The sequence below is a fragment of the Acidovorax sp. BL-A-41-H1 genome (genome assembly GCF_051942715.1).
This window is the reverse complement of sequence record NZ_JBPVJQ010000006.1, coordinates 228,515-285,541: the sequence shown is the minus strand read 5'-3', so window position 1 is coordinate 285,541 and position 57,027 is coordinate 228,515. Positions and strand designations below refer to the sequence as shown.

Annotated in this window: 46 protein-coding genes and 1 tRNA gene (2 of these 47 only partly in view); 22 read left to right on the top strand and 25 right to left on the bottom strand. The window is 66.0% G+C overall.

Annotated features, from left to right (window positions below; all coding sequences use genetic code 11):
• Window positions 1-1,282 carry the 5' portion of an ABC transporter permease gene (locus ACTPOI_RS14445; protein WP_440109957.1) on the bottom strand. The gene continues 341 nt to the left of window position 1, outside the view, so only the first 1,282 of its 1,623 coding nucleotides appear in the window; the start codon lies at window positions 1,280-1,282; the stop codon falls past the left edge of the window.
• A gap of 115 nt (window positions 1,283-1,397) precedes the next feature.
• Between ACTPOI_RS14445 and ACTPOI_RS14440 the strand changes: the two genes are divergently transcribed.
• Entirely contained in the window at window positions 1,398-2,477 is a 1,080-nt protein-coding gene (locus ACTPOI_RS14440) for an ABC transporter ATP-binding protein (protein WP_440109955.1), read from the top strand.
• Between the two features lie 31 nt (window positions 2,478-2,508).
• Here ACTPOI_RS14440 and ACTPOI_RS14435 read toward each other — a convergent pair whose 3' ends face one another.
• From ACTPOI_RS14435 to ACTPOI_RS14405, 7 genes are all read right to left on the bottom strand, one after another.
• Complete coding sequence (locus tag ACTPOI_RS14435; protein WP_440112628.1) at window positions 2,509-4,662, bottom strand: TonB-dependent receptor family protein; 2,154 nt, start codon at window positions 4,660-4,662, stop codon at window positions 2,509-2,511.
• A 271-nt stretch (window positions 4,663-4,933) separates the two neighbouring features.
• Entirely contained in the window at window positions 4,934-5,671 is a 738-nt protein-coding gene (locus tag ACTPOI_RS14430; RefSeq protein WP_440109953.1) for a lysophospholipid acyltransferase family protein, read from the bottom strand.
• Window positions 5,672-5,725: 54 nt separating this feature from the next.
• The gene (locus tag ACTPOI_RS14425) at window positions 5,726-7,018 is read right to left on the bottom strand and encodes a dihydroorotase (RefSeq protein WP_440109951.1); all 1,293 of its coding nucleotides are present in this window, start codon (window positions 7,016-7,018) and stop codon (window positions 5,726-5,728) included.
• A 199-nt stretch (window positions 7,019-7,217) separates the two neighbouring features.
• Window positions 7,218-8,180 (bottom strand): aspartate carbamoyltransferase catalytic subunit, encoded by a 963-nt coding sequence (locus ACTPOI_RS14420; protein ID WP_440109949.1) that lies wholly within the window; start codon window positions 8,178-8,180, stop codon window positions 7,218-7,220.
• Window positions 8,181-8,192: 12 nt separating this feature from the next.
• Window positions 8,193-8,726, bottom strand: coding sequence for a bifunctional pyr operon transcriptional regulator/uracil phosphoribosyltransferase PyrR (gene pyrR / locus ACTPOI_RS14415; protein ID WP_440109947.1), 534 nt, complete (start codon window positions 8,724-8,726; stop codon window positions 8,193-8,195).
• Entirely contained in the window at window positions 8,723-9,142 is a 420-nt protein-coding gene (gene ruvX, locus ACTPOI_RS14410; protein WP_291516203.1) for a Holliday junction resolvase RuvX, read from the bottom strand. Before ruvX ends, pyrR begins: the two co-directional genes overlap by 4 nt.
• Complete coding sequence (locus tag ACTPOI_RS14405; RefSeq protein ID WP_440109944.1) at window positions 9,139-9,738, bottom strand: YqgE/AlgH family protein; 600 nt, start codon at window positions 9,736-9,738, stop codon at window positions 9,139-9,141. Before ACTPOI_RS14405 ends, ruvX begins: the two co-directional genes overlap by 4 nt.
• Window positions 9,739-9,759: 21 nt before the next feature.
• Between ACTPOI_RS14405 and ACTPOI_RS14400 the strand changes: the two genes are divergently transcribed.
• Complete coding sequence (locus ACTPOI_RS14400) at window positions 9,760-11,247, top strand: cryptochrome/photolyase family protein (RefSeq protein WP_440109942.1); 1,488 nt, start codon at window positions 9,760-9,762, stop codon at window positions 11,245-11,247.
• A gap of 53 nt (window positions 11,248-11,300) precedes the next feature.
• Here ACTPOI_RS14400 and ACTPOI_RS14395 read toward each other — a convergent pair whose 3' ends face one another.
• The 7 genes from ACTPOI_RS14395 to ACTPOI_RS14365 form a co-directional block, all read right to left on the bottom strand.
• Window positions 11,301-12,467, bottom strand: coding sequence for a PilT/PilU family type 4a pilus ATPase (locus tag ACTPOI_RS14395; protein ID WP_440109940.1), 1,167 nt, complete (start codon window positions 12,465-12,467; stop codon window positions 11,301-11,303).
• A 150-nt stretch (window positions 12,468-12,617) separates the two neighbouring features.
• The gene (locus ACTPOI_RS14390) at window positions 12,618-18,788 is read right to left on the bottom strand and encodes an Hpt domain-containing protein (RefSeq protein ID WP_440109938.1); all 6,171 of its coding nucleotides are present in this window, start codon (window positions 18,786-18,788) and stop codon (window positions 12,618-12,620) included.
• A 53-nt stretch (window positions 18,789-18,841) separates the two neighbouring features.
• Window positions 18,842-21,121 carry a methyl-accepting chemotaxis protein gene (locus tag ACTPOI_RS14385; protein ID WP_440109936.1) on the bottom strand — a complete coding sequence of 760 codons (2,280 nt, stop codon included), beginning with the start codon at window positions 21,119-21,121 and terminating at the stop codon, window positions 18,842-18,844.
• A 21-nt stretch (window positions 21,122-21,142) separates the two neighbouring features.
• Window positions 21,143-21,670 (bottom strand): chemotaxis protein CheW, encoded by a 528-nt coding sequence (locus ACTPOI_RS14380; protein WP_440109933.1) that lies wholly within the window; start codon window positions 21,668-21,670, stop codon window positions 21,143-21,145.
• Window positions 21,671-21,685: 15 nt separating this feature from the next.
• Window positions 21,686-22,051 (bottom strand): response regulator, encoded by a 366-nt coding sequence (locus tag ACTPOI_RS14375; RefSeq protein WP_010459520.1) that lies wholly within the window; start codon window positions 22,049-22,051, stop codon window positions 21,686-21,688.
• Window positions 22,051-22,449, bottom strand: a complete 399-nt coding sequence (locus ACTPOI_RS14370; protein WP_440109930.1) for a response regulator — start codon at window positions 22,447-22,449, stop codon at window positions 22,051-22,053. Before ACTPOI_RS14370 ends, ACTPOI_RS14375 begins: the two co-directional genes overlap by 1 nt.
• Window positions 22,450-22,498: 49 nt before the next feature.
• The gene (locus ACTPOI_RS14365) at window positions 22,499-22,672 is read right to left on the bottom strand and encodes a rubredoxin (RefSeq protein ID WP_083235394.1); all 174 of its coding nucleotides are present in this window, start codon (window positions 22,670-22,672) and stop codon (window positions 22,499-22,501) included.
• A gap of 93 nt (window positions 22,673-22,765) precedes the next feature.
• Between ACTPOI_RS14365 and thiD the strand changes: the two genes are divergently transcribed.
• Together thiD and hemL are read left to right on the top strand one after the other, a co-directional pair.
• The gene (thiD, locus tag ACTPOI_RS14360; RefSeq protein ID WP_440109928.1) at window positions 22,766-23,749 is read left to right on the top strand and encodes a bifunctional hydroxymethylpyrimidine kinase/phosphomethylpyrimidine kinase; all 984 of its coding nucleotides are present in this window, start codon (window positions 22,766-22,768) and stop codon (window positions 23,747-23,749) included.
• Entirely contained in the window at window positions 23,733-25,043 is a 1,311-nt protein-coding gene (gene hemL, locus ACTPOI_RS14355) for a glutamate-1-semialdehyde 2,1-aminomutase (protein ID WP_440109925.1), read from the top strand. Before thiD ends, hemL begins: the two co-directional genes overlap by 17 nt.
• 67 nt (window positions 25,044-25,110) lie before the next feature.
• Here hemL and ACTPOI_RS14350 read toward each other — a convergent pair whose 3' ends face one another.
• Entirely contained in the window at window positions 25,111-25,890 is a 780-nt protein-coding gene (locus ACTPOI_RS14350; RefSeq protein ID WP_440109923.1) for an IclR family transcriptional regulator domain-containing protein, read from the bottom strand.
• A 268-nt stretch (window positions 25,891-26,158) separates the two neighbouring features.
• On the opposite strand from ACTPOI_RS14350, the gene pobA reads away from it, so the two are divergent.
• The gene (gene pobA, locus ACTPOI_RS14345) at window positions 26,159-27,343 is read left to right on the top strand and encodes a 4-hydroxybenzoate 3-monooxygenase (RefSeq protein ID WP_440109921.1); all 1,185 of its coding nucleotides are present in this window, start codon (window positions 26,159-26,161) and stop codon (window positions 27,341-27,343) included.
• A gap of 379 nt (window positions 27,344-27,722) precedes the next feature.
• Here pobA and ACTPOI_RS14340 read toward each other — a convergent pair whose 3' ends face one another.
• The 5 genes from ACTPOI_RS14340 to ACTPOI_RS14320 form a co-directional block, all read right to left on the bottom strand.
• Window positions 27,723-28,205 (bottom strand): c-type cytochrome, encoded by a 483-nt coding sequence (locus tag ACTPOI_RS14340; protein ID WP_440109918.1) that lies wholly within the window; start codon window positions 28,203-28,205, stop codon window positions 27,723-27,725.
• A 55-nt stretch (window positions 28,206-28,260) separates the two neighbouring features.
• On the bottom strand, window positions 28,261-29,877 hold the full coding sequence (purH, locus tag ACTPOI_RS14335) for a bifunctional phosphoribosylaminoimidazolecarboxamide formyltransferase/IMP cyclohydrolase (RefSeq protein WP_440109915.1): 1,617 nt from the start codon (window positions 29,875-29,877) through the stop codon (window positions 28,261-28,263).
• Window positions 29,878-29,973: 96 nt separating this feature from the next.
• Window positions 29,974-30,207, bottom strand: a complete 234-nt coding sequence (locus ACTPOI_RS14330; RefSeq protein ID WP_440109912.1) for a Fis family transcriptional regulator — start codon at window positions 30,205-30,207, stop codon at window positions 29,974-29,976.
• Window positions 30,204-31,250, bottom strand: coding sequence for a tRNA dihydrouridine synthase DusB (gene dusB, locus ACTPOI_RS14325; RefSeq protein ID WP_440109910.1), 1,047 nt, complete (start codon window positions 31,248-31,250; stop codon window positions 30,204-30,206). Before dusB ends, ACTPOI_RS14330 begins: the two co-directional genes overlap by 4 nt.
• 188 nt (window positions 31,251-31,438) lie before the next feature.
• The gene (locus ACTPOI_RS14320) at window positions 31,439-31,990 is read right to left on the bottom strand and encodes a D-Ala-D-Ala dipeptidase (RefSeq protein ID WP_440109908.1); all 552 of its coding nucleotides are present in this window, start codon (window positions 31,988-31,990) and stop codon (window positions 31,439-31,441) included.
• Window positions 31,991-32,154: 164 nt separating this feature from the next.
• On the opposite strand from ACTPOI_RS14320, the gene ACTPOI_RS14315 reads away from it, so the two are divergent.
• On the top strand, window positions 32,155-32,637 hold the full coding sequence (locus tag ACTPOI_RS14315; protein WP_440109905.1) for a YqaA family protein: 483 nt from the start codon (window positions 32,155-32,157) through the stop codon (window positions 32,635-32,637).
• A 45-nt stretch (window positions 32,638-32,682) separates the two neighbouring features.
• Here ACTPOI_RS14315 and ACTPOI_RS14310 read toward each other — a convergent pair whose 3' ends face one another.
• The 3 genes from ACTPOI_RS14310 to ACTPOI_RS14300 all read right to left on the bottom strand — a co-directional run bounded on the left by ACTPOI_RS14310 (window position 32,683) and on the right by ACTPOI_RS14300 (window position 36,667).
• On the bottom strand, window positions 32,683-33,912 hold the full coding sequence (locus ACTPOI_RS14310) for a diguanylate cyclase (protein WP_440109903.1): 1,230 nt from the start codon (window positions 33,910-33,912) through the stop codon (window positions 32,683-32,685).
• Between the two features lie 434 nt (window positions 33,913-34,346).
• Window positions 34,347-35,441, bottom strand: coding sequence for a redox-regulated ATPase YchF (ychF, locus tag ACTPOI_RS14305; RefSeq protein ID WP_440109901.1), 1,095 nt, complete (start codon window positions 35,439-35,441; stop codon window positions 34,347-34,349).
• 353 nt (window positions 35,442-35,794) lie between these two features.
• Window positions 35,795-36,667: an MOSC domain-containing protein gene (locus ACTPOI_RS14300; protein ID WP_440109899.1), complete on the bottom strand. Its 873-nt coding sequence runs from the start codon at window positions 36,665-36,667 to the stop codon at window positions 35,795-35,797.
• Window positions 36,668-36,775: 108 nt separating this feature from the next.
• Between ACTPOI_RS14300 and ACTPOI_RS14295 the strand changes: the two genes are divergently transcribed.
• The 12 genes from ACTPOI_RS14295 (at window position 36,776) to mdoH (ending at window position 51,097) form a co-directional block, all read left to right on the top strand.
• On the top strand, window positions 36,776-37,921 hold the full coding sequence (locus ACTPOI_RS14295; protein WP_440109897.1) for an FAD-dependent monooxygenase: 1,146 nt from the start codon (window positions 36,776-36,778) through the stop codon (window positions 37,919-37,921).
• A gap of 51 nt (window positions 37,922-37,972) precedes the next feature.
• Window positions 37,973-38,704: a DsbC family protein gene (locus ACTPOI_RS14290; protein WP_440109895.1), complete on the top strand. Its 732-nt coding sequence runs from the start codon at window positions 37,973-37,975 to the stop codon at window positions 38,702-38,704.
• A 93-nt stretch (window positions 38,705-38,797) separates the two neighbouring features.
• A complete protein-coding gene (locus ACTPOI_RS14285) occupies window positions 38,798-40,618 on the top strand; it encodes a M61 family metallopeptidase (RefSeq protein ID WP_440109893.1) in 1,821 nt (606 codons plus the stop codon).
• 73 nt (window positions 40,619-40,691) lie between these two features.
• Window positions 40,692-41,471: an enoyl-CoA hydratase gene (locus tag ACTPOI_RS14280; protein ID WP_440109891.1), complete on the top strand. Its 780-nt coding sequence runs from the start codon at window positions 40,692-40,694 to the stop codon at window positions 41,469-41,471.
• A gap of 25 nt (window positions 41,472-41,496) precedes the next feature.
• Window positions 41,497-41,573 (top strand) — tRNA-Met (locus ACTPOI_RS14275).
• Window positions 41,574-41,808: 235 nt separating this feature from the next.
• On the top strand, window positions 41,809-42,201 hold the full coding sequence (locus tag ACTPOI_RS14270) for a hypothetical protein (protein WP_440109889.1): 393 nt from the start codon (window positions 41,809-41,811) through the stop codon (window positions 42,199-42,201).
• A gap of 95 nt (window positions 42,202-42,296) precedes the next feature.
• Window positions 42,297-43,646, top strand: coding sequence for a tRNA (N6-isopentenyl adenosine(37)-C2)-methylthiotransferase MiaB (gene miaB / locus ACTPOI_RS14265; RefSeq protein ID WP_440109887.1), 1,350 nt, complete (start codon window positions 42,297-42,299; stop codon window positions 43,644-43,646).
• 23 nt (window positions 43,647-43,669) lie between these two features.
• Window positions 43,670-45,136, top strand: a complete 1,467-nt coding sequence (locus tag ACTPOI_RS14260) for a sensor histidine kinase (protein WP_440109885.1) — start codon at window positions 43,670-43,672, stop codon at window positions 45,134-45,136.
• A gap of 196 nt (window positions 45,137-45,332) precedes the next feature.
• Entirely contained in the window at window positions 45,333-45,836 is a 504-nt protein-coding gene (locus tag ACTPOI_RS14255) for a hypothetical protein (RefSeq protein WP_440109883.1), read from the top strand.
• 29 nt (window positions 45,837-45,865) lie between these two features.
• On the top strand, window positions 45,866-47,281 hold the full coding sequence (locus ACTPOI_RS14250) for a sigma 54-interacting transcriptional regulator (protein WP_440109881.1): 1,416 nt from the start codon (window positions 45,866-45,868) through the stop codon (window positions 47,279-47,281).
• Window positions 47,282-47,462: 181 nt separating this feature from the next.
• Window positions 47,463-49,049 (top strand): glucan biosynthesis protein G, encoded by a 1,587-nt coding sequence (locus ACTPOI_RS14245; protein WP_440109879.1) that lies wholly within the window; start codon window positions 47,463-47,465, stop codon window positions 49,047-49,049.
• Window positions 49,022-51,097, top strand: coding sequence for a glucans biosynthesis glucosyltransferase MdoH (mdoH, locus tag ACTPOI_RS14240; protein ID WP_440109877.1), 2,076 nt, complete (start codon window positions 49,022-49,024; stop codon window positions 51,095-51,097). The genes ACTPOI_RS14245 and mdoH overlap by 28 nt, the downstream gene beginning before the upstream one ends.
• Before the next feature lie 129 nt (window positions 51,098-51,226).
• Here the strand turns inward: mdoH and ffh are convergent, their stop codons facing one another.
• Window positions 51,227-52,606, bottom strand: coding sequence for a signal recognition particle protein (gene ffh / locus ACTPOI_RS14235; RefSeq protein WP_440109875.1), 1,380 nt, complete (start codon window positions 52,604-52,606; stop codon window positions 51,227-51,229).
• Window positions 52,607-52,824: 218 nt separating this feature from the next.
• Here ffh and ACTPOI_RS14230 point away from each other — a divergent pair, with 218 nt between their 5' ends.
• The 4 genes in view from ACTPOI_RS14230 to ACTPOI_RS14215 are tightly spaced (at most 11 nt apart) and all read left to right on the top strand, a layout consistent with a single transcriptional unit that may run on beyond the window.
• Window positions 52,825-53,622 (top strand): cytochrome C assembly family protein, encoded by a 798-nt coding sequence (locus ACTPOI_RS14230; protein ID WP_440109873.1) that lies wholly within the window; start codon window positions 52,825-52,827, stop codon window positions 53,620-53,622.
• Window positions 53,619-53,846 (top strand): PP0621 family protein, encoded by a 228-nt coding sequence (locus ACTPOI_RS14225; RefSeq protein WP_440109871.1) that lies wholly within the window; start codon window positions 53,619-53,621, stop codon window positions 53,844-53,846. Before ACTPOI_RS14230 ends, ACTPOI_RS14225 begins: the two co-directional genes overlap by 4 nt.
• Window positions 53,847-53,849: 3 nt before the next feature.
• A complete protein-coding gene (locus ACTPOI_RS14220) occupies window positions 53,850-55,559 on the top strand; it encodes a two-component system sensor histidine kinase NtrB (RefSeq protein WP_440109869.1) in 1,710 nt (569 codons plus the stop codon).
• Window positions 55,560-55,570: 11 nt separating this feature from the next.
• Window positions 55,571-57,027, top strand: partial view of a sigma-54-dependent transcriptional regulator gene (locus ACTPOI_RS14215; protein WP_440109867.1) — the 5' portion only. 100 nt of this gene lie beyond the right edge of the window; the window shows 1,457 of its 1,557 coding nt (coding positions 1-1,457); its start codon is at window positions 55,571-55,573; its stop codon lies off the right edge, out of view.

The following is a 57,027-nucleotide window of genomic DNA, read 5'->3' as shown; positions in this document are numbered from 1 at the left end:
CCACGGCGCAAAAGCGCACCAGGTAGGCCCACACGATGCCAAAGCTGGTGGCGGTGACCAGGGCGCCCACACCCCAGTGCGGCACCATGGTCTGCAGCCAGCCCACCGGGAGCAGCAGCCCCACCACGATTACCGCGCCCGGTACCGCGTAGCCCAGGCTGGCCAGCCGCACCACGCCGCGGGTGACCGGGTCAGGGCGGCGGCGCAAGGCAAAGGCCAGCATCAGCGCCGCCAGCACCGCCAGCGCGGCGGTGATGCCGCCCAGGCGCACGCTGTGCCACGCCCATTCCATGAAGCGCTCCCACGGCAGGGCGGACCAGTCGGCCGCCAGCGGCCGCAGCATGAAGGCCACGGGGGCCACAAAGCCCATCAGCACCGGCAGCGCGCAAATGGCCCAGGCCAGCCAGCGGCGCAGACCCCGCAGCGCCAGCGGCTGCGCCTCGGCCGAGCCCGCGCGCCCGCCACCCGTGGCAAAGCGCATGCGCTGCTGGGCGCGCTGCTCCAGGTGCAGCAGCAGCATCACCACCACCAGCAGCATGGTGGCCAGCTGTGCGGCGGCCAGGCGGTTGTCCATCGACAGCCAGGCCTTGTAGATGCCGGTGGTGAAGGTCTGGATGCCGAAGTAGCTGGAGACACCAAAGTCGGCCAGGGTTTCCATCAACACCAGCGCAACACCCGCCGCCACCGCAGGGCGCGCCAGTGGCAACGCCACGGCGCGGATGCGGCGCGGCAGCGGCGCACCCAGCAGGCGCGCGGCTTCCATCAGGTGCGCGGCGCGCTCGCCCAGCGCGGTGCGCGCCAGCAGGTATACATACGGGTACAGGCTGAAGATGAACACCCAGACCGCGCCGCCGAGGCTGCGGATCTCGGGCAGCAGGCGCCCTTCCAGCCCGAAGGTGTTGCGTAAGCTCACCTGCAGCGGCCCGCTGAATTGCAGGAAGTCGGTGTACGCATACGCCGTGACGTAGGCGGGCATGGCCAGCGGCAGCAGCAGCAGCCATTCAAACGTGCGCCGGCCCGGAAAATCAAACAGCGTGACCGCGGCTGCGGTGCAGGTGCCCACGATGGCTGCGCCCATCGCCACCAGCAGCGCCAGCCACAGCGTGGTGCCCGCATACCGGGGCAACACAGTAGCGGCCATCTCGCGCAGGATCTGCCCAGCCTGACCGTCGCCCTGGCCCCACGGCAGCCACGACGCCAGCACGGCCAGCACGGGCAGCGCCAGAAACCCCGCGAACAGGATCAGCAGCACGGTGCGAAAGGCGATGGAGATGGGGCGCAAGAGGGAAGGCTCGGCAGGGAACAGGACGCATGCCGGCCGCCGGCAGGTGCCACGCAGCGCTCAGGAATGCAAATGCGAATTTTAAGCATTCAGAACACCCGCCTAAAATGCAGTGATGTTTCTTGAGGTCTCCCAACTCGAAGTGCGCTACGCGGGCCGCAGCCATGCTGCGGTACAGGGCGTGACGCTGGGCCTGCACGCAGGCGACATCGGCGTGCTTATCGGGCCTTCGGGCTGCGGCAAGACCACGCTGCTGCGCGCCGTGGCCGGGCTGGAGCGCGTGACCGGCGGCGAGATCCGGCTGACCAAGGGCCTGGTCAGCAGTGCCACGCTGAGCGTGCCACCCGAGCAGCGCCGCATCGGCATGGTGTTCCAGGACTACGCGCTGTTCCCGCACCTGAGCGTGGGCCGCAACGTGGCTTTTGGCATCCACCAGCTGCCGCGCGCCGAGCAGGCGGCCCGGGTGCGCGAGGTGCTGCACCTCGTCGGTCTGGAAGGCAGCGAGAACCGTTACCCGCACGAACTCTCGGGCGGCCAGCAGCAGCGCGTAGCTCTGGCACGTGCGCTGGCGCCCCGCCCGCAGCTCATGCTGCTGGATGAACCCTTCTCCAACCTCGACGTGGACTTGCGCGAGCGACTGGCGCACGAGGTGCGCGGCATCCTGAAGGCCGCCGGTGCCACCGCCCTCTTCGTCACGCACGACCAGTTCGAGGCGTTTGCGATTGGCGACGTGATTGGCGTGATGCACGAGGGCCACCTGCACCAGTGGGACGATGCGTACACCCTGTACCACCGCCCTGCCACCCGCTTCGTGGCCGACTTCATCGGCCACGGGGTGTTTGCCCCCGCCACGCTGGTGCAGCGCGGCAACAACGTGGTGGCGCAGACGCCGCTGGGCGAGCTGACCGACCTGCACGAATGCCCCCTGCCCAGCAGCTACCCTGCCGGCGAGTGCGACGTGCTGCTGCGCGCCGACGACCTGGTGCATGACGACGACGCACCCGTGAAGGCGCAGATCGTGCGCAAGTCGTTTCGCGGGTCGGAGTTTCTGTACACCCTGCGGCTGTCCAGCGGCCATGCGGTGCTGGCGCATGTACCCAGCCACCACGACCATGCCGTGGGCGAATGGATCGGCATCCGCGCGCAGGTGGACCATGTGGTGACCTTCCCGCGCCAGGCGCAACCGGCCGCCTGAAGCCACGGCGCTTCTGACTGTTTTAGCGCCGCTACCAGAGCGGCCGCACCAACTCCACCCCCACAAAAGCCGCACGCCTGCCACCGGGCTCGTAGAACCGGCCATTGCCCTCATTGACAATGACCGAGCCCACACCGCGCCGGTCTGTGGCGTTGTCGATGCGCACGAACTCACGCAGGGTCCAGGCCCCCAGCTTTTGCTCCAGTCGCAGCCCCAGGTTGAGCAGCGTGCTGGCGGGCGCGAACTCGGTATTGGCATCGTTGACCGCCATGCGGCCGGTGTGCGTGGCCTCCAGCGTGACCACCGTGCCTGCCCAGCCTGGCTCCCAGGCCAGTTGCAGGTAGGCCTGCTGTCGCGCCAGCCCGGGAAGGCGGTTGCCCGCGGCCACAGGCACCGAGGGGCTGGCGCACGGCGCGGCCGTGCAGGTGCGAAAGCCGTCGCGGTAATGCGCGTCCAGCCAGGTGAAGGCAGGTGTCACCGTCACTGGCCCCCACTGCCACACACCGGCCAGCTCCAGCCCCTGGCGCCGCGTGCGCCCCGCGTTCTGAAAGGTGGAGCGGCCGCCGGTGTTGGACAGCACCACGATCTCGTCGCGCGTGCGGGTTTCAAACAGCGTGGCGCTCCACTGCCCGCCAGCGTGACGGCCTCGCAGTCCCATCTCGGCGCTCAGGCTGCGCGATGCGGCCAGCGCGGCATTCAGCCCGGTCTGGCCTGAGGTGCGGTACGCCACCTCGTTGAGCGTGGGGGTCTCGAACCCGCGCCCCACGCTGGCAAAGGCCTGCAGCCCGGGCGTGATCTCGCGGCGGACACCCAGCATGGGGCTCAGGCCGCTGTAGCGCACTGCGCCGCTGTCGTCGGGGTTGCCGGGCACCACATAGCGGTCGGCCGATGAGAATCGCACAATGGACTGCCGCAGCCCCGCCGTAAGGGTGGTCGCCGCCGTGCGCCACTGCGCCTGCACATACGGGTCGGCGGTGCTGGCGCGGTTGGTCTCGTCGCGCCGCAGGCGGCCCTGCACGCCCAGTGCCGTACCGGCAAAGTTCTCGTAACCGCGGCGGTCCTCGCTCTGCACATCGGCGGCCAGCCCGGCCACCAGGCTGAGGTCGCCCCCCTCCAGACTGCGCTCCAGCCGCCAGCGCGCATTCAGGCCGCCATACTGGCGTGCCAGGTCGATCACGCCGCCAGCGCTGCCCGCCGGCTGCTGCGCGGCCACAGGAATGGCCTGGAACTGGCTCACCTCGCGCTCGCCGCCGTACAGCATCAGCTCCAGCCTGTGGCCCTGGCCCAGGGGCTGTTCCCACGCCAGCCCCAGCTGGCTTTGCCCGACGGTCTTGCGTGTGTCGAAAAGCGTAGCGGCCGGCGTGGTGCCGCCGGGGTCGGCCGACCACTCGGCCCGGGTCAGGCCCAGCGGGTCTTGCGCGCGGCTGGTGTGTTGGTTGTAGACCAGCACGGTGCGGCCACCCTGCTCGTCGGTGCGCGACAGCTTGAGGTTGGCCGTGCCGCGCGATGCCGCCGACTGCGGCCGCTGCCCGTCGGTGGCAAAGCGGCTGGCTTCCAGCGTGTACGACCAGCCGGGCGTGGCGCCGGTGCCCGTCTGCCCGCTGACCTGGGTGGACAGCCGCCACAGGCCGTCGGCGCCCGCCGCCAGGCCGCTGCGCCACTCGCCCGGGCGCTGGCCGTCTTGCGTGTACAGCGCCACCACGCCGCCGGCCGATGCGCCATAGAGCACCGAAAACGGCCCGCGCACGACCTCGACCCTGTCGGCGCTGCCCAGCGGGAAATGCGCCACCTGCCCCTGGCCATCGGGCGTGCTGGCGGAGATGCCGTCCACATACAAGCGCACCCCGCGCACGCCAAACGGCGCCCGCGCGCCAAAGCCGCGCACGGAAATCTGCAGGTCTTGCGCGTAGTTGTTGCGGTTGCGCACCACCAGGCCGGGCACGCGGCCCAGGCCTTCGGAGAGGTTGATCTGGAGTTGCCCGGCGCGCAACTCCTCGCCGTCGAGCACGTCCACCGAGCCGGGCGACAGCCAGCGCTCGCGCCAGCTGCCGGAACCGGTGACGACGACGGGTGCCAGGGCGCCGCCAGCGGGCGCATCGGCCGCTGGTGCGCCATCGGCTGCCAAAGCACCTGCAGGGCGCAGGCTGACCGCCAGCAGCGCTACGGCCGCGCACACCAAACTCAGGCGCACAGGGCGTTGCAGCAGCCCCGGAGGGCGGCCGCTTTGCCGGCGCTCCGGCGCAAGCTGAAAGTGATGGGATGCCATGGGTTGGATCTGGGCGGGAAAAAGTCCACAGGCAGAGAGCAAAGGGCTGTCAGCCGCCTTCTTGGGGAGGCTACTGCGCGCATCGCCACATTCTGTGCCGGATGCAGGACCGGGCCGTCACGAAGGGGATTGCGCTGCGCTGCGCACGCCTGTTGGGGCGACGCTGAATCAGGGCCTGTTTCGCATTGCCTTAGCGCTGGCGCAGTCCGTCCACCACGGTGTGCAGGTGCTGTGCCCAGGCGCGGCGATCGCGTCCCTCGGCGCGCTCGGGCACGCCGTAGCGCACCACCGCCTCGATGGGCGGGGCGCACAGCGTGCGCCAGATCGAGCCCAGCAGCGTTTCATCCCCGATGTAGCTGGGCGCGAAGCTGGTCGCGCCGGTGGCCTTGTCGGCAAAGCGCAGGCCCACAGGCTGCACCGGTGCGCCCGCCAGCACCGGGGCCTGCAGCAGATTGGCGTGGAACGGCAGCATCGCCCGGCCATCGCCCGTGGTGCCTTCGGGGAACACCGCCAGCACTTCGCCGCGCTCCAGGGCCTCTTGCATGGACTGGACCATGCGCAGCGCATCGCGGCGCGAGGCACGCTCGATGTAGAGCGTGCCTGCTGCAGTGGCCAAGGTGCCGATCAGCGGCCAGCCCTGCACGTCCGACTTGGACACAAAGCGGCAATGCCGCGCGGCATGCATGACCGGGATGTCCAGCCACGACAGATGGTTGGCCACCAGCATCACCGGCCCCGTGACCGGCGGCGTGCCCTCGATGCGGAGGCGCACGCCCGCGTGGGCGAGCAACTGAACGGACCAGGCCTGCACATGCGCATGCTGCTGGTCAGGCGGCAGCGCCGGAAAGCGCAGCGCCACAATCCACAGCCCCTTGCCGATGTGCCCCAGCAGGCGCAGCAGCCGCCAGCACGCGCGCAGCTGTCTCATGGCTGTGCCTCACCAAACTGGGTGACGTGCACAAAGGCCATGGTACGCACCACGCTACCGGTCAAACGCCACCTGGCCACCCACCAGCGTCGTGCGGACCCGGCCGGGCACTTCATAGCCGGAAAACGGTGTGTGCTTGCCCTGGCTGCGCAGGGCATCGGCCTGCACCGTCCAGGCGGCGTGCGGGTCAAAAATGCACAGGTCGCCCACGCCGCCTTCCACGATCTGGCCCACGCTGGCCTGCAGCGTGCCCAGGGCGCTGCCCAGCACGCGTGCGGGCTCCGACGTGACGACGGCCATGGCGCGCTGCAGCGGAATGCCGCTGTCCTGCGACCATTTCAACGCCAGGCTGAGCAGCAGCTCCAGGCCGGTGGCGCCGGGTTCGGCCTCGGCAAAGGGCAGCGTCTTGGCGTCTTCGTCCACCGGGTTGTGGTCGGACACCAGCGCATCGATGGTGCCGTCGGCCAGCGCGGCGTTGAGCGCATCGCGGTCGCGCTGCTGGCGCAGCGGCGGCGACAGGCGGGCGCGGCTGTCAAAAAAGCCGATGTCCACATCGGTGAGGTGCAGCGAGTTGATGCTCACATCCGCCGTGACCTTCAGGCCCTCGGCCTTGGCGCGGCGCAGCAGCTCCACACCCGCAGCGCTGCTGATGCGGCACAGGTGCACGCGGGCACCGGTGGTCTTGAGCAGCTCGAAGATGGTGTGCAGCGCAATGGTCTCTGCCGCCACCGGCACGCCCGAGAGGCCCAGCCGCGTCGCCAGCGGGCCGCTGGCCGCCACGCCCTTGCCCAGGTGCATCTCTTGCGGGCGCAACCACACGGTGTAGCCAAAGGTGGCCGCGTACTGCAGCGCGCGCTGCATCACCTGCGTGCTGGCCAGCGGCACCTCGGCCTGGCCGAAGCCCACACAACCGGACTCGGTGAGCTCGGCCATCTCGGTCAGCACCTCGCCGGCCAGGTTGCGCGTGAGCGCGCCCAGCGGGAACAGGCGCGACTGGTGCAGCTTCTCGGCGCGGAACTTGAGCATTTCCACCAGGCCTGGCTCGTCGAGCACGGGATCGGTGTCGGGCGGGCACACCAGGCTGGTCACGCCACCGGCCACGGCGGCTGCCATTTCGGATTCGAGCATGCCCTCGTGCTCATGCCCCGGCTCGCGCAGGCGTGCGGCCAGGTCCACGAGGCCGGGCAGCACGATGCAGCCGCTGGCGTCGATTACCCGCGCCGGTGCAAAGTCGGCTGGCGTGCGGTTCAGGCCCACGATGCGCCCGGCCGCCACGGCGATGTCGCAGGTCTGGTCAAGGCCCGAGGCGGGGTCGATCACACGGCCGTTCTGGATCAATATTTTCATGATTTCAAGCCAAATTGGCTGCTAGCGCTTGATTTATATGCACTAGCAGCTATCAAAAACATAGCGCTCACATCACACGATATTTCCCGAGCCCTTCGCACCACAGCCGACCGAATGCCAGTGCCACCGTGGAACCGGCTTCGCCGGGCCAGGGGTGGCGTCCCCCCTTGGGGAGAAGGCGCGAAGCGACTCAGGGGGGTCACGCTTCGTTCCCGGCCACGATGGACATTACGGCCATGCGCACCGCAATGCCGAACGTCACCTGCGGCAGGATCACGCTCTGCTTGCCATCGACCACGGCGGAGTCGATCTCGACGCCGCGGTTGATGGGGCCCGGGTGCATCACGATGGCGTCGGGCTTGGCCAGCTGCAGCTTTTCAGGCGTGAGGCCAAAGCTCTTGAAGTATTCCTGGCTGGAGGGCAGCAGCGCGCCGCTCATGCGCTCGTTTTGCAGGCGCAGCATGATGACCACGTCGGCATCCTTGATGCCTTCTTCGAGCGTGTGACACACGCGCACCCCCATCTGCGCCATGTCGCTGGGCACCAGGGTGCGCGGGCCCACCACGCGCACTTCGGCGCAACCCAGCGTGGTCAGGCCGTGAATGTCCGAGCGCGCCACGCGCGAATGCAGCACGTCGCCCACGATGGCCACGGTGAGGTTGGCAAAGTCCTTCTTGTAGTGGCGGATGGTGTACATGTCCAGCAGCCCCTGCGTGGGGTGGGCATGGCGGCCATCGCCGGCATTGATCACATGCACATGGGGCGACACGTGCTGTGCGATGAGGTAAGGCGCGCCCGACTCGCTGTGCCGCACCACGAACAGGTCGGCCGCCATCGCGCTCAGGTTGGCGATGGTGTCCAGCAGCGACTCGCCTTTGCTGGCCGAGCTGCGCGCGATATCGAGGTTGAGCACATCGGCCGACAGCCGCTTGGCCGCGATTTCGAACGTGGTGCGCGTGCGCGTGCTGTTCTCGAAGAACAGGTTGAACACGCTCTTGCCGCGCAAGAGCGGCACCTTCTTCACTTCGCGGTCGTTCACGCTCACGAAATTGGCGGCGGTGTCGAGGATGTGCGTGACGATGTCGCGCGGCAGGCCCTCGATGGAGAGCAGGTGGATCAGCTCGCCGTTCTTGTTGAGTTGGGGATTGCGCTTGTGCAGCACGGTCGGGCCTCTTTAGTCTTTGTCCTGGACTTGGAATTGGAATTTGCCGCTGGCCTCATCGCGGGCCAGGGCCAGCGACTGTGCAGCCGGCAGGGCCACGCGGGCCGCGGCAAAGTCGGCCTGTACCGGCAACTCGCGCCCGCCGCGGTCCACCAGCACCGCCAGGCGCACGCTGGCGGGGCGGCCGTAGTCAAACAGTTCGTTCAGCACGGCACGGATGGTGCGGCCGGTGTAGAGCACGTCGTCGAGTACCAGCACATCGGCGCCGTTCACATCAAACGGCAGCAAGGTCTGCGCGCTGGCCGACAGGCCGCGCTGCGCAAAGTCGTCGCGGTGCATCACCGAAGACAACACGCCAGCAGGGCCTTGCAGGCCCAGGTCGTGCTGCAGGCGCTCGGCCAGCCAGGCGCCGCCGGAGGCAATGCCCGCCAGCCGCGTGGTGGGCGTGAGCATGCTGCGCACGCCGCGCAGCAGCTCGCTGTACAGCGCCTCAGCGTCAAGGGCCAAAGCCCCCACGCTGGACGCTGGATGGGAAGGATGGCTCATGGAAGATTCCTCAAAAACTGTTCCAGGATGATGCAGGCCGATGCGGCGTCTGCATCCTTGGCACCGCCCGAGATCGCCTCGGTGGTGCTGTAGCGCTCGTCCACCTCGAACACCTGCAATCCGAAGCGCCCGCGCAGCTGGCGCCCGAACTTGAGCGCACGCTCGGTGTTCTCGTGGCTGGCGCCATCAGGGTGGTAGGGCACGCCGATCACCAGGGCGTCGGGCTGCCATTCCTTGATGCGCTGGGCCACCTGCACAAAGCGGGCGTCGCCCTCGGCCTTGATGGTGGCCTGCGGCGTGGCGCTGCGCAGCATGCGGTTGCCCGAAGCCACACCCGTGCGCTTGAGGCCAAAGTCGAAAGCGAGAAACGTCTGGAAATGCGCAGGAACAGCCGGCTGAACGGGCAAGCCGGTCATGCGTGCCCCGCTTCGGGCGACAGCATCCAGGCCTTGAGCCCCAGCAGCGCCAGGGCCCGGTCGTAACGCTCGGGCACGGGGGTGTCGAAGATCACCGCAAGGTCGGCACCCACGGTAAGCCAGGCGTTTTCGGCCAGCTCGGATTCAAGCTGGCCTTCGCCCCAGGATGAATACCCCAGAGTGATCAGCACCCGTCGCGGCCCGGCGCCGGTGGACAGGGCTTCGAGCACGTCCTTCGAGGTCGTCATCTCCAGCCCGCCGGGGATGACCATGGTCGATGCGTAGGCGGATTCGTCGGTCTCGGCCTTGTTCATCAGCATGGGTTCGTGCAGCACAAACCCCCGCTCGGTTTGCACCGGGCCGCCCTGGAACACGGGTTCACGGCTGAGGTCCTCGCGCCGCAGGGAAAGGTCCACCTTGTCGAACAGGCCCTTGAGGGTGATATCGGTCGGCTTGTTGATGATGAGGCCGAGCGCGCCGCGTTCGCTGTGCTCGCACAGGTAGATGACACTGCGCGCGAAAGACTCATCTTCCAGACCGGGCATCGCAATCAGGAAATGATGCGTGAGGTTCATGGGCGCAGAATCAGAAGACATCCTTCAATTTTAACGGCGAACATGGCGCCCCCCTCTTCCCCTACCCCGTACCTCTGTGGCCTGGTCTGGTTCCGCCGCGACCTGCGTGCCGATGACCAGGCTGCCCTGCACCATGCCCTGAGCCAGTGCCAGGAGGTGCATTGCGTTTTTGTGTTCGACAAGGAGATTCTGGACGACCTGCCACGCCAGGACCGCCGGGTGGAGTTCCTGCGCGAGACGCTGGTGGAACTGGACGCCACGCTGCGCGGCCTGTCGCCACAGGGTGCTGGCGGGCTCATCGTGGAACACGCACTGGCTGCAGAAGCCGTACCGGCCCTGGCAGCGGAGCTGGGCGCGCAGGCAGTGTTTGCCAACCACGACGACGAACCCCAGGCACTGGCCCGCGATGCACTGGTACGCACGCGGCTGGCTGCGGCGGGCCGGGCTTTTCACACCTTCAAGGACCACATGGTGCTCGAGCGCAGCGAAGTGCTTACGCAGTCCGCCTCGCCCTACAGCGTGTTCACGCCGTACAAGAACGCGTGGCTGAAGAAGGCCGACGCGCAGGTGCTGGCCGAGCAGCCCGTGGCCCCCCTGGCCCACCGTCTCGCCCCCTTGCCGCAGGCGCGTCGTCAGCCCGTCCCCACGCTCAGGGAACTCGGGTTTGAACCGGCAGGCCTTTCGGAGCTGAAGCTGCCCACCGGCAGCAGAGGCGGGCAAGCACTGTTCAAGGATTTCCTGGACCGCATCGACCGCTACGTAGACACGCGCAACTTCCCGGCCGTCAAGGGCCCCAGCTATCTGAGCGTGCACCTGCGCTTTGGAACCGTATCGCCACGCCTGCTCGCCCGCGCGGCCCATGCCCGCATGCTTTCTGGCAGTGCCGGTGCCAGCACGTGGCTGAGCGAGCTGATCTGGCGCGACTTTTATTTTCAGATCCTGCACCACCACCCGCATGTCGCAGAGCGCAGTTTCAAGCCCGCTTACGACGCGATCCAGTGGGAAGCCGGGTCACAGGCCGAAGCGCTGTTCACGGCCTGGTGCGAAGGGCGTACGGGGTATCCACTGGTGGATGCGGCCATGGCGCAGATCAACCAGACGGGCTACATGCACAACCGCCTGCGCATGGTGGTGGCCAGCTTTCTGGTCAAGGACCTTGGCATCGACTGGCGCTGGGGCGAACGTTACTTTGCCAGGCAACTCAACGACTTTGACTTGGCCGCCAACAATGGCGGCTGGCAATGGGCCAGCTCCAGCGGCTGCGATGCCCAGCCGTATTTCCGCATCTTCAACCCGGTCAGCCAGAGCCAGAAGTTCGACCCGGAGGGAAAGTTCATCCGGCGCTACCTGCCGCAGCTGGCAGCGCTGCCCACACCGGCGCTGCACGCGCCCTGGGCGGCCAGGCCGCTGGATCTTCAGGCGGCCGGCATCACGCTGGGGCGGGACTACCCGCTGCCTGTGGTCGACCATGACATTGCGCGCCAGAAGACGCTGCAGCGGTATGCGGTGGTCAAGCAGGTGGCAGGTTAACGCCCGTCAGATGACCACGGCCTGGCCCGTCCGAGGCCTGCACTCGCCTCGCATCAATACCGCGTGATCGGCTCCGCCTCGCGCACGGGTTCTGTCATGCGCATGCCGGCAATCTCGAACGTATTGCCAGCAGCCAGGCGCAGGCGAAGGCTGACATCGGTGCGGTTGTCAGCGTGGGCAATGGCCTCTTCAGGCGAGATCGAGCCCGCATCCACCATAGCCAGCAGAGACTGGTCGAAGCTGCACATGCCCTGCTCGCCGCTGCGCACGATGGCGGTCTTGAGCTCGTCGATTTGCCCCTTCTGGATCAGTTCGGACACGAAGGGCGTCAGCAGCATGATTTCGGTGGCGGGCACAAGCTGCCCCGACAGCCCGGGGACGAGGCGCAGCGCGACCACCGCGCTCAGGTTGAGCGAAAGGTCCATCAGCAGTTGGCGTTGCGCAGTTTCCGGGAAGAAGTTGAGGATGCGCTGCACGGCCTGGTTGGCGTTGTTGGCGTGCAGCGTGGATACGCACAGGTGCCCTGATTCCGCATAGTGCAGCGCGTGCTGCATGGTGGCGCGGTCGCGGATCTCGCCGATCATGATCACGTTCGGCGCTTCACGCATGGCACGGCGCAGCGCTTCGTCGTACGAGCGGGTGTCCAGGCCCACCTCACGCTGTGTGATGAGCGACTTCTTGTGCGTATGCAGGTACTCGATCGGGTCTTCTACCGTGAGGATGTGCCCGCCCGTGTTGGCATTGCGGTGGTCCAGTAACGACGCCAGCGTGGTCGTCTTGCCCGAACCTGCAGCGCCCACCGTGAGCACCAGTCCGCGCTTGAGAAATGCCAGCTTCTTGAGCACTGGCGGCAGGCCCAGCTCGTCCAGCCCCGGGATGGAGGACACCACATGGCGAATGACCATGCCCACCTGGCCGCGCTGCATGTGAACGTTCACGCGAAAACGCTCACCGTCGGGCGTGTCGATGGACAGGTCGCACTCCATCGTGGTCTCGAATTCGTGCCGCTGCTCGGGCCGCAGGATCGAATAGGCCAGCTGCCGGACCGCGTCGGGCGTGAGCAGCTGCCTGCCCAGTGGCACGAACAGGCCCTGGCGTTTGATGGTGGGCGTGGCGCCCGCCATCAAAAACAGATCCGATGCCCGCTCGCGCACCACGACGGCAAGACACGCCAGCAGGCGTGGATCAGGTATCACAGGTGCTGCGGGGGTCGATTTCATGCATCTTCCTCAGATCGAATCGGAGCATTGCGCGCACGAAGCCCGACGCACAGTTGAGTGCGTTTTGGCACTCCGCAAACGTCAAGGGCCTGCCCCGCAGGACAGGCCCTCGTGAGTCGCCGAACATGGCGCCGATACGGTATGTGCCGTTCAGGCTTCTACCCCTGCCGCAAGCCGGGCATAGTGCTGGATCAGGCTCAGCAGCTCTTCGTCCGAATAAGGCTTGCCCAGGTAGTGGTTCACGCCCAGCTCCATCGCATGTTCGCGGTGCTTTTCGGCAATGCGCGATGTGATCATGATGATGGGCAGGTCGCGCAACGCACCATCGGCGCGGATGTTGCGGGCCAAGTCGAAGCCGTCCATGCGCGGCATTTCGATGTCGGACAAGACCACGGTCGGGCGCTCTTCCTGCAGCCGCTCCAGCGCCTGGAGACCATCGGCAGCCAGTGCCACCCGGTAACCTTCGCGCTGCAGCAGGCGCTGCGTGACGCGGCGCACGGTGATGGAATCGTCGACCACCAGGACCAGCGGTACATGGCTCGGGCCTGCCAGTGGAGCCACGCCTGCAGGCTTGCCCGTTGCCGTGCTGCCGTCTGCATCCTGGGCAGGCGGCAGACCCACGCTAGCAGCGCGCACCTGGTCGCCATACACGGTCGACAGCGCCACAGGGTTGTAGATCAGCACTACGGCACCTGAAGCCAGCACCGACATGCCGGCCAGGCCAGGCAGACGGGACAGCTGGGGGCCGAGGTTTTTCACCACGACTTCCTGGTTGCCCAGCACTTCATCCACGTGCATCGCGATGCGTTGCGCGGCACTGCGGAAGATGACCACAGGGCGGGTCTTGCCACCGGGCTCATTGCTGCGGGCAGATGCCTGCAACAGCGCGCCCGACCAGAAGAACGGCAGCTTCTCCATGCCGTCGTCGAAGTAGCCTGTGCTGTAAGCCTCTTCCAGGTCGGCTGCAGAGGTGCGACGGACGATTTCCACCACGTTGGCAGGCACGCCAATGGCAAGATCGCCCGCACGCAGCATCACCACCTGCGTCACCGCCGTGGTCAGCGGCAGGACCATGCGGAACGCTGCGCCCTTGCCCGCTTCGGTGGAGGTTTCGATGCGACCGCCCAACGCGTTGATTTCTGCGCGAACCACGTCCATGCCGATACCGCGGCCGGCAAGGCCCGTCACTTCAGTTGCCGTGGAGAAACCGGGCATGAAGATCAGGTTGGCCGCTTCCGCATCGCTCAGCGTCACGTCGGGGCCCACGATGCCCTGTGCAAGCGCCTTTTCGCGAATGCGCGGCAGGTCCAGGCCTGCACCGTCATCGCGGAACTCCACAGAGACGTCGTTGCCTTCCTGGTGAAGTTCAACGGTGATCGTGCCGGTGGCCTGCTTGCCTGCGGCGGTCCGCACCTCGGGGTCTTCGATACCGTGGGCGACGCAGTTGCGCAAAAGGTGTTCGAAGGCCGGGGTCATGCGGTCCAGCACGCCGCGGTCCATCTCGATGGAGCCGCCGGTGATATCGAGCTTGATCTGCTTGCCCGTTTCCTTGGACGCCTGGCGCACCACGGCATACAGGCGCTCGGCAATGCCCTCGAACTCCACCATGCGGGTGCGCAGCAGGTCGCGCTGCAGTTCACGCGCCTGACGGCCCTGGGCGATCAGGTCATCCTCGGCGCCTTCCATGGCACGCTGCAGGTTGCGCTGCACGGTGGCCACGTCGTTGACCGACTCTGCCATCATGCGCGTCAGTTCCTGCACGCGTGTGAATCGGTCGAACTCCAGCGGGTCGAAACCGGCTGCCGAGTCCTTGGACAGAGCCAAGCGCGACTGCATCTGCGATTCAGCCTGAACCTCGATATCGCGCAACTGCTGGCGAAGGCGGTCCAGATTGCCCGAAAGGTCGCTGAGCGAGCTGCGGAACTGCCCCAGCCGTACATCCAGGCGCGAGCGGCTGATCATGACCTCGCCAGCCTGATTGACCAGACGATCCAGCAGCTGCGCCCGCACGCGAACCGACTGGCTCGCCGCAACGCGCAAGGGTGCCAACTGAGAAGGGCCCGGCATACGTGCTGCAACGGGAGCAGGCCCCGTGGCAGCTGCTACCGCATTCGACGCACCTGCCTCCAGTCCAGCCACAGAGGGTACCCGGTCCGCAGCGGGAGCCGTGGGCAGTACCACTACCGTGTCAGCGGACGTCTGGCCAATGGCGCGCAGCGCGTCAAAGTTCGCCTGCAGCCCGTCGAAACCGGCCTGAAGCGGCTCGATCTGCTCGGACGTGACCGTTTCGGCATCCAATGCCTCGATCGCCGATTCCAGGCGGTGTGCCATCTCGCCCAGGCGCATCGCACCTGCAAGGCGCGAACTGCCCTTGAGGGTGTGCAGCGCGCGAAGAACCTCGTTGCGGGCGCCCATGTTGTCGGGCCGCGATGCCCACTGGCGCAGCGCACCGCCCAGCTGCGGAAGCAGCTCCTGGGCTTCTTCCTCGAAGATCGGAAACAGGTCGGGATCGATGACGTCGATCGCATCGATGTCGTCATCCACGTCCGAACCCAAAGCCACTGCGTGTGCAATCGCGTCGTCGATCTGCTGGTCCTGGTCACGCACCACTACAGAGAGAGCGGGAGCCACGTGCCCGTGCGGGACTTCAGGAACAACAGGCGCGGCCTCGGCGGTTTCAGACAGCTGCTGGGCAAGTCGTACGGCATCGTCCGCATCGGCTGCGGCCTGCGCGTCCGCCTCTTCTTGGAGCGCTGCGGCCAACATGGCTTCGGCGTCTTCTTCGGGCGGCGACAGCGTGTTCTCGACTTCGGCCTCCAGAATGCGGCGAAGCTGTTCAAGCACCTCCGCACTTGGCTCCTTGAGGAACCCGGCGGCAAACTGGTGCAACAGACGGCGTACGTCTTCGGCGGCGGCCATGAAGACGGTAGCCTGCTCTTCGGTTCCGCCAGACTGGAGCTGCACATGCTGCAGCGCATGCTCCAGCACACGAGCTAGTTCCGAGAGGGCGGTGAAGCCGACCGTTGCCGAGCTGCCCGCCAGCGAATGCGCCAGCGCAACCGCGGTATCGGGCAGCGGTTCGTGCAGCTCGAGAGACCATTCCTGCAGGCAAGTTACCAGCCGGCGCGACCATTCGTCGGCTTCGTTGAGGTACACGTTGTACAGCGGGATGCCGATGCGCAGCGTGTCGATGACCTTGACTGCGTCGTCATCCGACCCATCGTCGGACGCCATTGCAGCGAGTGGCTCCTCGTCGCTGGCCGATGGCACCGCCAGCGCATCCTCGGGCTGTTCGACCAACTCGGGCAAGGGCAACTCGTCCGGCTCGTGGGCAGCGTCTGCCGACGGCGTGTCGGTGGCTACCATGGCGGGAGCACCCGCGTCCTCCAAAGCCGGGAGGGTCAGCGAGAAGTCTGCCGCCAGCGCATCGACGGCAGCGGGTTCAGCCAGATCCAGCTGGTCGTCTGTTGCCACAAAAGCAAGCTCTTGCGCAGCGGATGCTTCGGGGGCGATGTCGGAGCTGGCGTTTTCCAGCTCGGGCAGTTCCAGATCCAGTTCGAAGTCGACGCCGGCAGGGTCCACCGGCGGGGCTGCGTCACCAGCAGCGGACGCGTCGAGCGCAGCTGCGAAAACCGAGAAGTCGATTTCTTCCGCAGCATCGGGCGCGGGCACCGGCGCCGCTGCAACGTCGGCCTCGGGAAACACGTCGGAGATCTCGGTGACCTGAAAGTCAGGCATCGCCATGACTTCGTCGAGGGTGTCCGCCGCCGACTCCTCGGCAGGCGATACCTCCAGGATCTGGGTGCGCATGAGCTCGGCGGGCACCTCTTCAACGGCCGGCGTCTGGGCAGCACGGCCACCGGGTACTACCAGCGGAACCAGAGCGCCGTCGACGCGCATCGCGTCAGCCGACTTGCGGAAGGCTTCAGGGCTCCATCCATCCACCGCGCCAGACGCAATCCCGTCCGCCCATCGACCAAAGGCCTGCAGTGCATCCGTGGAGAGTTCGTGCAGACCCGGGTGCACCGGCTTCTGTTCTGCCAGCCAGGCATTGAGCACCTGCTCCATCGACCAGGCGGCTTCGCCAAAATCGTTGAGCCCGACCATGCGCGAGCTGCCCTTGAGCGTGTGGAATGCCCTGCGCAGGGTAGTTTGCTCGCTCAGGTTGCCCGGCTCGTCGCGCAGCACATCCAGCGCGGCAAGGCCAGTGGTCACCACCTCGCGTGCCTCCTCCAGGAACACGTCGAGCAGCTCGTCTTCAATGGCCGGGCGCACTACAGGCTGTCCGGCCGACGTCAACGCAGGAGCATCCGTGGAAGGTGCCGGCGCCTCGGTGAAGGAAATGTCTGAGCCAAGTCCGGCTGCCGACGGGCTTTGATCCCAAGGCCGGGAGTGCTCGCCATGAAGTTCGGGCAGCGAGCCGAAGTCCGTAGGTTCGCTGAGTTGCGGCTCCACCGGGAACCGTGGCACGACATCGGGCAAGGGCGTGGGAGCACGCTCATCAAGCTTGGCGGGGGCCTCTTCGCGGGCATCCGAAGCGCGACCGCGGGTCTTGCCCATCAGGATGCGCAGTTCACCCAGCTCTTCGTCATACACGAACAGCTTGCGCGCCATGGTGCGCTGGTAGCTGAGCATGTCGATCAGGAACCCCAGCGCACCCAGGCTGTTGCCCAGCTTCTCGAACACGGTCTGGCGGTCGGCTTCAGCCACCTCGTTGATCAGCAGGCGTTCCACGGTGTCGCGCATGCGCACCACAGCCAGCGAGGCCTGGTCCAGCCCCAGGACCGACAGCACACCGCGCATCTGCGCAAGGTGCCCAGGCACCGGGCCCAGCAACGCGGCGTCGGCCGGATTGCGGAAGTACAGGTCCAGCGCCTTTTCCGCCTCGCCCAGGGTGGCACGCAGTTCGTCCACCACGCTGCCCATCGTCTGGTTGTCGCTCACGCGCCGGTACAGCTCTTCCATCCACTGCTCAAGTGGCTCGGGCTCTGCACCGGTGCCTACGGCGTCAAGCCGCTCGGCCAACCGGTTGGCCCGCGCTTCCATCTGGCCATCGGCCGCGTCGAGCTCTTCGAACGCTGCCTGGAGATACAACACCGAAGTCGCGACCTCCATGGCCAGGGCTGGCGATGGGGGCTCACCCGCTCGGGTGGTGGACTCGGTCACGCGTGTCAGGGCCTGCGCCAGCGCCTCGCTCCCGGGGAGCAGTTTGCGCAGCGAGTCGCACACCAGACTGAACTGGTCAGCTGCGGGCTTGAGCTTGTTGCGATCACCCCCCGCAAGCGCCGACCAGGTTTCGGTGGCTGCAGCAATCCGCTTCCTCGCCTGCGCCAGAATGGCCGGGTCGAAACGGCCGAAACGCGCGTTTTCGTAGTCGACGGGCTTGTAGCGGTCGAGCGCGAAAGCCTGCCGCACGGCCTGCAACGCAGGTGCGGCCTGCAGGCCGGCCTCGGGAAGACGCGCCTGTGCACAGAAAAAAAGCAAGTCCTGTACCAGCCGGTCTGCAATGGTGGGGTCGCCTTTGGCAAGGGTTGCGTACTGCATCAGCACGCGTGACGCGACGCGTTTGACGTACACATCCGCCGGCAACAGGCCCAGGCCGAACGCCTCGAAGAAGCCGGCGCAGATTTTCCAGAACGCGCGGGGCTCACGGTCCTTGGCAGCTGCCACGATACCGAGGCAGGTATCCCTGAGGTTCAGGGCGGCGCGTGCGTCGCCCGATTTGACGATACGCAACACCGCCGAATCCAGGCGTGCCCGTGCCTCGGGGCCGTAAGGCAGGGGAGCTGCAGATGAGGTGCCCTCGGGTTCGCGGAAGCGGCGCTCCGCTGGCCAGAGGTCGGCGGGGTGAACGCGGTCCGCCCCGGCAAGTGCCTGGGCATCTCGGTATTGCGGAAACAGCGCGACAGGCGAGGTCGCTTTGCCCGCCAGCACGGTTTCGAGGTATTCGATCAGCGCGAAGCTGGCGCGTTCAATGACGGCCGCAGCCTGGTCGCTGCACAGCTCAGGCCGCTGTACGAACTTCTGTACGGCGGACTCCATGGCCCGCAAGACCAGCGATGGCGGGCCCATGCCCACCATTTCAAGGGCGCCGCAAGCCTGGTGCAGCTGCTGCCGCGCAATGCGCAGCGAGCCCGCGTCCAGCGCAGCCAGATCCGATTCGCGCGCGGTCTCGGCGTCGCGCACAAATCGCCGCATGGCCTTGACGGCGCCATCGAGCGACTTGCGCAATTCATCAAGCACCCAGGCCAGAGGACCCAGGTCCTGATCGACCTGTGGCCCGTCGGCGCCCGGTGCGTTATTGACATCGATAGATGACATGGATTCGTCCCCGGCCTCTGTGAGCCAGCTGGTTGATGAGTGCCGCGGGAGGGTCAGGCGATCTTGAACCGTGCTACCGACTGGCGCAGCTCTTCAGCCATGTGCGAGAGCTCTCGAACCTGTTGGGCCGTGGTGCGGGTACCTTCACCGGTCTGCTCCGTCACCGCAAAAATGTGCTGGATGTTGTCGGCCACTTCGTTGGCCAGAACGGCTTCGCGGGACGTGGAAGATGAAATCTGCTCAATCAGTTCAGCAAGACGACGCGACACGCGGTCGATTTCGGTCAGGGCAGTACCGGCACTGTCGGACAGTCGGGCCCCTTCCACCACACCCTGCGTGGAGCGCTCCATAGCGGCCACGGCATCCTGGGTGTCGGTCTGAATCGCCTTCACGAGCGCCGAAATCTGGCGCGTGGCGTCTGCAGAGCGCTCGGCAAGCCGCTGCACTTCTTCGGCCACCACAGAGAAGCCGCGACCGGCTTCACCGGCAGACGCCGCCTGGATGGCAGCGTTCAGAGCCAGAACGTTGGTCTGCTCGGTAATGTCCGAGATCAGTTCGGTGATTTCACCGATCTCCTGCGACGATTCGCCCAGGCGCTTGATGCGCTTGGAGGTGTCCTGGATCTGGTCGCGGATGGAGTTCATACCGCCGATGGCGTTCTGCACGGCCTGCAAGCCCGAGTCAGCCGCTTGCAGCGACTGGCGCGCCACCGTGGCGGATTCTTGCGCTTGCGTGGACACTTCGTTGATTCGGGTCGCCATGTCCAGAACAGAACGGCCGGTTTCACGGATTTCGCGCAGCTGCTCGGTCGATGCCGCCAGCAGTTCGGTCGACGTGCTGTCCACCTGGGCCGTCGTCTGCGCCACGCGGGTCGCCGTGTTCTGCACGCTGCCCACCAGCTGGCGCAACTCTTCCACCGTGTAGTTCACCGAGTCGGCAATGGCGCCCGTGATGTCTTCCGTCACCGTGGCTTCCTGGGTCAGGTCACCTTCAGCCACCGACTGCAGTTCGTTCATCAAACGCAAAATAGCGGCCTGGTTGGCGTCGTTGATCCGCTTGGCTTCCTGCTCCTGGCGCTTGGCGTCCTTTTGCTGCATTTCAGCAGCAGCCTGCCGTCCACGGCTGTCGAGCAGCTGCACGCGGGAAATGCCCACGCCGCAAAGAATCACGAACAGACCGGCCAGCGTCAGTGCAGCCAGCGGGCCGCCGCCGATGCCCGTCTGTGCGGACAGCTTGCCTTGCAGGCCTTCAAGCTGGCGACGCAGGGGTTCACTGTCGGCAATGATGGCGGACTGGGCTTCACGCGCAGACACCAGGCCTTGCAGGTTGCCCAAAATTGCACTGGCTTGCGTGCGGGTCTGTTCATACAGCTTGATCAGCGCTTCCAGCTGTTCGCGGGTCTGTGCATCCTTGGTGGCTGCCAGGCGCAGTTCAGGGCTTCCGTCGAGCAGGCCTTGGGCGATTTCCTTGAAGGAGTTCAAGTCCTTGCCCAGCAAGAACACAGCCTCGGGGCTCACGCCTTCCATGGTCTGGAATTCGTTGGCCGACTTGCCGATACGCTGGGTCAGCATCACCAGCTGGCCGGCGGCAGAGATTTCGGCGGCAGGCGCGTTTTGCTGGAGCTTCAGCGAAGAAACCGTTTCCGCGATTTCAAGCAGGTCGGAAGACTGGCGGTTAATGGTGCGCAGAGCGTCACCCACCTGTGTCAGGATCTTTTGCTGACCCATCACGACGGCTGCATTGCGCTCGGCGCGCTCCATCAGCGGATTCACGGAATCAAGGTCCGGCTTGAAGGTTTCGCCCAGCGACTGCACGTTGAGTTCGCCGTCACCCGCATTCAGGGCGCGCACGTTGCGGGCCAGAACGCCGGAGCTTTCCACCACGTCCGGGAAAGCCTGCGGGCTACCCACCAGGGCCTGCGACACCGATTTCGCAAGACGTTGCGACTGCATCAGCGACTGACCCGTGGCAGCCAGTTGTTGTGCGGACTTGTCCGCCTGCTGCAGCACCCAGCCGGCAATCAGCGCCAGCACAATCACGCCAATGGCCAGCAGGCCCAGCAGGCGTCGCTGGTGGGCTGGAGCGGTGGCTCGTCCGAGCAGCGGTAGCGAGATGAGGTCTTCGTCGTTGTCAGGGCTGGTGAGCTCGGGGGTGTACCCGCCGTCAGGATCGCCCTGCACGCTGTTCAGCGCGTCAGCCTGATAGCCGTCACGCAGCTGGCTGCCATCGAGGGCGCCGGTCGAGAGAAGGTCCTGCCCGTCATCGGCGCCGCCTGCAGCAGGCGTGGCAGGTTTCCGGTTGAACATTTTTCCAAATTGATTGACGACGGACATGGTGCAGCCTTACAGAAAAACTCAAGCACTGATGCTCAGGAAAGCGGGGTGTTGCGACAGGACCTGCAGGTTCAGTTCCTGCCAGCGCGTGCCGCTCGAATCGATATACGTGGTGCCGAAAAACGAAGGCGCGTCCTGGGCGGGAGGCTCCGACGACACAAAGGCATCGGTGCCGCGCAGGCCGGCAAGCCGGTCCACCAGCAGAGCGGCGTTCACGTCCAGGGCCGCATTGAAAGCCAGCAGGCTGGACTCGGCGAGGGCCTGGTCGGTACGCACGGCGTCCGATCCCAAAAGACCCGCAAGGTCCGCCACGCCCACCAGTCCGCCGCGCAGATTGGCAACGCCCAGAAACCAGCTCTGGGTATATGGCACAGGCTGAACGGTTACCCAGGGGAAAATCTCCCCGGACTGCGCCAGGGGCAGCAAATAAAAACCCCCGCCCGACTCGACAGCCAGCCAGGATGAAACGGAAGTGCCCTCGGACCGAGCCGCCTGGAGGCGACTGGCAAGACGGGTCTGGAGCTCTCTGAGGGCTTCGCGATTGGCCATGAACGCGCTGCAGCCTCAGTTCAGGGCGTCGATCTTGGCCTGCAGTTCGGCAGGATCCACCGGCTTCGTGATGTAGCCACGTGCGCCCTGGCGCATGCCCCACACGCGGTCGGTTTCCTGGTTCTTGCTGGTGCACATGATGATGGGCACATCGGCGTACAGAGGGTCGCGGGTGATGGCGCGGGTCAGCTGAAACCCGTTTTGCCCGGGCATCACGACATCCATCAGGATCAGGTCGGGCTTTTCTTCTGCCAGACGACGAAAGGCCTCGTCGGCGTTCTCGGCGGTACGCACCTGCATGCCTTTTTTCTGAAGCAGGTCAGTCAGGAACATCAACTCGGTCTTCGAGTCGTCGACGACCAGTACTTTTTGAATGGGCATTACATGGCTCCTTGTTGCGAATTGCCAAACTGCTGCACAGCCTGCAGCAACTGGTCTTTGGTAAATGGCTTGGTGAGATATTCCTGGCATCCAACCATGCGACCACGCGCCTTGTCGAATACACCATCCTTGGAGGACAGCATTACCACGGGAGTATCTGCAAATCGGGCATTGCGCTTGATGATGGCGCAGGTCTGGTAGCCGTCGAGTTTGGGCATCAGGATGTCGCAGAAAATCAGCTGGGGCTGGTAATCGTTCACCTTGGCCAATGCGTCAAATCCGTCATCAGCCAGCAAAACTTCGTGGCCGCCCTGTTTCAGGAAGATCTCGGCGCTACGACGGATGGTGTTGCTGTCATCCACCACGAGCACTTTGAAGGTTGCGCCGTTTGTATTCAATTGTTACTGCTCCCGATGGAAAAAGAAACAACGCAGCCGAAGCTGCGTTTCAAATCTGAACCATCTCGAAATCCTCTTTGCGGGCGCCGCATTCAGGACAGGTCCAGTTCATGGGCACATCGTCCCAACGCGTGTTGGGTGCGATCCCGTGTTCTGGTGAACCCAGGGCCTCGTCGTAAATCCAACCACAGATCAAGCACATCCAAGTTTTTGAATCGGTCACAGCTTAAAGGGCCTTCACATAGAATGCAACGATTGTATCTAGGCATCTCAGCGGGCTGGGCAGCGATGCTCTCCATCCAGCAGGATCTGGTCCATGACCATTAAAGCATCCCCTCCCCCCCCCGAAAACCCTGATCCCGACGAAGATGAATCGGCCGACGCAAGCCCTGCCTGCGTACTGATATTCAATGCCAGCGACCCCAGCGGCGCCGGGGGCCTGACCGCCGATATCACCACGGTGGCGTCGGTGGGCGGGCATCCGATTGCTGTTGTCTGCGGGGCCTATGCCCGCGACACCGCACAGATTTTTGACCATTTTTCCTTTGACGACGAGGCCGTTTCAGACCAGGCGCGCGCCGTGCTGGAGGACCTACCGGTGCAGGCAATCAAGATCGGCTTCGTGGGCAGCCCCGAGAACATCAGCGCCATTGCCGAAATCACGGCGGATTACGACGAGATCCCTGTGATTGCCTACATGCCCAACCTTTCCTGGTGGCGTGAAGAACTGATCGACGAGTACCTGGATGCCTTCCGCGAGTTGCTGTTGCCGCAGACTTCAGTGTTGGTTGGAAACAACAGCACGCTGTGGCGGTGGCTTCTGCCGGACTGGACCGGCTCCCGCAACCCCACCCCACGCGACATCGCGCGCGCCGCGTCCGAGATGGGCGTGCCCTACACCCTCGTCACCGGCATCCCCCTGCCCGAGCAGTTTGTCGAGAACGTGCTGGCATCGCCGCAGACCGTGCTGGGCAGTGGCAAGTTCGAACTGTTCGACGCCACCTTTTCCGGCGCGGGTGACACTTTGTCTGCCGCCGTGACCGCCCTGGTCGGCGCGGGCAACGACCTGGGCGAGGCCACCAGCGAGGCACTGAGCTACCTCGACCGCTGCCTGGACGCCGGCTTTCGCCCCGGAATGGGCCATATCGTTCCCGACCGTATGTTCTGGGCGCAGCCTGATGACGACGAAGACGATGAAGAGGGCGCAGACGCCGCAAGCCCCGCCGCCGGCGCCCCCCTTCTTGACGAGACCCAGGCCCTTGAGGGCTTTGTGATGCCACCCCATGACACCAAGCACTGATCTCAATATCCCCCTGTTCGAACGCGCCAAGGCGCTGATCCCCGGCGGCGTGAACTCGCCTGTGCGGGCCTTCAAGGCCGTGGGCGGCACGCCCCGCTTCGTCAAACGCGCCAAGGGCGCCTACTTCTGGGACGCCAACGACCAGCGTTTCATCGACTACATCGGCTCCTGGGGCCCGATGATCCTGGGCCACGGCCACCCCGCCGTGATCGAAGCCGTGCAAAAGGCAGCGCTCGAAGGCTTCAGCTTTGGCGCGCCCACCGAACGCGAGGTCGAACTGGCCGAGGAAATCCTGGGCTTGGTGCCCTCGATGGAGATGATCCGCCTGGTCAGTTCGGGTACCGAGGCGGGCATGAGCGCCATCCGCCTGGCGCGCGGCGCTACGGGCCGCAGCAAGTTCATCAAGTTTGAAGGCTGCTACCACGGCCATGCCGACGCGCTGCTGGTGAAGGCTGGCTCCGGCCTGGCCACTTTTGGCAACGCCACCAGCGCTGGCGTACCGCCCGAAGTGGTGCAGCACACGCTGGTGCTCGAATACAACAACGTCAGCCAGCTCGAAGAAGCCTTTGCCCTGCATGGCAAGGAACTCGCCTGCGTGATGATCGAGCCCATCGCGGGCAACATGAACTTCGTGCGCGCCAGCGTGCCCTTCATGAAACGCTGCCGCGAGCTGTGCACCGAGTACGGCGCACTGCTGGTGTTTGATGAGGTGATGACCGGCTTCCGCGTGGCCCTGGGCAGCGCCCAGAGCGTCTATGCTAAGAGCATCCCCGGATTCAAGCCCGACGTGACCGTGCTGGGCAAGGTGATTGGCGGCGGCATGCCGCTGGCAGCCTTTGGCGGGCCCCGCGCCATCATGGAACACCTGGCCCCGCTGGGGGCTGTGTACCAGGCCGGTACCCTGTCGGGCAACCCGGTGGCTACCGCCTGCGGCCTGACCACGCTGCGCGAGATCCGCAAGCCCGGTTTCTTCGACGCGCTGTCGGCCACCACCCGCTCGCTGGTCGACGGGCTGGCCCAGGCGGCCCGCGAAGAAGGCGTGCCCTTCAGCGCCGACTGCGAGGGCGGCATGTTCGGCTTCTTCCTGCTGCCCGAGCTGCCGCAAAACTACCCGGCGGTGCTCAAGACCGACAGTGCCCGCTTCAATCAGCTGTTCCACGGGCTGCTCGATCGCGGCGTGTACATCGCACCTGCGCTGTACGAAGCCGGGTTTGTGAGCGGTGCGCACACGGCCGATGACATTGCAGCCACGGTGGCAGCGGCGCGCGAAGTGTTCAGAACACTATCGAAATAATAGCTGCCAGTGCAGATAAATCCTGCACTGCAGCCTGTTTTGACCTTAAATCCCCCGCCCAGGGGCCTTACAGCAGGCCACGCAGCTCCCGCGCTGCCTCCTGCAGCAGGGGCAACATGTCGCGCTGCAGGCTGGCTTCGTCCATCTGCCGGGGCGACACCACCACATTGAGCGCCGCCACCGTGCGCCCCTGCGGGTTGCGCAATGGTACGGCCAGGGCCAGTACATCCAGTTCATGCTCCTGCGCGGCCAGGCAGAAGTCATCCAGACGCACCTGCGCGATCGCCTGCCGCAGCAACCCGATCTGCGTGATGGTGTGTGGCGTAAGCCGATGCAGCGGATGCGCCTTGAGCCAGGCCGTGAGTTCTGCCGGTGGCAGCGCTGCCAGCAGCACACGGCCGGTGGACGTGGGGTGCGCCGGCAGCCGCGCGCCCAGATGCACCCCGTAGGCCAGCAACCGCGTCGGCGCGCCGTAGCCGCCGCTGCGGGCCACGATCACGACTTCGCTGCCATCCAGCACCACGGCCGAGAACGACTGCTGTGTCTGCGCCGCCAGCCGGTTGAGCGTGGGCTGCAGCACCCGCGGCAGCCGCGCTGAAGCGAGGTAGCTCCCCGACAGCCGCAACACCTTGGGCGCCAGCCAGAAGTAGCTGCCATCGGTTTCCAGATAGCCCAGGTGCGCCAGCGTGAGAAGGTGGCGCCGGGCTGCCGCGCGGGTCAGCCCCGTACGCTCGGCGGTGAGTGTGGCGTTCAGCCGCTGCCGCTCGGTGTCAAAGCTCTCGAGCACGGCCATGCCGCGCGCCATGCCTTCGATCAGGTCTGATTTGGCAATGGGAACACTGGTCATCGGGCTTGCGGCGTGGGGGCGGAGGGGTACGGTACGGGGCGGGACGCAGACGGGCTTTGGCGCAGGGTTTCGATGCCACAACAGCGCTGCGGGGCACCGCACGCACCTCAACCATCACACACCGGCCATTGACACGCTGCGCGATGATCGCACAAATCGATTGATTTTCGCGCAAAGCCTCCGACTACGGCCACACTTTTGACCCGCATCAACCTACGCTTGGAAGCACTGCCTTACCCCTTGCCCCACGTTCAAAAGGTTGCTTTCCATGCGTACCCAGGTTGCCATCATTGGCGCAGGCCCCGCCGGCCTGCTGCTCGGCCAGTTGCTCCACAAGTCCGGCATCGATGCCGTCATCATTGAACAGCGCAGCCCCGACTACGTGCTCAGCCGCATCCGCGCAGGCGTGCTGGAGCAGGTCTGCATGGACCTGCTGGACAAGGCAGGCGTCAGTGCACGGGCCCACGCCGAAGGGCTGCCGCACGACGGCTTTGACCTGCTGTTCAAGGGCGAACGCCACCGCATCGACCTGCAGGCCCTGACGGGCGGCAGCCGCGTGACCGTGTACGGCCAGACCGAGGTGACACGCGACCTGATGGATGCCCGCGCCGCGGCGGGCCTGGTGACGGTGTACGACGCACAGAACGTGGCCGTGCACGACTTCGACAGCGCGCATCCCCGGGTGACGTACGAAAAGGACGGCCAGACGCACGAACTGGCCTGCGACTTCATTGCCGGCTGCGACGGCTTTCACGGCGTGTGCCGCGCCAGCGTGCCCGAGGGCGCCCTCCACACGTATGAGCGTGTGTACCCGTTTGGCTGGCTGGGCGTGCTCGCCGATGTGAAGCCCGTGGCGCACGAGCTGATCTACGCCAACACCGAGCGCGGCTTTGCACTGTGCAGCATGCGCAGCCATACCCGCAGCCGCTACTACCTGCAGGTACCCACGACCGACAAGCTGGAGAACTGGACCCTCGACCAGTTCTGGACCGAGCTGGGCCACCGCCTGGATCCGGAAGCCCGCGCCCACCTGGAAACTGGCCCTGCGCTGGAAATGAGCATTGCCCCGCTGCGCAGCTTTGTGGCCGAGCCCATGCGCTTTGGCAGCCTGTTCCTGGCAGGCGACGCCGCCCACATCGTGCCCCCCACCGGCGCCAAGGGCCTGAACCTGGCCGCCAGCGACGTCGGCTACCTGTGGAATGCGTTTGCCGACTTCTACAACGACAAATCCCGCGCAGGCATCGATACTTACTCCGACCGCTGCCTGCGCCGCGTCTGGCGTGCAGAGCGCTTTTCGTGGTGGTTCACCTCACTGATGCACCGGTTTCCCGAAACGGGCGAGTTCGGCCAGAAGATGCAGGAGGCCGAGCTGGACTACCTGGTGCATTCGCGTGCCGCATCCACGGCGCTGGCCGAAAACTACGTGGGTCTGCCCATGGACTTCGGCACCTGACTGGCGGCAATGGGTGGATTCGCCCTCGGGCCACACGCTCGACCGTGTGCACTGGGGGCTGGCCAGCGGCAACGCGCCATGGAGACCAACGAGTCTTCGCATCACTCCGTGCGGTGTGCCCCAGCGCGGATGCGCCACCGCGCTGCTTGTCTTGCCCATGGCGCGACTGCTGGCTGCAAAAAGTCGTCTTGCGCCCCCTCCGAAACCGCTCCAACGCATCCCGCCCGGATCGTGCAGCGATTCCAAATGCTATTAAAATAATAGCATTCAGGCATTATTTCACGTGGGCCAGCGGCCAAAAATGCTTGAAAACACTTCCAAATACGTCCAGAGCTGGTCCGAGCAGTCGCACGCCGCCCCGGAACCCTGGGCGCCCGGCTCAGCGCGTTGCGCCGGTGCTCGCAGCCGAAGGCGCGGCATCCACTGGCGCCAGTGACAGAAGCCACTGCGCCATCTCGCGCGCCTGCGCTTCCGACACGTGGGGCTGGCGCGGCATCACGACCCGCCCCCATTCGCCCACCCCGCCCTCGCGGATCTTGCGCACCAGGTAGTCGGCCGCGTCGGCACGGCCGCTGTAGCGTGCCGCAATCTGCCGGAACGACGGGCCCACGTAGTTGCGGTCCATGCCGTGGCAGCGCAGGCAGTCACCACCCTCCACCGCCGTGCGGCCGGGCAGCGCTGCGGTCGGCGCGGGAACTGCATCGGTGGCGCCCGGAGCACCCGCATCTGCGCCCCGCACCGCGGCGGGCAGCATGCGCCACCCCAGGTTGAGCATGCCCAGCACCGCCAGCGCCATCACGGCGATCAGGGCCCAGGCCACCCACTTTGGCCGCTTGGGGGGCGCTTCGTCGTCAGGTGGCATGGCGGGCGATCAGGTGGCGGGTGAGATCAGGGCGACCGGTGGCGATCAGTGGCAATCAGTGGCGGAAGTGACGCACGCCGCTGAACACCATGGCCACGCCGCGCTCGTTGGCGGCGTCGATCACCTCGTTGTCGCGCATGGAGCCACCGGGCTGGATCACGCAGGTGGCGCCAGCATCGACCACCACATCGAGGCCGTCGCGGAAGGGGAAGAACGCGTCGCTGGCCACCACCGTGCCCTGCAGCGACAGGTTCGCGTGGCTGGCCTTGATGCTGGCGATGCGGGCCGAGTCGAGGCGGCTCATCTGGCCGGCGCCCACGCCCATGGTCATGCCGCCCTTGCAGAAGACGATGGCGTTGCTCTTGACGTACTTGGCCACCTTCCAGGCGAACAGCAGGTCTTCCATTTCTTCCAGCGTGGGCTGTTTCTGGGTCACCACCTTGAGGTCGATGAGCGACAGGTCGTGGTTGTCGGCTGTCTGCAGCAGCAGGCCCGAGCCGATGCGCTTGGTGTCCATGGCATTGCGGCCACGGCTCCAGTGTGTGGTGCCGCCGTGGTCGGGCAGCGCGATCTTGAGCAGGCGCACATTGGCTTTGGCCTTGAAGATCTCCAGCGCCTCTGCCGTGAAATCGGGGGCCATCAGCACCTCCACAAACTGCTTGCTGACCTGGGCAGCCGCAGCGCCATCGACCGGGCGGTTGAAGGCGATGATGCCGCCGAAAGCGCTGGTGGGGTCGGTCTGGAAGGCCTTGCTGTAGCTGTCGAGCGCATCGAGGCCCACGGCCACGCCGCACGGGTTGGCGTGCTTGACGATGACGCAGGCCGCGGCATCAAAGCTCTTGACGCATTCCCAAGCGGCGTCGGCGTCGGCGATGTTGTTGTACGAGAGTTCCTTGCCCTGCAGCTGCACGCCGGTGACCAGCGAGCCGGGCGCGGGGTTCAGGTCGCGGTACAGCGCGGCCTGCTGGTGGCTGTTTTCGCCGTAGCGCAGGTCCTGCACCTTGATGAAGGCGCCGTTGCTCTGGCCGGGGAACTGGCTGCGCTCGGGCACGTAGGTTTCCGAGAGCTTTTCTGCTTCGAACGTGACGGACGAGAGGTAGTCGCTGATGGCGCCGTCGTACTGGGCGATGCTGTTGAACGCGGCCACCGACAGGGCAAAGCGCAGCTTGTCGGAGAGCTTGCAAGAACCTTGTCCATGGGTTGCCTTGAGCTCGGCCAGCACGGCGTCGTACTGGTCGGCCGCCGTGATCACGCCCACGTCGGCCCAGTTCTTGGCGGCGCTGCGCACCATGGCGGGGCCGCCGATGTCGATGTTCTCGATGGCATCGGCCAGCGTGCAGCCGGCCTTGGCCACGGTGGCTTCAAAGGGGTAGAGGTTGACCACCAGCAGGTCGATGGTGTCGATGCCGTGTTCCTTCAGCGCCGCCATGTGGGCAGGCAGCTCGCGGCGGGCCAGCAGGCCGCCGTGCACCTTGGGGTGCAGCGTCTTCACGCGACCGTCCAGCATCTCGGGGAACTGGGTGACTTCGGCCACCTCGGTCACCGGCAGGCCCTCCTTGGCCAGCAGCTGCGCGGTGCCGCCGGTGGACAGCAGCCTGATGCCCAGCGCGTGCAGCGCCTTGGCAAAGTCAACGATGCCGGTTTTGTCGGATACGGAAAGGAGTGCGTTCATGGGAGTTTTGCGGTCTTTTTGATTGAAAACGGGCTCTAGCGCTTGAATTTATTGGTCAAGCCGCTATCAATTTTGATGCACAGGTCAACAGCGCATTCAGAGCAGCTTGTGCTCCACCAGCTTCTTGCGCAGCGTGTTGCGGTTCAGGCCCAGCCACTCTGCAGCGCGCGACTGGTTGTTTGCGGCGTGGCTCATCACCACCTCGAGCAGCGGCTTTTCGACCACGCGCACCAGCATGTCGTACATGCCGTCGGGCGTCTCGCCGCCCAGGTCGCGAAAGTAGCTCTGCAGGCTTTCCCGCACGCACTCTTCGATGTTTTTCTTGCTCATGCAGCCATTCCCTCTTGTTCTTGTGTGTCCGCCTCGATGCCGGTGGCGGCTGGCAGCCGGTCCATCTGCTGGCCCAGGGCGTCCAGATGGTCGGCCACCGCCTGCCATTGCGCGGCAGCGTCTTCGATCGTGTTGATGTGTTGCCGGAACGCCTCGCCACCGGGCAGTGCGCGCAGGTACCACGCAATGTGCTTGCGTGCGCTGCGTACGCCGGTCAGCTCGCCGTACAGGCTGTAGTGGTCGTGCAGATGGTCGAGCAGCAGGCGGCGCACTTCGGCCACCAGCGGCGGCGCGAGGTGCTCGCCCGTGGCCAGGAAGTGGCCAATCTCGCGAAAGATCCAGGGCCGTCCCTGCGCCGCGCGGCCGATCATGATCGCGTCGGCACCGGTGGCCGCCAGCACGTCACGCGCCTTTTCGGGCGAGGTGATGTCGCCGTTGGCCACCACCGGCACCTTGACCGCAGCCTTCACGGCGGCGATGGTGTCGTACTCGGCCTGTCCTTTGTAGCCCTGCTCGCGCGTGCGGCCATGCACGGTCAGCATCTGGATGCCTGCCGCCTCGAACTGCCGCGCCAGCGCGACTGCGTTCTTGTGCTGCTGGCACCAGCCGGTGCGCATCTTCAGCGTGACGGGCACGTTGAAGGGCGCGCACGCCTCGACCACGGCAGCCGCAATCTCCACCGCCAGCGCCTCGTTCTGCATCAGCGCCGAGCCCGCCCATTTGTTGCACACCTTCTTGGCCGGGCAGCCCATGTTGATGTCGATGATCTGCGCGCCGCGCTCCACGTTGTAGACCGCGGCCTCGGCCATCATCTGCGCCTCGGTGCCGGCAATCTGCACGGCAATGGGGCCCGGTTCGCCGTCGTGGTTGGCCCGGCGCGATGTCTTGAGGCTGTTCCACAAGTCCTTGCGCGATGTGACCATCTCGCTCACGGCATAGCCTGCGCCCAGCGACTTGCACAACTGGCGGAATGGCCGGTCCGTCACGCCCGCCATGGGGGCGACGAACAGCCGGTTCGCCAGAGGAATATGGCCGATGTGCATGGTGTGGGAGTGCGCGGGGGAGATCAGCAGATGCTGAAAAAGGAGGCGGGATTGTACCTGCTCAAAATTTCAGCAAATGAAATGCACCGCCCCGGTAAAACTGCGCACTATGGGCGCAGCGGCGCGACCCGATGTTCGATAGACAGCGCTCGGATCAGGCGACGCGGCCCGACGCCGTCACGCGATGATCAACGCGCTGCAATTTGGCTGGGGCCCGCCTTGCCTGTACCCCGCTCAGCAAACAGCCACCACGCGCGCGGCACGTTGTCGAACTGGTGGCGTGCCATCAGGGTACGCAGCCACTGTCGGTTGTATTGGACGTCCGGCGAAAAACCCGAGGCCGCATCCGCTTGGGCGTGCGCCACAGGGACCCCGGCCGGCGTGCCCATGTCGACCTCGTGCCCGTCGGCCAGCGGCCCGCGCACGGCGCGCGCAGCCCGCGTGCCGTCCACGACCCGCACTTTCACCACCCAGCCCGCGGCACCGGGCTGGCAAATGGCCTCCAGCGCCATGCCTTGGCTGCGAAGCTCCTGCGCGATGCGGCCCAGTGACTCACGCGTTTCAGCCGTCTGCGCGCACCCTGCGTCGAGGGCGGGAACGGCCGACGTACCCCCATCGCCCAGAGCGGATGCACGGGCCGGCACGGCGGGTATCAGCGTGCAAGCTGCCAGCAACACCCCTGCCACGGCCGCGCGGCGAGCGACGATCTGGCTCAAACAGGTTTGGAATGGCAGGTTCATGGGGGCCTCCGGCAGATGGGGTGACTGCCGGCCCAACGCCAGCAACGTCACAGCTCCACAATAGGAACCGCGGCCCGCAGGGGCCATGCGCTGACGCCGCGCCCCCCTGTAGGACACCACCACCGCACGCCGGCCGCACACAGGCAGCCTTCTACACTCGGGCCATGGAAATCTGGATGCACCAGTTGTTGTCGTGGCTTGCCCTGCCCCAGTTCGGGCTGAGCACCGTGTTTGTGGTGGCCTTCGTGTCGGCCACGCTGCTGCCGCTGGGCTCCGAGCCCGCCGTATTCGGCCTCATCAAGCTCAATCCCGACATGTTCTGGCCCGCCATCCTGGTGGCGACGGTGGCCAATACGCTGGGCGGCGGCGTGAGCTGGTGGATGGGCCTGGGTGCCCACAAGGTGGTGAACCGCGCGCGTGGGTACAGCAACGACGGAAGGTCATTGGCGTGGCTGCGGCGTTTTGGCCCCCGCGCCTGCCTGCTGAGCTGGCTCCCGGTGGTGGGAGACCCGCTGTGTGCCGTGGCGGGCTGGCTCAAGCTGCCGTTCTGGCCGTGCCTGGCCTACATGGCCGTGGGCAAATTCTTTCGCTACCTGGTGATGACGAGCGCGCTGCTGCACTTCATGCCCGGGCAGTACGGGCTGTAGCAGCGCCACTGCAAGCGCACGGGAAGACCCCGGCAGCGATCGAGGCTAGGCCGAATCAGCGCCCGTATCGGCGGCCTGCGAGTCACCGCGCGCCACGGGCTCTTCCACCACCACCTGGTTGCGGCCGCCCTCCTTGGCCATGTACATCGCTGTATCGGCCCGCGAGAAAAACTCCAGCACCGACTCGCCCAGCACGTACTGCGTGACGCCGATGGATACCGTCACGCGTCCGCGCAGCAAACCGGTCCAGGCATGGCTTTCCACCTGCGCGCGGATCCGTTCGCAGGTATTGAGGGCCGGCAGCAACGAGGTGGCGGGAAAGATTAGCAGGAACTCCTCGCCGCCGTAGCGGCCGAACACGTCGCCGCCACGCACGCCCTGCTGGGCAATGCGCGAAAAGCTGCGCAGCACCTCATCGCCACCAAGATGCCCCAGTTCATCGTTGATGCGCTTGAAATGGTCAAGATCGAGCACCGCCAGGCACAGAGGGATGCCGGTCTCGTCGGCCAGCTGTTTTTGCTCTTCGAGCGCTGCGAGCACGTAGCGCCGGTTGAAGCAGCCCACCAGCGTGTCGCGCTTGGCGTCTTCCTGGATGTTCTTGATCTTGCGACTGGCCTGGTAGAGGCTGCGGTACAGCCGTTGCACCTTGCCCATCAGGACCACAAAAACCGGCAGGGACAGCACCAGAGCGATCCAGTGGAGCACCTCCAGGCGTAGCAGGGCTTCGTCCTGGCGCAGGAGGTAGTGCACCCAGATCACGAGGCCATAGGCCAGGAACGCCGCAGCGCAAAGCCCGAGCAGCATGCGGCGTGGAACCGCAAAAACCCCATACGACAGCGCCACAAATGCAAAGGGGCCCAGCAGGATCTGGGTCACGGGCGCGGCGTACACCAGCACCAGCATGCCACCCAGAAAAAGCCCCACCACGCCCAACCGCAGGTGCCGGTGGCGAATCTCCTTGCCGGCATCGGAGCGCGTGAACATCCAGAACGCAACGCACCCCAGCACTGCGCTCACCGCCATCACCACCCAAAGCGTGGAATCGACCACCTCCAGGGCGACGAACCCCGCCAGCGCCAGACCAAACAAAAGCACCGCCGAGATACCCGCGACCCACTGGTGCCGTGCGTTGCGCTGTGCCCGCATTCCAAAGCCATCCAGCGTGCGGCGGGCCCGGCGGGCTCCGCCCGACGACGAATCATCAAACTCCAGCACGGCGTCAGACAGCGGGAACGCATCGGTGGCCGAAAACGGGTTCTTGCGTCCAAACAGCATGGGAGACGGGCCGTGGCCGGGTTGGTTCGAAAGACGGGTGGCTGAGCGAAAGGCAGGGGCAAATGCAAGCAATTGCAACCGCCTGCAAAGCTGGCGGATCTTACGCACAACTTACACTCCGACGCTGGGGGTTTTCCAGTAGCGCCCGGCCACGTGGCGCAAATCAGACGGGATCGGAAATGCCGGTGACATCCACCGCCAATGGAAGGCTGTGTAGCACCCCGTATGGCTCATCCGCAATTGAGCTGGATGGCCATTGGCTTGAACGGTGCAAGGGGAAGGGCCATAGAGGCGGCCGTGCGGCTCGCCCGCCCGCTCGAGCCGCACACAAGGCCCCGCAGGACGGGGGATACAGGAGATGCATCACCAGCCACTGCGACAGCGGGTGATCACCACCACCAGCACACCCGGCTGGGTGATTCGACAGCCCTTGGCTAGACGTTGAAGAGGAAATTCAGCACATCGCCATCCTTGACGACGTATTCCTTGCCTTCAGCGCGCATCTTGCCCGCGTCTTTGGCGCCCTGCTCGCCCTTGTAGGCGATGAAGTCGTCAAACGCGATGGTCTGCGCACGGATGAAGCCACGCTCGAAGTCGCCATGGATCACACCAGCGGCCTGGGGCGCCGTGTCGCCGATGTGGATGGTCCAGGCGCGCACTTCCTTCACGCCGGCGGTGAAGTACGTCTGCAACCCCAGCAGCTTGAAGGCACCACGGATAAGGCGGGCCAGGCCAGGCTCGGTCTGGCCCATCTCGGCCAGGAACATGTCTCGGTCTTCGTCGCTCATCTCGGCCATCTCGGCTTCCATCTTGGCGCAGATGGCCACTACGGGGGCGTTCTGGCTGGCCGCGTATTCCTTGAGGCGGTCGAGGAACGGGTTGTTCTCAAAACCGTCTTCGCTCACGTTGCCGACAAACATGGCCGGCTTGGCCGTGATGAGGCACAGGAACTTCAGCAGGGGCTGCTCTTCCTTGGTCACCTCCACGCTGCGGGCAGGCTTGCCTTCGTTAAGCGCTGCCTGGATGCGCGTGAGCAGGGCCACCAGCTTGGCGGCGTCCTTGTCGTTGCCCGACTTGGCGGCCTTGGTGTAGCGGTTGAGCGCCTTCTCCACCGTACCCATGTCGGCCAGGCACAGCTCGGTCTGGATGACTTCGATGTCGGAGATGGGATCAACCCGGCCGGCCACGTGGATCACGTTATCGTCTTCAAAGCAGCGCACCACATTGACGATGGCATCCGTCTCGCGGATGTGGGCCAGAAACTGGTTGCCCAGGCCTTCGCCCTGGCTGGCACCTGCCACCAGGCCGGCGATGTCCACAAACTCGACGATGGCAGGAACGATGCGCTCGGGCGAGATGATGTCGGCCAGCTGCTGCAGGCGGGGATCGGGCACCTCGACCACACCCACGTTGGGCTCAATGGTGCAGAAAGGGTAGTTTTCGGCGGCGATGCCGGCCTTGGTCAGCGCGTTGAAAAGAGTGGACTTGCCCACATTGGGCAGGCCCACGATGCCGCATTGGAGGCTCATGGCAGGGCTTTCTGGTGTTCGGAGACAAACCGGGCATTTTACGGGGCTGCCTGCGACGGCCACAGGCCCTGCACTATCGTCGTGGTAATCCGAGTGAACCGTGCCCCTGTTTAGGGCCTGTTCACCCTATTTTTGCCAGCGCGAAGGCCATGCAAACGGCGCCAATCCAGGCGCGTGACGACGCCAAGGCCGGGGCCTTGGCTAGAAATGCAACAACGAGTGGCGCGGTTTGCCTGGCCTTCCCTTCGGGTTGCAACCCAAAAGAGCCATCCGCGTCGTTGCCAAGCCTCGCTGGGGCCGCACCCCAGCTTCGTTTGGCGCCTAGCGCCTGGCAAAAATAGGGTGAACAGGCCCTAGTCGAACCGCAGGTCCGCCGCAAAGCGCTGGCCGACCCGCAGCACGCTGCCGGCACCCTGCCGCACGATGGCATTCATGCCGAAGGTGATCGCGCCATCGAGGCGCTTGTCCTGCCGGTAGGTGCGCAGTGTGGCCCCGACCACGGAGCCGGTTTCGCCGGTGGCAGGGTCCACGTCCGGGATGGGGCAGCGTGCACACGGCTTTACGGGCTGCAGGTGGACCTCGGCGTCGCTGTCCTCCAGCCGGATCATGTCCAGGCGATCCTCGTCGTGGGGCTGCACGCCAGCAAGGACGACATTGGGACGAAAACGATCTATTCCTACAGCCGCATGGCCGAGGGCCCACAGCCGTGCGTTGATGTCCTCCATGGACGCCTCGCTGCACACCAGCACGGGGAATCCGTCAGAGAACTGGTTGGGCGCCTCGACGCCGCCCGTCCAGCGCATGCTGGACAGCCGCTGGTGCTCAGGATCGAACCGCACCAGGCGGCAGGGCTGCCCCAAAAAGTCCGAGAACCACTGCGCCGCCACCGCACCCATGTCCCACGCGGGCACCGTCTCGCCCCACAAGGTGACGGCGGCGGGGGCCTCGACAGTGTCCAGCCCCAGGTGCAGTGCCAGCATGCCGGGAGCCCGCAACACCACCTCACTGGCCTTGATCTGCGGCCGTATCAGTGCCATGCGCGGCTGCGACCGCTGGGTGACGAACTCGCCCTGCGCGTCAACCACCATCCACGCCCGGTCCAGATCCAGACCGGTTTCAGTTAGCAGTGCCTCCTGAACCTCAACACCCGCGCACGACTTGACGGGATACACAAACAGACGCGCGATGGTGCCGGAAACGTCAGACTCGGGATAAAAGCTGCTCACGCTGCATGCTCCGCAAATGGAAAAAGAGGAATTGGCGCGATTGTGCAGCCCGCAGGTAACAACCCTGCACTCCGGGGGTGCCGCAGTGGCGCTCCTACAATCACCGGCATGGCGCAACCCTTTGATATCTGCATCCGTGGCACGGGCATCGTGGGCCGGACCCTGGCACTCCTGCTGGCCCGCGAGAAACGCAAGGTTGCACTGGTCGCGGCCCCGGTAGCAGCCGGACATCCGGCACCGGCTGGCCACCACGATGTGCGGGCCTATGCACTCAACGCAGCATCGCGCGAGCTGCTCCAGTCGCTGCGCAGCTGGCCCGACGCCGAACACGCCACCGCCGTGCAGCGCATGCAGGTGCTGGGTGACCGGGGTGGCAGTGTGGAGTTTGATGCAGCGACCCAGCACGCAGACGCGCTTGCGTGGATTGTTGACGTACCGGCCCTGGAGACCCGACTGGCAGAGGCCGTGCGCTTTCAGCCGCAGGTGGAGGTAGTCGACGCTCCGGTTTCGGCCGCGCTCACGGTGGTGTGCGAAGGCCGCTCCAGCGCCACCAGAGCCGAATTCGGCGCGCATTTCGACGTCACCCCGTACGCGCAACACGCCATTGCTGCGCGCCTGACGTGCGAACAACCCCACCAGCAAGTCGCACGGCAATGGTTTTCGCCCGATGGCATCCTGGCCTTTTTGCCCATGGGCGGGCCGCAGGGGAACTCTGTGGCGGTAGTGTGGTCAGTCTCGCCAGAGCAGGCTGCCCTGTTGATGGAACTGCCCGCGCAAGAATTTGCAGCACGGCTGCATGAAGCCAGTGGGGGCGCACTGGGTGCCCTGACGCTGACCGGCGAGCGCGCGGTGTGGCCGCTGCAGCTGGCGCGCGCGGACCGCTGGTGCGGCGCGCTGCCACCGGAGGGCCGCAAGGCAAGAAGCTGGGTACTGGCAGGCGACGCGGCACACACCTTGCACCCTCTGGCGGGCCAGGGGTTGAACCTGGGCTTGGCGGACGTGCAGGCCCTGGCCAACGTGCTGCATGCGCGCGACTACTGGCGCAGCGTGAGCGACCTGCGCCTGCTGCGCCGCTACGAACGCGAGCGTAAGGCAGCGGTGTGGACCATGGGCCTTGCCACCGACGGACTGCAGCAGCTCTTCACGCGCCAGGATGGGCCGCTGCCCGCGCTGCGCAACGCAGGCATGAAGGGGTTCGACCTGAGCGGCCCCCTCAAGGATTTCGTGGCCCGGCAGGCCATGGGAATGAAATGACCACCGGCAACGGCGCTGGAGCCGCTGCCCGACTGACGGAATGACTGAACGATGAAACTGATTCCCGCCCTGCTCGCTGCCACCGGTACGCTGGCCTTGACCCTTTCGGCCCACGCCCAGGAGGCAGACATTCGCAAGGCGCTGGCTGAGCGCATTCCCCAGATGGACAAGATCGACGAGGTGCGCCCCACGCCCATGAAGGGCCTGTTCGAAGTGCGCATCGGCACCGATCTTTTCTATACCGATGCCAAGGGCAACTACGTCATCCAGGGCGAGCTGATCGATACCAAGGCGCGCCGCAACCTCACCGAAGACCGCATTGCCAAGCTCACTGCAGTCGACTTCGCGGCGCTTCCGCTCAAGGATGCGTTCACCATCGTACGCGGCGACGGCAAGCGCAAGGTGGCGGTGTTTGAGGACCCGAACTGCGGTTATTGCAAACGCTTCGAGCGCGACATGCAAAACGTGGACAACGTCACGGTGTATCTGTTCCTGTATCCCATCCTCAGCCCGGATTCCGCCGAAAAATCGCGCAACATCTGGTGCTCGAAGGACCGCGTCGCGGCCTGGCAGGACATGATGGTTCGCGACAAGACCGTGCCAGCCGCCAGTTGCGACACGAGCGCAATCCAACGGAACCTGGCATTCGGCCGACAGTACAAGATCACGGGTACGCCAACGCTCATCTTCGCCAACGGAACGCGCGTACCCGGCGCGATCGGCGCGGCCGAGGTCGAAAAACGCCTGGCCGAGGCCAGCACCGACACCGCCAGCGCCCGGTAAGGACCCGGCCGCTGCACCGTTGATATACATCCCCGTTGCGGCGCCGGTGCCACTGCACGCACGGGTACCGCGCCGGCCTCCCCGCTGACCACCATGCCCGCTACCCGCAACCACGAGCCCGCTGCCGTTCACTACCGGGTCGAACCGGCCGATGTGCACGCGCACATCTTCCGGATCACCCTCACGATTGCCTGTCCGCAAGCGCAGCAGGAGGTATCGCTTCCAGTCTGGATCCCGGGCAGCTACCTGGTGCGGGAGTTCTCCAAGAACCTGCAGGACCTGCACGCCACGCAAGGCCGGCGGCGCAGCCCGGTCACGCAGCTCGACAAGCACCGCTGGGTGATCACCTGCAACCCTGACAAGCCGCTGGTGCTGACCTACGGCGTGTGCGCGTACGACACGTCGGTGCGCACCGCATGGCTGGATGCGTCGCGGGGCTTTTTCAACGGCACCAGCCTTTGCCTGCGCGTGGAAGGCAGCCAGCAGCTGGCTCACAGCCTCGAGATCACCCGCACGGCGGCCACTGCGGATTGGTCGGTGGCCACCGGGATGGATGCGCTGGCGGTCGACAAGCAGGGCTTCGGGCTTTACGGCGCTCCCGACTACGAAGCGCTGGTGGACTGCCCCTTCGAGCTCGGCCGTTTCTGGACAGGCCGCTTCACAGCTGGCGGCGTGCCGCACCGCTTCGTGGTGGCAGGGGCGGCCCCGTCGTTTGACGGCAAGCGCCTGCTGGCTGATACGCAGAAGATCTGCGAGACGGCGATGGCCTTCTGGCATAACGGTGGCAAGCCACCCTTTCACTCGTATGTATTCATGCTCAACGCCGTGGGCGACGGGTATGGGGGGCTGGAGCACCGCAACTCCACCGCGCTCATCTGCGGCCGGCGCGACCTGCCCCGCACGGGCGAGGCGCGCACCAGCGAGGGCTACACCACGCTACTGGGTCTGATCAGCCACGAGTATTTCCACACCTGGAACGTGAAGCGGCTGCGCCCGGCGGAGTTTGCATCGCTGGACTTTGCGTGCGAGAACTACACGGAACTGCTCTGGTTCTTTGAAGGCTTCACCAGCTATTACGACGACCTGCTGCTGCGCCGCGCCGGACTGATCGATGACGCCACGTACCTCAAGCTGGTCACGAAGACCATCAACCAGGTGCTCCAGACTCCGGGCCGCAAGGTGCAGACGGTGGCGCAGGCCAGCTTCGATGCCTGGGTGAAGTACTACCGTCAGGACGAAAACACACCCAACACCACGGTGAGCTATTACACCAAGGGCTCGCTGGTGGCCCTGTGCCTGGACATGGCGCTGCGCAGTGAGGGCAAGACCACCCTGGACGACGTGATGCGCGGGCTGTGGCAGCGCTGCCCCGATGGCCTGATGAGCGAGGACGACCTGCGCGCCGTGCTGCAAGAGCTGGGCGGCCACGCCTTTGACGCGGAGCTGGATCTGTGGGTGCACGGCACGGCAGAGCTACCGCTGGCCGAGCTGCTGGGCAAGAACGGCGTGCGCCTCAAGCCCGAGACCGCGCAACTGGCGCAGCGCGTGGGCATCCGGGTGCAGGAGAACCACAGCATCCAGATCAAGACCGTGCTGCGTGGGGGCGCTGCCGAGAAAGCCGGAATGGCCGCGGGGGATGAGTGGCTGGGGGTGGAATGCGGCGGCAGTGCCTGGCGCGTGGCCAAGCTGGACGACGTGGCGTTCTACAGCGGTAGCGCCACGTCGGTCACGGCGATCGTTGCGCGGGATGGCCGCATCCTGCGCCTGGCGCTCGACATGCTGGCGGCTGGGCAGCCAGCGTCGAAGGCCCGCAAGTCGCAGCGCAGCGAACCTGCCGTCCCGGACACGGTGAGCCTGTCTGTCGCCGATGCGGCGGCGGTTGCGCGTTGGCTGGGGCAGCCCATCCGAGCTTGAGGCGAAGGACGCCCGATTTCGCTATATTCAATCCGTTTATTCCACATAAGAAACCACAACCCAAGGAGATCCCATGTCGTACGAAACCATCGAGGTGCGCGTTGAAGCCGAAAAGGTCGGCATCGTCACGCTGAACCGCCCCAAGCAGCTCAATGCGCTCAATGACCTGCTCATGGACGAACTGGGCGCCGCGTTCAAGGCGTTTGATGCGGACGAGAAGATCGGCTGCATCATCGTGACCGGCAGCGAGCGTGCATTCGCCGCTGGCGCAGATATTGGCGCGATGGCCAAGTACAGCTTTGCCGACGCATACAAGGGCGACTACATCACCCGCAACTGGGAAGCTATCCGGTCGGTGCGCAAGCCCGTGATCGCCGCGGTGAGCGGCTTTGCACTGGGCGGCGGATGCGAGCTGGCGATGATGTGCGACTTCATGATCGCGGCAGACAACGCAAAGTTTGGTCAGCCCGAGATCAAGCTGGGCGTGATCCCCGGCGCAGGCGGCACGCAGCGGCTGCCCCGCGCAGTGGGCAAGTCCAAGGCGATGGACATGGCGCTCACGGCCCGCATGATGGACGCCACCGAAGCAGAGCGCGCCGGTCTGGTCAGCCGCGTCGTTCCGTACGACAAGCTGATGGACGAAGCACTGGGCGCGGCCATCACCATCGCCGGTTTCTCGCAGATTGCCGTGATGGCCGCCAAGGAATCCGTCAACCGCGCCTTCGAAGGCAGCCTCACCGATGGCGTCATGTTCGAACGCCGCCTGTTCCATGCGCTGTTTGCCACCCAGGACCAAAAGGAAGGCATGGACGCCTTCGTGAACAAGCGCCCCGCGAGCTTCACACACCAATAATTTTTGTTCTATAATTTCGGTCTGCGGTCGTATAGCTCAGTTGGTTAGAGCGCAGCATTCATAATGCTGATGTCGGTGGTTCAAGTCCACCTACGACCACCAGATTCAAAAACCCACAGCGCTCAGGCTCTGTGGGTTTTTTCTTATGGGCTTTCACAGTCCACCAGCCAGCGGGCGGCAAGAAGCCCGTGTGGTTACGGTCGCCATCGGGTGGGCAACGGGCCGGGCGCAGGGGGCACCGTAGAATCGCCCGCTCAGCCCCTGGATGTACACCATGAACCGCTGCACACACCACAAACCCCACGCCTCTCTTGCCAGTCGCCGGCTTCATACCCTGATGCTTGCCTCGCTGGTCGGCGCCAGCACCTTCGCATCGATTCCCGTTGCCCACGCCCAGCAGGCCCCATCCGGCATGGGCATGGTGCGCAACTTCCCCGAGGCCGCGTTGCGCGGAGCCCTCACCGTGACGAGTGCGAACGAGGCCCGGCTCAACGGCCAGCCCATCCGCATGGCGCCCGGCATGCGCCTGTTCAGCCCGCAGAACACGCTGGTCATGTCCCACAGCGTGGTCGGACAGACCTTCAAGGTCAACTATGTCATCGAGCAGAGCACCGGCATGCTGCACACCGCCTGGATCCTGACTCAAGGCGAGGCTGACGCGCCGCGCAAGAGCCCCGGCGAAGTGGTGGATCGCAACTACCGCACCGACTCGGACCTGATCAAGAAGTGATCCGGCAGGGGTCGCCGCGCGCGCCCCCCATACCTCCACTGCGCACCCCTGATGGCGGTGCGCCCGCCTTTTTCCGTTTGCAAAGCGAGCCCGCCATGGCCAAAAAAGTATTCATCAAGACCTTCGGCTGCCAGATGAACGAGTACGACTCGGACAAGATGGCCGATGTGCTCCATGCCGCGCAGGGCTACGAGCCCACGCAGAATGTGGATGAAGCCGATCTCATCCTCTTCAACACCTGCTCGGTGCGCGAGAAGGCACAAGAGAAGGTCTTCAGCGACCTGGGACGCATCAAGCACCTGAAGGCGCGCGGCGTGAAGATTGGCGTGGGCGGCTGCGTGGCCAGCCAGGAAGGCGCAGAGATCATCAAGCGGGCGCCCTATGTGGATGTGGTGTTCGGCCCGCAGACACTGCATCGCCTGCCGGAGATGCTGAACCAGCGCGAGCGCCAGGACCGGCCGCAAGTGGACATCAGCTTCCCCGAGATCGAGAAGTTCGACCACCTGCCACCGGCGCGTGTCGAAGGCGCATCGGCCTTTGTGTCGATCATGGAAGGCTGCAGCAAGTACTGCAGCTACTGCGTGGTGCCCTACACCCGCGGCGAAGAGGTGAGCCGACCATTTGATGACGTGCTGGTGGAAGTGGCGGGCCTGGCCGACCAGGGCGTCAAGGAAATCACCCTGCTGGGGCAAAACGTGAATGCCTACCTGGGCAAGATGGGTGGCACGGCCGAGATCGCCGACTTTGCGCTGCTGCTCGAATACGTGTCGGACATCCCGGGTATCGAGCGCATCCGTTACACCACCAGCCACCCCAACGAATTCACGCCCCGGCTGATCGAGGCGTACGCCAAACTGCCCAAACTGGCCAGCCACCTGCACCTGCCCGTGCAGCACGGCAGCGACCGCATTCTGATGGCCATGAAGCGCGGCTACACCGCCATGGAATACAAGAGCACGGTACGCAAGCTGCGCGCCATCCGCCCCGACCTCGCCATGAGCAGCGACTTCATCGTGGGCTTCCCCGGCGAGACGGAGGACGACTTCAACAAGATGATGAAGCTGATTGACGACATCCACTTCGACAACAGCTTCAGCTTCATCTTCAGCCCCCGCCCCGGCACGCCCGCAGCCGGCCTGCACGACGACACCCCGCACGACGTGAAGCTGCGCCGCCTGCAGCATCTGCAGGGCGTCATCAACGCCAACATCAAGTCCATCAGCGAAAGCCGCGTGGGCACGTTGCAGCGCATTCTGGTGGAAGGCGCCTCCAAGCGCGATGCCAGCGAGCTGATGGGCCGCACCGAATGCAACCGCGTGGTGAACTTTGCAGGCCACCCGCGCCTGGTGGGGCAAATGGTGGATGTACGGGTGACCGAAGCAAAGGCCTACACGTTGCGGGCCGAAGTCTGCACCGACGAGGCCGTGCTGGCCCCGGCGCACTGACGAGCCGTACTAGGGCATTGCGGATGGAACCCCAAGCCCTGCGGCCGGCTGTGCCACCCGGGAAGGCCGAGGGCCTGCTGCACGGACTGTCCTTTCAGCAATTGCTGCTGCTGGCGTTCCTGCTGATCGCCGGCCTGCTAGGGGTAAGCGCGCTGCGGGCGCTGTACACGCTGGAGCAGCTGATGCTGCAAAGCCGCCAGGGCGCCGCGCAGGCTACCGTGCTGGCCACGGCCGCCCAGGGGTTGGGCCAGCGCGGCCAGGCGTTGGAGCGGGCTGCCCGGCAGTCGCTTGTGCTGCGCGATGCGCAGCTGCGCCGCAATTTCGAAGATATGGCGGTCGAGGCGCGTAACGTGCTGGAGTCGCTGGGCAAGGGCGGACTGGCGCCTGAGCGGGCGGCGCAATGGAACTCCCATCTCGCCACGGTGAGCGCCCTGCTGGACGCTCCGCCGGAACGCGCGCTGGACAACGAACGCCTGGTGGCAGAGGAATTCGTGGCGCTGGAGGCGCTGCATACGGCCATCGTCCAGTCCATCCAGGACATCAACGCGCAGCGCAATGAGGACCTGCTGACGCAGGTGGAAGACAGCCGCCGCAACGTCACGCACCAGGTGGTGGGTGCCATCGTGCTGGCGCTGACGCTGGCACTGGCACTGGGCATCTGGCTGGCGCGGCCTTTCAAGCGACTGGAGCGAGCCATCCGCCGGCTCGGCGAAAACGAACTCGATCGCCCTGTCGTCATTTCCGGCCCGGACGACGTGCGCCGGGTGGGCCAGCAACTCGAGTGGCTGCGACTGCGACTGGTGGAACTCGATGCCGACAAGGCCCGCTTCCTGCGGCATATATCGCACGAGCTCAAGACCCCGCTGGCCGCCATGCGCGAAGGCGTCGCACTGCTGGAAGACGGCGTAACCGGCGAGCTCAATGCAGGCCAGCGCGAGGTGGCCCAGATCCTGCGGCACAACACGCTGATCCTGCAGGGCGAGATCGAGGCCCTGCTGCGCTTCAATGCGGCCGCCTTCGAGGCGCGGCAGCTGCAGCGGCGCGATACCGACCTGCTCGCGCTGCTGGAAGCGGTCGTGGAATCGCAGCGGCTGCAGTGGCAGGCGCGCGGCCTGCGGGTGCAGGTAGAGGGCCCGGCGGTGACGCTGCAGATCGACCCCGACAAAATCGCTTCGGCCATCAGCAACCTGCTTTCCAATGCCATCCGTTTCTCGCCAAAGGGCGGTACGGTTCGCCTCACGGCGTCGATTCACCCTGGCCAGGTGCGCGTCGATGTGTCTGACCAGGGTCCGGGCGTGGCCCAGGGCGACAGGGACCGCGTGTTCGAGCCCTTTTACCGGGGGGCACGCCAGCCCGAAGACGCGGTGCGCGGCACCGGGATCGGGCTGTCCATCGTGCAGGAATATGTGGTGGCCCATGGGGGCCGCGTGCATCTGGTCGAGGATAAAACGCACTCGTTTTTCCGGATCGAACTCCCTTATGCAGCCTGATTGCAATTGCCTTCCACACACAACGGCACCGGCCACGACCGCCAGCCGGCCCCTGCGGTGGGCTACCGTGCTGACTGCCGCACTGCTGGTAGCCGGATGCGCATCGCGTCCGGTACCCGCAGCCCCAGCGCCTCAGCCAGTGCAGGCTCTGCCACCCGTCCGCACTGAAGCGCCCCCGCCGCCGCCTCCCGTTCCGTTGCCTTCCAGCACACCCACCGGTTCGGAGAACGACGCGCCAGATCCTGTGGCACAGGTGCTGGCTGACAGCGACCGCATCCTGCGCATGTCTCCGGCCGAGCTGTCAAGGGAGATCACACGCCTGGGCGAGCTCGAGGAGGCGTCTGCCGACGCGCCCCTGCTGCTGGCCACTGCGCTGGCACAGACGCGCCAGCCCGTGGACACGGCCCGTGCGCTCGGGCTGGTGCAGCGCGTCTTGGCGCAGCCTGCTTCACAGGCCCTGCATCCGCTGGCGCGATGGATGGAATCGCGGCTGTTGCAGCAGCGCAGGATGGAAGAGCAGCTGGAGCGCCAGACCCAGCAGCTGCGCGATGCCCAGCGGCGCATTGACCAGCTCAACGACCGGCTGGAGGCCGTACGCGCCATCGAACGCAGCCTGACCACGCGCCCTGCGCCCAGCACAGCGCCCGCTTCGGCTGCACCGGCTGTGCCCGCCGGCCCGCCGCGCACCGGCACGCCGTAACCCGCCACCTTACCCAGTGCAGGACACCCATGGCAGCCTTCACACCTACCGCTCCCGTCCGCGGCCCCGCGCACCAGCGCATTCTGGTGGTGGACGACGATGCCGACATGCTGCGGCTGCTGTCGTTGCGCCTGAACGCCGCAGGCTATGAGGTGACGGCCGTGGCATCGGCCGAAGCCGCCCTGGCGCAGCTCGATGTAGCGCGCCCCCAGCTCGTGCTCAGCGATGTGCGTCTGCCCGGGCGCGACGGCCTCGCGCTGTTCGATGAGGTGCGGGCCCGGCATCCGTCACTGCCCGTCATCCTGCTTACAGCCCACGGCACCATCCCCGACGCGGTAGAGGCCACGTCGCGCGGCGTGTTCACGTACCTCACCAAGCCGTACGACGGCAAGGAGCTCATGGAAAAAGTCGCGCAGGCACTGGCACTGAGCGCCCCGGCAGCCACGCACGCACATGCCAACGAAGCCTGGCGGGCCGACATCGTGAGCCGCTCCAACCGCATGACCGATCTGCTGGCCGAGGCCTACATGGTGGCGCAGTCGGACGCCAGCGTGCTGCTGCAGGGCGACAGCGGATCGGGCAAGGAACTGCTGGCACAGGCCATCCACCGCGCCAGCCCGCGCGCCGGCAAACCTTTCGTGGCCGTCAATTGCGGCGCCATCCCCGAGGCGCTGCTCGAATCCGAACTCTTCGGCCATGTCAAAGGCGCCTTTACCGATGCGGTGAGCAACCACAAGGGCCTGTTCCAGGCGGCCGACGGCGGCACCCTGCTGCTCGACGAAATCGGAGACATGCCGCCCGCCCTCCAGGTCAAGCTGCTGCGCGTGCTGCAGGAACGCGCGGTACGGCCCGTGGGGGCCAGCCAATCCATCCCCATCAATGTGCGCATCATCTCGGCCACGCACCGCAATCTGGAGGCCGCCATGGCCACGGCGCAGTTCAGGGAAGACCTGTACTACCGCCTGAACGTCGTCACGCTCATGCTGCCCACGCTAGGCGAGCGGCGCGAAGACATTGCGCTGCTCGCCAACCATTTCCTGGACAAGCTGGCCCGCAAGTACGACAAGCGCCTGTCGGGCTTTGCGCCCGAGGCGCTGAAAGCGCTGACCATGGCCGCCTGGCCTGGCAACGTGCGGCAGCTGTTCAACGTGGTCGAGCAGGTGTGCGCGCTTTCCACCACGCCGCTGGTGCCGCTGACACTGGTGCAGCGGGCGCTGCGCACCCCCAGCACCCAGGTGCTGAGCTTTGCCGAGGCGCGCCAGCGGTTCGAGCGCGAATACCTGGTGGGCCTGCTCAAGATGACGGACGGCAACGTGGCCGATGCGGCCCGCCTGGCGGACCGTAACCGCACCGAGTTCTATCGCCTGCTGCAAAAACACGCTCTCACTCCAGGCCATTTCAAGAACGAGTCCGGCGACGATGTCGTCAGCGAGCGACACGATTAAGTCGTTGATTCACAACGGTTTTCTTGCAGCATGGCTCCCATCTGTCGCCAGATGGCGACAGATAGCGCCGGTTTTGAGCCGGCGGGAGCGGGCGTACAGCTGCTTACACCCCGAATCCATCGCAAGCCATTGATTTAAAAGGCTTTTTTCAAGCTGGCACAGGGTTTGCCCTATAGCCGGCATGCAAGCCCTTTTCCCTGTGAAACCACGCCGCGCTGCGCCAGCCTTCCGGCGCTGGGCGGTCGTCGCGGCAGGGTTGCTCGCCGGCATGGCGGCGGCGCACGCCCACACCTTTGATTTCGAGAGCCTGACCCGCATGGCGCGCGAGCGCGCCGCCACGGCCTACCAGCCCGTCAGCGACAAGCTGCCACCCGATCTGGCGCGGCTGAACTACGACGAGGTGCGCGACATCCGCTGGCGCCCGGACCGCGCCCTGTGGCGCGCCGAGAACCTGCCGTTCGAGGCCATGTTCTTCCACCTGGGGCTGTACCAGACCCAGCCCGTGCTCATCAACGAGATCACGCCCCAGGGCACGCGCCACATCCGCTACAGCCGTGCCGACTTCGACTATGGCCGCAACCAGGTCAAGCCGGATGCCTGGGGCGACCTGGGATTTGCCGGGTTTCGCGTGCACAACCACTTGAACTCACCCGCCTACAAGGACGAGCTGGTGGTGTTCCAGGGCGCCAGTTACTTCCGTGCGCTGGGCCAGGGTCAGCAATATGGCCTGTCAGCCCGCGGCCTGGCGATCGACACCGTGGGCGCCCCCCCGGGGCAAGGCGAAGAGTTCCCCCGCTTCACCGAATTCTGGCTGGTACGGCCCGAGCCGGGCGCCACGCAAATCACCGTGTATGCGTTGCTCGATTCGCCGCGCGCTACGGGCGCGTACCAGTTCGATATCCGTCCCGGCAAGCAGACCACGACCACGGTGCGCAGCCGCGTATTTCTGCGCAGTGCCGGCAACACGCGGCCCATTGCCACCCTGGGCATCGCACCGCTGACCAGCATGTTCTTCTTTGGCGAGAACCAGCCGCGCAAGGACGACTTCCGACCCGAGGTGCACGACTCCGACGGGCTGATGGTGGCCACTGGCGAGGGCGAATGGCTGTGGCGCCCATTGCAAAACCCGAAGCAGACGCTGGTGACCTCGTTTGCCACGCGCAACCCCAGGGGCTTCGGCCTGATGCAGCGCGACCGCCAGTGGGCGAGCTACGAAGACGTGGAAGCCCGCTACGAGCGCCGCCCCAGCGCCTGGGTGCGCCCGCTGCACGACTGGGGCCCTGGCCGGGTCGAGCTGGTGCAGCTGAACACCCCTGACGAAACCCACGACAACATCGTTGCGTACTGGGTGCCTGCCGAGCTGCCCCAACCCGGCCAGCCGCTGGAGTTTGCCTATGAGCTGAGCTGGCAGGGCGACGAGCAGCAGCGCCCGCCGGGCAGCTGGGCCACCCAGTCACGCCGCGGCATGGGCTACCACAAGCTCAGTGCCGAGGCGCTACGCCAGCAGACGCAGTACGTGGTCGATTTCGAGGGGCCGGCATTGGCCGCCCTGCCCGCCAACGCGGTCGTCAAGGCCGTGGTGACCGCAGGGCCCGCCGGCAAGGTGCTGGAAAGCATGGCCTACCGCAACCCCGCCACGGACCAGTGGCGGATGACGCTTCGCGTACAGCGCCAGCGAGCCGATCAACCGGTCGAGCTGCGCGCCTTTCTCCAACACGACAACCACGCTGTGAGTGAAACATGGACGCACATCCTTCTTCCCGAGTAAGCCCCGAGGCGCTGCATCCATCGGCCGGCACAGCGCCTGCGGCGGTGGCACGGCGCGGTGTTTCGTACCTGCGCCCGGCCATCAGCCAGCGCAGCCCGCTGCGCGAGCGGCGCCACCCCAACGCCGTGACGGCCCCACCGGTCAACCGCGGCTCCATGGCACCCGTGCCGTGGCGTGGTTTCTGGAACAGCATCGGCACCGCCGTGCTGCTGGCACTGACTGGCAGGCGCAGCGCTGCGCCCGGCGGCTCCGCACAGCCGGCGGGCGATGCGCCCGCCTGGCAGGGCGCGGCGCAACGCCGCCGCTGGACCTTTGCCTTGCTGACGCTGCTGACCTCTGTACTGGCCAGCACGCTGTTTGCCGGCGTGCAGCCCAGCTACGAAAACCCCTGGCTGGGTTACGGCCAGATCGCGCTGTTTGCGCTGCTGTCGGCCTGGGTGGTCACGGGCTTTCTCACGGCGCTGATGGGTTTCTGGGTGATGCTGCGCGGTGACCGCCACGCGCTGTCGGCCCGCAGCGTGCGCGAGCACACCCTGCCGGCCGATGCCCGCACCGCGATCATCATGCCCATTTGCAACGAAGACGTGGCCACGGTGTTTGCCGGGCTGCGAGCCACCTGCGAATCTGTGGCGTCCACGGGGCATGGCGCCACGTTTGACGTGTTTGTGCTGTCCGACAGCAGCGACCCTGCCGTGGCCCGCGCCGAGCGCGAGGCCTGGGAAGAGTTGCGCAGCGCCCTGGCCCAGAACAGCCTGCAGCCCCAGGTGCAGGTGTACTACCGCCTGCGCACCCGCCGCACCCACCGCAAGGCCGGCAACGTGGCCGACTTCTGCCGCCGCTGGGGCAAGGACTACCGCTACATGGTGGTGCTGGATGCCGACAGCGTGATGAGCGGCGACTGCATCGTGTCGATGACCAAGCTGATGGAAGCCAACCCCACGGCCGGGATCATCCAGACGGCCACGCAGGCAATCGGCCATGTCACGCTGCATGCCCGCGCACAGCAGTTCGCATCGCGCGTCACGGGCCGGCTGTTCACTTTGGGCATGCAGTACTGGCAACTGGGCGAGTCGCACTACTGGGGCCACAACGCGATCATCCGCGTGGCGCCCTTCATGCAGCACTGCGCACTGGCGCCCATCAAAGGCACCGGCGGCCTGGCGGGCGGCATCATGTCGCACGACTTTGTCGAGGCTGCGCTGATGCGCCGCGCGGGCTATCACGTGTGGCTGGTGTCTGACCTGGTGGGGAGCTACGAACAGCAGCCGCCCGACCTGCTGGCCGAACTGCAGCGCGACCGCCGCTGGTGCCAGGGCAACCTGCAAAACGCCCGCCTGATGGCTGAGCCAGGGATCCACCCCGTGCACCGTTCCATGTTTGTCACCGGCACGATGGCCTACCTGTCGGCCCCGCTGTGGCTGGCATTCCTCACGCTGGGCACGGCCTTGTGGCTGTCGGGCGCCCGCCTGGTGGCTGACTGGAACATCTTGCCCAGCGAGCTGCTGGCCCTGTGGGCCTGGACGTTGTGCATGCTGTTCCTGCCGCGCATCCTGGGCGTGGCCGCCGTCTTCATGCGGGGCGAGCAGCGCCAGTATGGCGGCGGGTTCAGCCTGCTCAAGAGCGCAGCGCTGGAAAGCGTGCTGGCCATCCTGCAGGCGCCGGTGCGCATGCTGGCGCACTCGCTGTTCGTGATCATTGCGCTCACAGGTCTGAAGCTGGAGTGGAAATCGCCCCCGCGTGAAGCGCATGCGGTGCCCTGGAGCCATGCCGTGCGCCAGTTGGCCCCCATGACCGCCGTGATTGCACTGCTAGGCGTGGGCGTTGCGCTCATCGACAGCAGCGCGCTGCTGTGGCTGGCACCGGTGGGCCTGCCGCTGGCGCTGGCCATTCCGCTGGCCGTGCTCACCAGCCAGATCGGGCTGGGCAAGGCCATGAAAGCTCGCAGGTTCCTGCTGATCCCGGAAGAGTCGTGGTCGCCGCCCGTGCTGCGCCGGGCCTGGCTGCACGCCACGCGGCTGGCCCGCCCTGTGCTCAAGATGGCGGCCTGACCGTTCCGGCAGGTCCGCAACCCGCACAGAAATGCAAAAAGCCGGCAGCGCCGGCTTTTTGCTATGTATTTAATAGCTATCAGGGCATATAAATCATGCACCTGCGGCCAAAAACACCAAAAACAGGGCTCAGAACGGCATCTTGGGCATTCCGCCGCCGCCGAGGCCCTTCATGCCGCCCATCTTCTTCATCATCTTCATCAGGCCGCCGCCCTTCATCTTCTTCATCATCCCCTGCATCTGCTCGAACTCCTTGAGCAGGCGGTTGACTTCCTGAACATGCACGCCCGCGCCGTTGGCGATGCGCTTCTTGCGGGTGGCCTTGATCAGGTCGGGCTTGCGGCGCTCCAGCGGCGTCATGCTCTGGATGATCCCTTCCTTGCGCTTGATGTCTTTTTCGGCCTTGTCCATGTCCATGGCGCCGGCCTTGGCGGTGAGCTGGGACGGCAGCTTGTCCATCAGGCTGGAGAGCCCGCCCATCTGCTTCATCTGCTGGATCTGCGCGAGGAAGTCGTTCAGATCGAATCCGTCGCCACTCTTGACCTTGGCGGCCAGCTTCTGCGCGGCCTCCATGTCCACCCCGGCGGTCACCTGCTCGACCAGCGCCACGATGTCGCCCATGCCCAGGATGCGACCGGCGTGGCGTTCAGCGTCAAACACCTCCAGGCCGTCGATCTTTTCGGACACACCCGCAAACTTGATCGGCGCGCCGGTGATCTGTCGCACCGACAGGGCCGCACCGCCGCGGGAATCACCATCGAGTTTGGTCAGCACGATGCCGGTCAGCGGCAGCGCTTCCTTGAAGGCCTTGGCGGTGTTGATCGCGTCCTGGCCTTGCATGGCATCGACCACGAACAGGGTTTCGACCGGGTTGAGCGCCGCGTGCAGGTCCTTGATTTCCTTCATCAAGGCCTCGTCGATGGCCAGGCGGCCGGCGGTGTCGACCAGCAGCACGTCGAAATAGTGCTTTTTGGCATAGTCGAGTGCGGCGTGGGCAATGTCCAGGGGCTTCTGGTCGGCCGTGCTTGGGAACCACTCGGCGCCCGCCTGCTTTGTCACCGTCTTGAGCTGCTCGATGGCCGCCGGGCGGTACACGTCGCCCGACACTGTCAGCACCTTCTTCTTGCGCTTTTCGATCAGGTGCTTGGCCAGCTTGGCCGTCGTAGTGGTCTTACCCGCGCCCTGCAAGCCGGCCATCAGGATCACCGCCGGCGGCTGGGCGGCCAGGTTGATGTCGGCAATGCCCTCTCCCATCGTGGCGGCGAGCTCGCGGTTGACGATGCTCACCAGCGTCTGCCCAGGCTTGAGCGATCCCAGCACCTCCTGGCCCAGCGCCTTCTCCTTCACACGGGCGATGAAGTCACGCACCACAGGCAGGGCCACGTCGGCCTCCAGCAGGGCCATGCGCACTTCGCGCAGCATGTCTTGCACGTTGGATTCGGTGATGCGGGCCTGGCCACGCATCTCCTTGACGAGGCGCGTGAGTTTGTCGGTAAGGGCGGAGGCCATAGATGTGATCCGGTGGTGCCCGCGCAGCATTGCGTCGGGCGGGCCGCCAGACAGGCGGCAAGGCAAAAACAGTGACGATAGCGCAGAGCTTGCAGGGTCAACGGCCGGCGAGGCACTGGCAGCGCTGTTGCCTGCACCCCCGGATACACCGGGCGGTGCCAGGGCGTAAATCCTGCGCGGGTGGGGAAAGCCCCACAACACGCTCTAAACTCCGAGCCATGATTTTACCCAGCGCTTCCCCCATCACCTGGCTGCTGGCCTTGGCAGCCGCGGTGGCATACGCCGTGCCTGCACTGGCGGCGAAGCGCCTGGGGCAGACGGCGGCCCGCAACGCGCTGCTGGCGGCATGGGTGCTGCATGCCACGGTTCTGGTGTGGGGCCTGTGGGGCGAGGCGCCGCAGTTCGGCTTTGCGCCTGCGCTTTCCATGACGGCCTGGCTGGTGCTCACGGTCTATGCCGTCGAACGGCAGCTGTTTCCGCAAATGCGTTCACGCTGGATGCTCGCCTCGCTGGGCGCAGCGGCTGTGGTGCTGGCGCTGCTGTTCCCGGGCCAGCCGCTGCAGGTGTCGGCATCGGGATGGCTGCCCCTGCACCTGGCGCTGGGCATTGCCTGCTATGGCCTGTTTGCCGCAGCGGTGGTGCACGCCTGGCTGATGACCCGGGCCGAGCGGCACATCCGCCAGGCCGAAGACACGCACAGCGGCATCCCGCTGCTCACGCTGGAGCGGCTGACCTTCCGCTTTGTGACGGCGGGCTTCGTGCTGCTCACCGCCACGCTGGTGGCCGGGTTTGTGTTTGGCGAAACGCTGTATGGCCGGGCTTGGCGCTGGGACCACAAGGCAGTGTTTTCGCTGCTGTCCTGGCTGACGTTTGCGGCCCTGCTGGCCGGTCGCGCGCGCTTTGGGTGGCGCGGCCGCAGCGCCGTGCGGGTGCTGTACGCAGGTGCTGCGCTGCTGATGCTGGCCTACGTGGGCTCGCGCTTCGTGCTTGAAGTGATCCTGGGGCGTGCCGCATGAAGTACCTCGTCCTCCTGGCGGTGCTGGTGGTGGCCTTCGGCATCTGGCGCAGCCGGCGCCGAGCCGAGGCAGTATCCTCCAGCGAGGCCCGACGCCCGCTAGCGCTACCCCAGGACATGGTCGCCTGCGCGCACTGCGGCGTGCACGTGCCGCAGGCCGACGCCGTCGTGCTGGCAGGCCACACCTTTTGCAGCGCCGAGCACCGCGACCGCGGCGCCGCCTGAACGATGGCCACTGCGCCGCCCAGCGCCGCAGGCGCCGCTTCGTTAGCCGATGCGCCATTCGTGCGCATGTGGCGGGGCTTCCTCACCGGACGGGTGATGGTGGCCGTGGTGCTGCTGGTGCTGCAGGGCGTGGGCCAGGCCATGAACCAAACGAGCCAGTCGACGGTGCTGCTGGCATGCGGTATTTACCTGCTGGCCACCCTGCTGCTGCGCGTGCTGGCCAGCGACACCCCGCCAGCCCGCGGCGTCGGCCCGCAGTGGCTGACGTCGATCGGCATTGACCTGGCCGCCATCGCCACCCTGCAATTGCTGCAGGCGGGCTCCATGAACTACACGCCGCTGCTCGGGCTGCCCATCCTGATGGCAGCGGTCCTCGGCACCCTGACGCTGGCGCTGGGCACGACTGCAGCAGTCTCGCTGCTGTTGCTGGGCTGGGCCTGGTGGCTGGGCTACTCGGGCGCAGGAGACGACGCGTCGCGCTACCTGCAAAGCGCACTCACGGGTACGGGCTACTTCGTGGTCACCTATCTGGTGCACCAGCTCGCCACGCGCCTGGTGCGTGAGCAGCAGGTGGCTCAGCAAAGCCAGATCGCCGCGCGCGTGCAGACCCAGGTGAGTGCGCTGGTGATCCAGAACCTGACCGATGGCGTTCTGGTGGTGGACGAAAACGATGTAGTGCGCCTGGCCAACCCGGCCGGGCTGCAACTGCTAGGCAAAGCACCGCTGCCCGAACTGCCCTTTGCCCTGGCGTCCGAACCGGCCTGGCAACCACTGGTGCTGCTGGCACGCCGTACCTTTCGCCGCGAAGAGCCCCAGACGGCTGACGCAGACCTGCTCCACCCCGGCCAGAGCCCCATGGGCCTGCATGTGCGCACCTGGCTCACGGCCACGCGCGACGTGGCAGGACAGACGCAGACCGAGCGGCTTTGCGTGATGTTCCTGCACGACCTGCGCGAGATGGAAGCCCGCCTGCGTACAGAAAAGCTGGCGGCCATGGGCCGCATGTCGGCCGCGGTGGCCCACGAAATCCGCAACCCGTTGGCGGCCATCGTCCAGGCCAACGCGCTTTTGGAAGAAGACCTGACCGACCCGGCGCAAAAGCGGCTGGCGCACATGGTGCAACAAAACGCCGACCGACTGGCACGCATTGCCGAAGAGGTGCTGGACATTGCGCGCGTGCAGCATCAGATCAGCCACGCACCCGCATCGACGGTGCCGCTGGACGAGACGGTGGCCCAGATCTGGCAGGACTGGCAGGGCCAGGAGCCCGACCGCCGCCGGGCTGCCGTGACGCTGGAGGCGCCGGCGGCCCAGGTGGAGTTCGACTCCGAGCACCTGCGGCGCGTGCTGGTCAACCTGCTGGACAACGCCCTGCGCTACATGGGCAACGAGCCCGACTCGCTGCGCCTGACCACCCGGCTCCTGCCTACCGGCCAGGTACACCTTCAGGTGTGGAGCGACGGCGCGCCCATGGACAAATCCGTGGAGCGCCACCTTTTCGAGCCGTTCTTTTCGTCCGAAAGCCGCTCCAGCGGCCTGGGCCTGTACATCTGCCGCGAGCTGTGCCACCGGCACGGTGCCACTATCACCTACCAGCGCCTCGGACGCACGACCACGCGCGGCGAAATCGGCGGGAATGCGTTTACGGTAGCCTTTCGTCGGACCACCCGCCCCTCCGAATCGGCTACGCTGTTTGATACCTTCGTGGTCTGACCCGATTTGCCATGAACGCACCTGCCGCTTCCATTCTTGTTGTTGACGATGAACCCGACCTGCGCACGCTGTACGAACTGACACTGCTGCGCGAGGGCTACCGGGTCGAAACCGCTTCCAGCGTGCAGGAGGCTAGAGAGCAGCTGCGCAACCAGAAATTCGATGCGGTCATCACCGACATGCGCCTGCCCGACGGCTTTGGCATGGAATTGCTGCAGGACTTGCGGGACCAGCAGCGCCGCGAGCGCTGCGTCGTGATGACGGCCTATGGCTCGGCTGAGAACGCTGTGGAAGCCCTGCGCGCAGGCGCGTTCGACTACCTGACCAAACCGGTAGATCTCAAACAGTTCCGCTCCGTGGTGGCCTCTGCCATCCAGGGCAGTGGCGGGGTTCCTGCGCCCCGCGCGCTGCGCAGCGGCGGCAACCAGAGCCGCAATGGCGTAACGACCGGACCGGACGTGCTAGGCACCGCCCACGCGCTGAACCGGCTGGTGGGTGAATCCGAGGCCATGCAGAACGTCAAGCAGCGCGTGCTCAAGGTATCCCGGGGCATGGCGCCGGTGCTGATCCACGGCGAATCGGGCACCGGCAAGGAACTGGTCGCCCAGGCCCTGCATGCCTGCAGCCAGCGCGCCGACGGGCCGCTGGTGGCGGTCAACTGTGGCGCGATTCCCGAGAATCTGCTGGAAGCCGAATTCTTCGGCGCACGCAAGGGCTCGTACACCGGCGCGGCCCAGGACCGCGACGGCTACTTTCAGGCTGCGCGTGGCGGCACACTGTTTCTCGATGAAATCGGCGACCTTCCGCTGGCAATGCAGTCCAAGCTGCTGAGGGCCATCCAGGAGCGCAGTGTGCGACCGCTGGGCTCCACCCAGGAAGAAACGGTGGATGTGCGCATCGTGAGTGCCACCCACCGCGACCTTGCGGCCGATGTGCAGTCAGGCCGCTTTCGGCAGGATTTGTACTACCGATTGAACGTCATCGAGATCGTGATCCCTCCGCTGCGAGAACGGCGGGAGGATCTGCCTGCGCTGTGCACAGCCCTGCTCACCCGCATTTCCCAGGACTCGGGCATGCCGGCACCGGCACTCACCACGCGGGCGCTCGATGCAATAGCAGCCCACCCCCTGAACGGCAATGTGCGTGAACTGGAAAACCTGCTGCACCGCGCCGTGGCCCTCAGTGATGGGGACGAACTGCAGGTGGACTGCCCATCCGCATCGGCCGACGGGGGGAGCGCCCCTCGTTTTGCGCCCTCGGCCGCCACGCAAGGGCTGGCAACGCCAGCTGCCGCAGCGGGTGCAAACGCTTCCGGCGCGGGTTCGATGGCGGGCTACGCCACACCACAACCCAGCGCAGGCAGCACCGTGGCTCTGCCCAGCGACCTGCAGGCATGGCTCGACCAGCAGGAGCGTGACATTCTGGTGCGCGCGCTGCGGGAGGCAAATTTCAATCGCACGGCGACCGC

What these genes read in the sequence shown, in the direction of transcription:
- ACTPOI_RS14440 (WP_440109955.1), top strand. Translation starts at nt 1,398, where the DNA reads ATGTTTCTTGAGGTCTCCCAACTCGAAGTGCGCTACGCGGGCCGCAGC.
- ACTPOI_RS14430 (WP_440109953.1), bottom strand. Translation starts at nt 5,671, where the DNA reads ATGAGACAGCTGCGCGCGTGCTGGCGGCTGCTGCGCCTGCTGGGGCAC.
- ACTPOI_RS14425 (WP_440109951.1), bottom strand. Translation starts at nt 7,018, where the DNA reads ATGAAAATATTGATCCAGAACGGCCGTGTGATCGACCCCGCCTCGGGC.
- pyrR (WP_440109947.1), bottom strand. Translation starts at nt 8,726, where the DNA reads ATGAGCCATCCTTCCCATCCAGCGTCCAGCGTGGGGGCTTTGGCCCTT.
- ruvX (WP_291516203.1), bottom strand. Translation starts at nt 9,142, where the DNA reads ATGACCGGCTTGCCCGTTCAGCCGGCTGTTCCTGCGCATTTCCAGACG.
- ACTPOI_RS14405 (WP_440109944.1), bottom strand. Translation starts at nt 9,738, where the DNA reads ATGTCTTCTGATTCTGCGCCCATGAACCTCACGCATCATTTCCTGATT.
- ACTPOI_RS14400 (WP_440109942.1), top strand. Translation starts at nt 9,760, where the DNA reads ATGGCGCCCCCCTCTTCCCCTACCCCGTACCTCTGTGGCCTGGTCTGG.
- ACTPOI_RS14395 (WP_440109940.1), bottom strand. Translation starts at nt 12,467, where the DNA reads ATGAAATCGACCCCCGCAGCACCTGTGATACCTGATCCACGCCTGCTG.
- ACTPOI_RS14390 (WP_440109938.1), bottom strand. Translation starts at nt 18,788, where the DNA reads ATGTCATCTATCGATGTCAATAACGCACCGGGCGCCGACGGGCCACAG.
- ACTPOI_RS14385 (WP_440109936.1), bottom strand. Translation starts at nt 21,121, where the DNA reads ATGTCCGTCGTCAATCAATTTGGAAAAATGTTCAACCGGAAACCTGCC.
- ACTPOI_RS14380 (WP_440109933.1), bottom strand. Translation starts at nt 21,670, where the DNA reads ATGGCCAATCGCGAAGCCCTCAGAGAGCTCCAGACCCGTCTTGCCAGT.
- ACTPOI_RS14375 (WP_010459520.1), bottom strand. Translation starts at nt 22,051, where the DNA reads ATGCCCATTCAAAAAGTACTGGTCGTCGACGACTCGAAGACCGAGTTG.
- thiD (WP_440109928.1), top strand. Translation starts at nt 22,766, where the DNA reads ATGACCATTAAAGCATCCCCTCCCCCCCCCGAAAACCCTGATCCCGAC.
- hemL (WP_440109925.1), top strand. Translation starts at nt 23,733, where the DNA reads ATGACACCAAGCACTGATCTCAATATCCCCCTGTTCGAACGCGCCAAG.
- ACTPOI_RS14350 (WP_440109923.1), bottom strand. Translation starts at nt 25,890, where the DNA reads ATGACCAGTGTTCCCATTGCCAAATCAGACCTGATCGAAGGCATGGCG.
- pobA (WP_440109921.1), top strand. Translation starts at nt 26,159, where the DNA reads ATGCGTACCCAGGTTGCCATCATTGGCGCAGGCCCCGCCGGCCTGCTG.
- ACTPOI_RS14340 (WP_440109918.1), bottom strand. Translation starts at nt 28,205, where the DNA reads ATGCCACCTGACGACGAAGCGCCCCCCAAGCGGCCAAAGTGGGTGGCC.
- purH (WP_440109915.1), bottom strand. Translation starts at nt 29,877, where the DNA reads ATGAACGCACTCCTTTCCGTATCCGACAAAACCGGCATCGTTGACTTT.
- ACTPOI_RS14330 (WP_440109912.1), bottom strand. Translation starts at nt 30,207, where the DNA reads ATGAGCAAGAAAAACATCGAAGAGTGCGTGCGGGAAAGCCTGCAGAGC.
- dusB (WP_440109910.1), bottom strand. Translation starts at nt 31,250, where the DNA reads ATGCACATCGGCCATATTCCTCTGGCGAACCGGCTGTTCGTCGCCCCC.
- ACTPOI_RS14320 (WP_440109908.1), bottom strand. Translation starts at nt 31,990, where the DNA reads ATGAACCTGCCATTCCAAACCTGTTTGAGCCAGATCGTCGCTCGCCGC.
- ACTPOI_RS14315 (WP_440109905.1), top strand. Translation starts at nt 32,155, where the DNA reads ATGGAAATCTGGATGCACCAGTTGTTGTCGTGGCTTGCCCTGCCCCAG.
- ACTPOI_RS14310 (WP_440109903.1), bottom strand. Translation starts at nt 33,912, where the DNA reads ATGCTGTTTGGACGCAAGAACCCGTTTTCGGCCACCGATGCGTTCCCG.
- ychF (WP_440109901.1), bottom strand. Translation starts at nt 35,441, where the DNA reads ATGAGCCTCCAATGCGGCATCGTGGGCCTGCCCAATGTGGGCAAGTCC.
- ACTPOI_RS14295 (WP_440109897.1), top strand. Translation starts at nt 36,776, where the DNA reads ATGGCGCAACCCTTTGATATCTGCATCCGTGGCACGGGCATCGTGGGC.
- ACTPOI_RS14290 (WP_440109895.1), top strand. Translation starts at nt 37,973, where the DNA reads ATGAAACTGATTCCCGCCCTGCTCGCTGCCACCGGTACGCTGGCCTTG.
- ACTPOI_RS14285 (WP_440109893.1), top strand. Translation starts at nt 38,798, where the DNA reads ATGCCCGCTACCCGCAACCACGAGCCCGCTGCCGTTCACTACCGGGTC.
- ACTPOI_RS14280 (WP_440109891.1), top strand. Translation starts at nt 40,692, where the DNA reads ATGTCGTACGAAACCATCGAGGTGCGCGTTGAAGCCGAAAAGGTCGGC.
- ACTPOI_RS14270 (WP_440109889.1), top strand. Translation starts at nt 41,809, where the DNA reads ATGCTTGCCTCGCTGGTCGGCGCCAGCACCTTCGCATCGATTCCCGTT.
- miaB (WP_440109887.1), top strand. Translation starts at nt 42,297, where the DNA reads ATGGCCAAAAAAGTATTCATCAAGACCTTCGGCTGCCAGATGAACGAG.
- ACTPOI_RS14260 (WP_440109885.1), top strand. Translation starts at nt 43,670, where the DNA reads ATGGAACCCCAAGCCCTGCGGCCGGCTGTGCCACCCGGGAAGGCCGAG.
- ACTPOI_RS14250 (WP_440109881.1), top strand. Translation starts at nt 45,866, where the DNA reads ATGGCAGCCTTCACACCTACCGCTCCCGTCCGCGGCCCCGCGCACCAG.
- ACTPOI_RS14245 (WP_440109879.1), top strand. Translation starts at nt 47,463, where the DNA reads ATGCAAGCCCTTTTCCCTGTGAAACCACGCCGCGCTGCGCCAGCCTTC.
- mdoH (WP_440109877.1), top strand. Translation starts at nt 49,022, where the DNA reads ATGGACGCACATCCTTCTTCCCGAGTAAGCCCCGAGGCGCTGCATCCA.
- ffh (WP_440109875.1), bottom strand. Translation starts at nt 52,606, where the DNA reads ATGGCCTCCGCCCTTACCGACAAACTCACGCGCCTCGTCAAGGAGATG.
- ACTPOI_RS14230 (WP_440109873.1), top strand. Translation starts at nt 52,825, where the DNA reads ATGATTTTACCCAGCGCTTCCCCCATCACCTGGCTGCTGGCCTTGGCA.
- ACTPOI_RS14225 (WP_440109871.1), top strand. Translation starts at nt 53,619, where the DNA reads ATGAAGTACCTCGTCCTCCTGGCGGTGCTGGTGGTGGCCTTCGGCATC.
- ACTPOI_RS14220 (WP_440109869.1), top strand. Translation starts at nt 53,850, where the DNA reads ATGGCCACTGCGCCGCCCAGCGCCGCAGGCGCCGCTTCGTTAGCCGAT.